The following is a 56,023-nucleotide window of genomic DNA, read 5'->3' on the forward strand; positions in this document are numbered from 1 at the left end:
GCGAGAGGAGAGGGGCGGTCGCTCATGCACCCCATTCTCACCGCAAAGGGCGCGGGGACTTCACGCCAGGTCCGGCGCGGCCCCGCGGAACGCGTCGAAGACCTGGTGGAAGCGGGGGAACGTCTTCTTGACGCAGCCGGGGTCGTCGAAGGTGATCCCGGGGGTGCGCAGGCCGGTGACGGCGAAGGACATGGCGATGCGGTGGTCGCCGTGGGTGGCGATCGTGGCCGGTCCGGCGGGGGTGCCGGGGTGGATCTCGATCCAGTCGGGGCCGGTGCGGACGGTGATGCCGAGGCGGCGCAGGTTTTCGGCGCAGGCGTCCAGCCGGTCGCACTCCTTGACCCGGGTGTTGGCGACGTCCTCGATGCGGACCGGCCCGTCGGCGAAGGGGGCGATCGCGGCGAGGGTCGGCATGGTGTCGGAGATGTCGCGCATGTTCACGGTGAGGCCGCGCAGGGTGCCGGTGGAGCGGACGGTGGTCCCCGCGGCCCCGACCGTCACGTCGGCGCCCATGCGGCGCAGGACGCCGGCGAAGGCGAGGTCGCCCTGGAGGGCGCCGGTGCCGAGGCTGGGGACGGTGACGGAGCGGCCCGGTTCGAGGGCGGCGGCGGCGAAGAAGTAGCTCGCGGTGGAGGCGTCGGGCTCGACGGCGTAGGTCCTGGCCCGGTAGCCGGTGGGGGCGACGGAGTACGTACGGCCCCGGCGGCGGACCTCGGCGCCGAAGTCCCGCATCATCGCGAGGGTGATCCCGACGTACGGCTCCGAGACGAGGTCGGTGACGGTGATGTCGAGGCCCTCGGCGGTCAGCGGGCCGAGCAGGAGCAGGGCCGTCAGGTACTGGGAGGACTGCCCCGCGTCGAGGGTGAGCGCGCCGCCCTTGACACCGTCGGCGTGCACGGTGAGCGGGTGGTGGCCCTCGCGGGCGCCGTGCCGGAGGTCGACGCCGAGGCCGCGCAGCGCGGTGGTGAGGGGGCCGAGGGGGCGGCGGCGCATCTGGGCGGAGGCGTCGAAGCGGTAGGTGCCCCGGCCGGTGGCGGCGAGGGCGGGCAGGAAGCGGGCCGTGGTGGCGCCGTCGCGGCAGTGGACCTCGGCGGTGTCCGTGCCGGGGCCGCCGGGGCGGCCCTCGACGTGCCAGGCGTCCGGCTCGCGGCGGACGGCGTACCCGAGGGCGGTGAGGCCCTCGGCGAAGCCCTCGGTGTCGTCGGAGACGAGCGGCCGCAGGAGGGTGGTGGTGCCCTCCGCGGCGGCGGCGAGGAACAGCGCGCGGGCGGTGACGGACTTGGAGCCGGGGATGTCGATGACGGTCACGGCGTCATCCTGCCGGGCGGGGCGGCCGTGGTGGGCGGGCGTTCCGGATGGCGGACCGCCCGCCCGTGCGGGGGTCAGGGGAGCGTGCGGCGGACGTTCTCCTCGCGCGACGGCCCGGGGGTGGCGTCGGCGATCCAGGGGCCGTCTCCGCTGGGGTCGACGACGCCCGCCTCCAGCCAGGTGTAGCGGCCGGCGAGGACGCCGTCGACGATCCGCCGGTCGACCTCGTCGGTGTTGGACCACAGGCGGCCGAAGAGTTCCTCGACGCGCAGCCGGGCCTGGCGGCAGAAGGCGTCCGCGAGGCGGTACGCCTCGGGGCCGTGGTCGCCGGTGGTGCGCAGCAGTTCGGCGCGGACGCAGGCGGCGCTCATCGCGAAGAGTTCGGCGCCGATGTCCACGATCCGGCCGAGGAAGGCCTGCTTGAGCTCCATGCGGCCCTGCCAGCGGGACATGGCGTAGAAGGTGGAGCGGGCCAGTTTGCGGGAGGTCCGCTCGACGTACCGCAGGTGGCCGGCGAGGGGGCCGAACTCCCCGTACGCGCCGGGCCGCTGTCCGGGGCCGGTGACCAGGCCGGGGAACCAGCGGGCGTAGAAGCCGCCGGCCCGCGCGCCGGCCCGCGCCTTCTCGGCGAGGGTCCGGTCGGGGTCGATGAGGTCGCCGGCGACGGACAGGTGGGCGTCGACGGCCTCCCGGGCGATCAGCAGGTGCATGATCTCGGTGGAGCCCTCGAAGATGCGGTTGATCCTGAGGTCGCGCAGGAGCTGCTCGGCGGGGACGGCCCGTTCGCCGCGGGCGGCGAGGGAGTCGGCGGTCTCGTAGCCGCGGCCGCCGCGGATCTGGACGAGTTCGTCGGCGACGCGCCAGGCCATTTCGGAGCCGTACAGCTTGGCGAGGGCGGCTTCGATGCGGATGTCGTTGCGGTTGTCGTCGGCCATCTGGGAGGCGAGGTCGACGACGGCCTCCAGGGCGAAGGCGGTGGCCGCCATGAAGGAGATCTTCGTGCCGACGGCCTCGTGGCGGGCGACCGGTTTGCCCCACTGCTCGCGGACTGCGGTCCACTCGCGGGCGATCTTCAGGCACCACTTGGCGGCGCCCGCGCAGGCGGCGGGGAGGGAGAGCCGGCCGGTGTTGAGGGTGGTGAGGGCGATCTTGAGGCCGGCGCCCTCGGGGCCGATGCGGTGCGCCGCGGGGACCCGGACGCGGTGGAAGCGGGTGACGCCGTTCTCCAGGCCGCGCAGGCCCATGAAGGCGTTGCGGTGCTCGACGGTGATGCCGGGCGAGTCGGCCTCCACGACGAAGGCGGTGATGCCGCCGGGATGCCCCTCGCAGGCCGGGACGCGGGCCATGACGACGAGCAGGTCGGCCACCACGCCGTTGGTGGTCCACAGCTTCACGCCGTCGAGGACGTACGTGTCGCCCTCGGGCACGGCGGTGGTGGCGAGCCGGGCCGGGTCGGAGCCCACGTCGGGCTCGGTGAGCAGGAAGGCCGAGAGGTCGGTACGGGCCAGGCGGGGCAGGAAGGTGTCCTTCTGCTCCTGGGTGCCGAAGAGTTTCAGCGGCTGCGGTACGCCGATCGACTGATGCGCGGAGAGCAGGGCGCCGACGGCGGGGCTCGCGGAGCCGACGAGCGCGAGGGCGCGGTTGTAGTACACCTGGGTGAGGCCGAGGCCGCCGTACTTGGTGTCGATCTTCATCCCGAGCGCCCCGATCTCCTTCAGTCCGGAGATCGTCTCGTCGGGGATGCGGGCCTCCCGGTCGATGCGGGCGCCGTCGATCCGGGTCTCGCAGAACGTCCGGAGCGTGGCCAGGAAGGCCTCCCCGCGCCGTACGTCGTCCTCGGCGGGGAGCGGGTGGGGGTGGACGAGGTCGAGGCGGAAGCGGCCGAGGAAGAGTTCCCTGGCGAAGCTCGGCCTGTGCCAGTCCTGCTCGCGCGCGGCCTCGGCGACCTGCCGGGCCTCGCGCTCGGTGACCTTGGGCCGCTGCGTGGGTGCGGACATGCTCACCTCCTGGGGCTATGTCCGTCGTACCCGATGCGCGCGGGTCCGGAAAGACGAGAAGACGGCCTGAGCCCCCGCACAGTGGGCTCAGGCCGCCTGGTCTCGTGGACCCGTACCGGCGCGCGGCGGTACGGGTTACAGGGCGAGGCCCGTGAGGACGAGGACGCGCTCGTAGGTGTAGTCGTCCATGGCGTACTTGACGCCCTCGCGGCCGACGCCGGAGCGCTTGGCGCCGCCGTACGGCATCTGGTCGGCGCGGTAGGACGGGACGTCGCCGATGATCACGCCGCCGACCTCCAGGGCGCGGTGGGCGCGGAAGGCGGCCTGCAGGTCGTGGGTGAAGACGCCGGCCTGGAGGCCGAAGTCCGAGTCGTTGACGGCGGCGAAGGCCTCGGCCTCGCCGTTCACCTTGGCGACGGTCAGGACCGGGCCGAAGACCTCGGCGCGGGCCAGGGTGACGCCGGCCGGGAGGTCGGTGAGGACGGTCGGGGCGTAGGTGGCGCCCTCGCGCTTGCCGCCCGCGAGCAGCTTGGCGCCGGCCGCGACGGCCTCGTCCACCCAGGCCTCGACGCGCTTGGCGGCGTTCTCGTCGACGAGCGGGCCGACGTCGGTGGCGTCGTCCGCCGGGTCGCCGGTGACCTGGGCCTCGACCGCGGCGACGATCTTCGGCAGCAGGCGGTCGTACACGGAGGCGTCCGCGATCACGCGCTGCACGGAGATGCAGGACTGGCCGCCCTGGTAGTTGGAGAAGGTGGCGATGCGGGTCGCCGCCCAGTCCAGGTCCTCCTCGGAGGACCAGTCGGGCAGGACGACGGCCGCGGCGTTGCCGCCGAGCTCCAGGGTGCAGTGCTTGTGCGGCACGGACTGCTGGATGGCGTAGCCGACCGTGTCGGAGCCGGTGAAGGAGATGACCGGGAGGCGCTCGTCCTGGACCAGGGCGGGCATGCGGTCGTTCGGCACGGTCAGGATCGACCAGGAGCCGGCCGGCAGGTCCGTCTCGGCCAGGATCTCGCCCAGGATCAGGGAGGAGATCGGGGTCGACGGGGCCGGCTTGAGGATGATGGGGGCGCCGACGGCGATGGCCGGGGCGACCTTGTGGGCGCTGAGGTTCAGCGGGAAGTTGAACGGCGCGATGCCGAGGACGACGCCCTTGGGGATGCGGCGGGTGAGCGCGAGGCGGCCGACGCCGCCGGCCTCGGTGTCGAGGCGCTGGGCCTCGCCGCCGTTGAACCGGCGGGCCTCCTCGGCGGCGAAACGGAAGACGGAGACGGCGCGGCCGACCTCGCCGCGGGCCCACTTGATGGGCTTGCCGTTCTCGGCGGAGATCAGCTGTGCGATCTCCTCGGTGCGCTCGGCGAGCCGCTTCGACACGTGGTCGAGGGCGGCGGCGCGGACGTGCGCCGGGGTCGCGGCGAACTCGTCGACGACGGCGTGCGCGGCGGCGACGGCCTCCTCGACCTGGGCCTCGGTGGGCACGCCGACCTTGCCGACCAGACGTCCGTCGTACGAGTTCGTGACGTCGAAGGTGGCGTCGCCGGTGGCCTCGCGGCCGGCGAGCCAGAAGGCGTGGGTGGTCGTCATTGCGTACCGGCCCTTTCCGTTTCGGGGGTGGTGCGAGGGGGTGTGCTCGCGCTCTCGTGCCACGTTAGGGCGAAGCGGGCGAAGGGCCGCTTGTCCGTGATGGAGTGGTGGGCGGCTTCATCTGTCCGCATTGGCTGAAGGGGGTGGGGATGCCGGGCGCCCGGCCCGTCGTCACCAGGTGCGGTACGCCGAGAAGGGCCGCTCCGCTCCGTCGTCCCAGCGGGCGACGATCCACAGGTCCTCGTGCCGGAACAGGCCGTTGATCTCGGCGGCGCCGGGGTCGGTGTCCCGGTCGAAGGTGCGCTCGTCCACCGTCTCACCCGTGGCGGAGTCGTGGACGGAGAACTCGTCGAGATACTTCCGGGAGTGGGTGAAGACCGTCACGCGGCCCCCTCCGACGTGCAGAGCCGCCGTCTCCCACCACGCGCTCCCGCCCCCGGCGCTCCACACTTCCCTCCCGGTCTCCACGTCGTAGGCGGTGACGCCACCTGCGGAGGCTTCGAAGACCTTGCCGTCGGCGACGGCCTTCTCTCCGCCGCCCAGGACGAACTCTCCCTGGCGCCGGCCGTCCTGATCGAAGGCGAAGTGGGCGTCCACCCCGTGCGGGGCCCGTTCCTGGACCCTCAGGACCGTCGGTTCGGCGGACAGGAAGGTCACGAAGGCGTCCGGGGCGACGGGGCGGCGGGCGCCGAGCGGAACGGTCCACCGCGCCGTGCCGTCGGCCGGGTCGAAGGCGGCGAGCTTGGCCTCGGTGGCACAGGCCAGCGGCACCAGGACCTGCTTCGAGGAGACCGCGAGACCGCCGGGGAGGCAGCCCTTCGGCACGGCGGCCTTCCAGCGCGGGGCACCGGTGCGCAGGTCGAAGGCCCGCACCGCCCGGTCGCCGGGCAGGAGCGGCCGCGTGCGCCGGTCCGGATCGTCGTTCCACTGCTCGTCCTCGTCGCGGACCACGGCGAGGCCGGCGCCGGTGGCGAGGACGTCGTCGCCGTCCTCCGGATCACCGCCTCCCGGCAGGCGGCCGGTGCGCCACAGCTCCCGGCCGCTGCGCAGATCGATCGCGGCGACGGTCGAGCATCCCTGGCCGTTCCGCGACTCGGTGGCCTCCTGGGTCCCCTGCGGCTCCATGAGGCCGATGAGGGCGACGGAGTCGGCCGCGGCGGAGGTGGCGCAGATCTCGGTCCGGCCCGGCACGGCGTACTCCCAGCGGCGCTCGCCGGTCCGGGCGTCGAAGGCGGTGACGGCGTCGAAGCGGCTGCGGACGACGGAGTCGCCGACGGCCCAGGCCCTGTTGCCGTACGCGGCGGCGGTCTCGTCGTACGGCGCCTCCCAGACGCGCTCCATCGCGTCACCCGGCAGGTGCCCCATGTCCGAGGCGACGCACGAGACGACTCCTCCGACAAGGGCCAGCGGGACGCCGACGAGGATCAGCACGGCGGCCGCCAGCCCTCCCCGTTCCCGCCACGTGCCCCCGGTCGCGCGTTCTGACATGCGGATCCCCACCCCTGGCCCCTCGGTCGTTCGAACGCCCGTCAGATTAGGGGACGGTGGATCACGTGCGCCGCTCGGTCGAGACGATGAGACAGACACCGGCGACGACGATCGCGCCGCCGAGGACGATCGGCCAGGTCAGGGCCTCGTTCAGGACGAGAGCGCCGAGGAACACGGCGACGACCGGGTTCACGTACGCGTACGTGGCGACGAGCGAGAGCGGGGCGGCCTGAAGCAGCCAGACGTAGGCGGTGAAGCCCACGAGGGAGCCGACGAGCAGCAGATAGGCGAGGCCCGCCCACGAGCGGCCCGAGATCGCGCCGAGGTCGAGGCCGTGGTGCTCGCCGCGCAGCAGGCCGATGCCGACGCCGGCGATGCCGCCGGCGATCATCTCGTACGCGCTCGCCGCGAAGGGATCGGCCGGCATCGGGAGCCGGGACGAGGCCACCGAGCCCACCGACCAGAGCAGGGCCGCGGTGATGACGAGGAGGATGCCGCCCAGCTTCACCGTGCCGCTCAGCCCGGGGAGGGTGAGGACGCCGAGACCCGCGAGGCCGAGCAGGACGCCGCCGAAGGCCCCGAGGCCCGGACGCTCCCCGAGAAGGGCCCGCAGGAGGACGACCCAGACGGGGACGACGGCGATGAGGAGGGCGGCGAGGCCGGAGGAGAGGGAGGTCTCGGCGAGGACGACGAGGCCGTTGCCGCCGGGGATCAGCAGGAGCCCGACGAGGACGGCCGAGCCGAGCCGCCGGCGGTCGACCTTGAGGGCGGAGGTGCCGCGCCGCCAGGCGACGATCGCGGTGAGGATCAGCCCGGCGGCGATGAAGCGGGCGCCGCTGGAGAGGAAGGGCGGGATGGTCTCCACGACGATCCGGATGCCGAGGTAGGTCGAACCCCAGACGACGTACACGATGCCGAGCGCGAGCCACACGGCTCCGGTGATCCGCCGGCGGGCGGGGCCCGGGGCGATGGGCGCGGTGGGGCCCGTGGGGGCCGGGGACGTCTCGGGGGCCGGATCGGCGGCGGGGCTTGTCATGATCAGGAGACTAGGGAGGCGCGGTCCGCCGAGCCAATAATTTTGCCCGGATCCGGGCAGGTGCGGGCCGGATTCGGACTCCGGGAGGGGTGGGAGGATGGGGCCGACCGTTGTCGACGAAGGGGGGACGAGCATGATCCTGCTCGTCTTGATCGGTGTGCTCGCGCTCGTCGTGGCCGGGTGCGTGTGCGTGGTGTGGGCCTCCAGGGGCGGCCCGCCCTGGGTCCGGGCCGTCGCGCGGCTCACCCTCCTCGGCGGCGAGGCGGTCCGCCGCGCCCCGCGCGGGGGGCGCGCCTCGAACGGCGAGCCGGCCCAGGGCGGGGACGGCTGAGGGCTGGCGGCTGACGGCTGACGGCTGACGGCTGACGGCGGTACGGGGCCGGGCGCGGGTCCGGGGCCGGGCCGGCGGGTCGGGGTGCGGCCGGCGGGTCGGGGTGCGGCCGGCGGGTCGGGGTGCGGCCCTGCCGCGGCGGGTCCGGTCGGGCGCTGCCCCGTGGCGGTCGCGATCGGCCGGATCCCGGGAGACACCCCTAGGGAGTGTCCTCGCCCGTCGTCTTGAGCGCGAGCCACAGCTCCATGCGGACGTCCGGGTCGTCCAGCGAGCGGCCCAGGATCTCCTCCACCCGCCGCATCCGGTAGCGCAGGGTGTGGCGGTGGACCCCCAGGTCCGCGGCCGCCGCGTCCCACTGCCCGTGGCGGGAGAGCCAGGCCCGCAGGGAGGCGACCAGGTCACCGCGGCCGGTGGCGTCGTGCTGGCGCAGCGCCCGGAGCATCCCGTCGGCGAAGGCCCGTACGGCGTCGTCGGCGAGGAGCGGGAGGACCGAGCCGGCCGCCAGTTCCTCGTGCTCGACCAGCGCGCGTCCCCGGCGGCGGGCCACCGACAGCGCCTGCTCGGCCTGACGGTAGGCGGCGGCCGCCGCGATGGGGCCGGCCGGGGCGGACAGGCCCACGACAAGCCCGGCCTCCTCCGCCTCCCGCTCGGCGTAACCGGCGCAGGCGACGACGACCGCCCCGCCGTCCCCGGCCAGGACGACCAGCCGGTCGTCGCCCTCCGGGACGGTGAGGACCGCCTCGCCGGCGCGGGCCGCCGCCGTCTCCAGCGCCTCGGCGAACACCGGCAGCGCCGGTTCCGCCGGACTCTTCTCACCGCCCGCCGCGGTCTCCGCGACGAGCAGCCGGAACGGGGCGTCGAGCAGGTTCCCGTAGACGTCGCCCGCCACCGCGCGGGCGTGGTCCGGCTGGCCGGCGAGCAGCATGCGCAGCACGGCCGCGCCGAGCCGCTGCTCGGCGGCCTGGAGCGAACGGGAACGCTCCGTCGTGAGGGTGAGCAGGGCGATCGCGGAGTGCACCGCGTACCGCTCGGCGGTACCGAGGGGCGCGGCCGTGCCGACGGCGAGCGCGCCGCGGACCCGCCGCCCCGTTCCGAGGGACTGGAGCTCGACCCGGTCGTCCGTACCGCCGACCACCGCGCTCGCCGGGGCGGGCCGCTCGCGCAGCCGCTCCACGTCGGGGGTGAGCCGGGCGGCCCGGCGCGCCGCCCAGTCGGGCGAAACGGCGACGACCGTCCCGGAGGTGTCGTACAGCGCGGCCCAGCCGTCGACGTGCGCGGCGAGCCGGGCGACGACCGCGTCCGGGCCCTCCCCGAGCGCGGCCCGGGTCAGCTCCCGCTGAACCTCGAAGCCGGCGGTCACGGCCCGGTACTGGTCGGCGGCGATGGCCGCCGAGACGGCCTTGCTGATCGCGAGGAACGGCGTCCTGCGCGGCACCTCGAGGAGCGGCAGGTGCTCCTCGCGGGCGGCGTCGAGCAGGGCGGCCGGGATCGCGTCGTAGTTGACGCCGACGGCGAAGCCGAGGCCGACGACACCGGCGCCGAGGAGCCGCCGCACGTAGCGGCGCATCGCCGCCGGGTCCTCCGCGTCGAGCGTGAGGGCGGTGGTGAGCAGCAGCTCGCCGCCCTCCATGTAGGGGACGGGGTCGGTGAGCTCACTGACGTGGGCCCAGCGGACGGGCGTGCCGAGACGGTCCTCACCGGCGCGGACGACGAGCTTGAGGGAGGAGTGCTGGACGAGCGAGGCAAGGGTGGGCGGCATCGGGGAACCGGCGGACCTTTGAGCGAGGACCACGCGCGGGGGGAGCCGTGCGCGGCGACGGGGAGGGCGCCACTCGACGGAGCGGCGCCCTCGATTGTGCCAGGGCATGTCCCCGACCGCGCGGGCGCGCGGCGTGGGGGCGGTCCCGAGGCGCGGGCACGGGTACGACCCCGACACCGGAACTCCGCGCCCCGAGGGCCGCTCCGTCGCGGGCGCGGTGCCGAGCCCCGTACCGCCCCGGTCCGGCTCGCGGCAGCGCGGCGTGGGGGCGGTCCCGGGACGGCACCGCGCGGGCCCGGTGTCAGGCGCGGAGGTCCACCAGGACCGGGGGGGTGTGGTCGCCGGTGACCGTGGTCAGGGAGATCACGGCGTGGCCGGCCGGGACGGAGTGGGCGAGTTCGGAGGCGGACCAGCGTTCGCGCTCGACCGTGCGGCGGGTGACCGCGTCGGTGGTCACCGCCTTGCCCGTGAGCTTCTTGCGCAGGGCGTGGTAGGCCCGGGTCATCGGCTGGTCGGCGAAGACCGCGTGCTGGGCGACCTCCACGGTCTCCACCCACTCGGTGCCCCAGGCCTCGGAGAAGCCGCGGCCGTCCCAGGTGGTCACCCCGGAGAAGGCCGCCCGGCAGCCGACGGCGGCGAGCAGCGGCCCGTGCAGGGAGTCGGGTACGTCGGCCAGGGTGCGCAGGCCGAGGACGACCCCGGCGTGGTGCGGGCGCAGGCGCTGGAGGGAGCGGACCGTGCCGGTGGTCAGCGCGCCGGTGGCGTCGTCGAGGACGAGGCAGACGAAGTGTGAGCGGCCGGTGCCGCCCCGGGCCGCCGCCAGGAACTGGGCGAGCACCAGCCGGGTGAGGAGCCGGGACGCCTCTTCGTGGCCGCGTTCCGGCAGCTGCACCAGGACGCGCAGCGGGTGCTGGACGACGGACCGCAGCGAGAAGGGGCGTACGCGCCCGGCGCCGCCCCCGCCCGGCTCCGCGCCGAAGAAGTCGGCGAAGGCGGGGCGGTCGAGCAGCGCGAGGCGGTCGGCCAGGAGGGGGGCGGGGTCGGCTGCGCCGCCGGCGTGCCGGATGCGGGCCTCCAGTTCACGGCGCATCGTGGGCGCGTCCGCGGGCAGCCGGGCGAGCAGCGCGGACAGGGTGTGGGGGGCGGCTTCGAGCAGCTCGCGCAGGACGGGGACGGCCGGGAACCGGCCGTGCACCGCCCGGTAGGGGCCGATCAGCTGGGCGAGGACGGTGGCGGCGCGCCTCGCGTCGACCGTCTCCACGTCACCGGCGAGGCCCTCCGCGAGGAGGGCCGCGGCCTCGTCGGGGTCGGTGAGGCCGGCGTAGGGGTCGAGGTCGTAGGGGGACGCCGGGTCTCCGATCCGGACGACCACGTCGTACGCCGAGTCGGGGCCGAGCGGCGCGTCGGCGGAGCCCACGGCGACGACCGCGCAGTCACCGGTGAGGGCCTGGAGGGCGAGCGACTCGGCGACGGGCCCGGTCAGCCGGGCGGTCTTGCCCGCGCCGGAGGGGCCGACGGCGAGCAGGGAGGTGCCGAGGACGGCCGGGTCGAGCGCCAGGCCGGCGCCCCGGTAGGCGGCGGGGTTCCGCTCCCCGGCGTCGCAGCGCCCGATCCGCACCTGGCCGAGGAGGAGGTCGTGGGGGGCGGTGCGGCGGGGCAGGTCGCGGGCGCCGGACGGGTGCGCCCAGGCGGTGGCGCCGTGGCGGAGCACGGTGTCGACGAAGGAGGCGAGGCGGCCGGCGTCGCCGCGGGCCCGCTGCCAGTGGCGGTCGATGCGGGCGGCGTCGACCTCGGTCATGCGTCCGGCGTGCAGTTCTCCGGTGAGCAGGTCGGCCGCCCGGGCCTGGCCGGCCTGCCGCAGCGCGGGCCACTGGGAGCGGGGGGCGGCCGGGGCGGCCGTCGGCGGGCCGGCGGGGGCCGGGCGGGGGCGCAGCCAGGTGCGGACGAGGGTGCCCCAGCCGCCGAGGCGGGCGAAGGGCCAGAGGACGGCCGCCGTGATCAGCGCGTAGAGGGTGTAGACGAGGACCGGGGAGGTGAGGACGTCGAAGCCGCCGCCGACGAGGACGACGAGGGAGAGGACGGGGCCGACGACGGGCAGCGGGTCCCAGTCGACGCCGGGGAAGGCCTCCGGCCAGACGAGCGTGAGCGCGAGGAGGGCGGCGACGGCGGTGAGCGCGGCCCGTACGGGGGGCCGGTACGGCTCCAGGAGGTGCCGGGCCAGCTGGCCCCAGGCGCCGAGGCGGGTCACGGTGACGGTGATCAGGGCGAAGACGACGCCCCCGTAGACGACGCGGGCCTGGCCTCCCTCCCAGCCGCGGGCGCTGGTCGTGCCGTAGTACCACCACTCCTGCGGGGTGAGCGCGGTCAGCGGGACCCAGAGATAGGGGACGCCGCCGTTGCGCCAGACCGACCACAGGACGAGGCCGAGGAGGAGGGGGACGATCACGCCGGCCAGGGTGACCGGCGCGATGCGCCGGGCCGGGCGGAGCGGGGACGCGGGGACGTGCCGGAGACGCCAGACGCCGGGGGCGGCCTCGGGGCGCGGGGCGTCGAGCCACTCGGCGACGGGGCCCTCGGCCACCGCCGCCGGACCCGCCGCGCCGGTGGCCGCGGGCGTCCCGGCGGGCCGGGGTGGCGCGGCCGGCGGCGCCGGGGCCGCCCCGGGGGCGTGGGCGGGCGGCGGGGGTACGGCCCCGGGGCTCCCGCCGGTACCGGAGCCCGTGCCCCCGCGCGTACCGGCGTCCGCCGGGGAACCCGGCGCGGCGCCCGGCGGATACGGGGGCGGAGCGGCCGGCGCCGCGGGGGCGGGGGAGATCGCCGGGGCCGGCGGCGGGGTCGGGCGGGGCACCGCCGCCCCCCTGGTGTCGCGCGAGTCGTACGTGCCGTCGGTCTCCATGAACCCCTGCCCCCTGACCAGCCAGGTCGCCGCCACTGTGCCCTCGTCAATCTAATGGCCCGCGGCCGCCCCGGAGCGGTTTCCGCCGGGCGTGCGGTCCGGCGCCGCCGCCCGGGCCGGCATCCGCCGCCCTGTCCATCGCGGACAACGACACGCCGTCACCACTCCCGAACGGCGCATGCCTCACCCCCTCCCCCACGCCTAGCCTGCGGAGGAAACCCGCAAGTGCGTCCAGAACACCCCCAGGAGCCCCGCATGAACGCTGTCCCGCAGGAGCGGCGCGTCGTCACCGCCATCCCCGGTCCGAAGTCGCAGGAGCTTCAGGCCCGCCGTCTCGACACGGTCGCCGGTGGCGTCGGCTCCACGCTGCCCGTCTTCACCAAGCGGGCCGGCGGCGGCATCATCGAGGACGTCGACGGCAACCTGCTGATCGACTTCGGTTCCGGCATCGCCGTGACCTCCGTGGGCGCCTCCGCCGAGGCCGTCGTGCGCCGCGCCTCCGCGCAGCTGCAGGACTTCACGCACACCTGCTTCATGGTCACCCCGTACGAGGGTTACGTGGAGGTCTGCGAGGCGCTGGCCGAGCTGACCCCGGGCGACCACGCCAAGAAGTCCGCGCTGTTCAACTCGGGCGCCGAGGCCGTCGAGAACGCCGTCAAGATCGCCCGCTCGTACACCAAGCGCCAGGCCGTCGTCGTCTTCGACCACGGCTACCACGGCCGCACCAACCTGACGATGGCGCTGACGGCGAAGAACATGCCGTACAAGCAGGGCTTCGGCCCGTTCGCGCCCGAGGTCTACCGCGTGCCGGTCGCCTACGGCTACCGCTGGCCCACCGGCCCGGAGAACTGCGGCCCCGAGGCCGCCGCCCAGGCGATCGACAACATCACCAAGCAGATCGGCGCCGAGAACGTCGCCGCGATCATCATCGAGCCGGTCCTCGGCGAGGGCGGCTTCATCGAGCCGGCCAAGGGCTTCCTGCCGGCGATCGTGAAGTTCGCCAACGACAACGGCATCGTCTTCGTCGCGGACGAGATCCAGTCCGGCTTCTGCCGCACCGGCCAGTGGTTCGCCTGTGAGGACGAGGGCATCGTCCCGGACCTCATCACCACCGCCAAGGGCATCGCGGGCGGTCTGCCGCTCGCCGCCGTCACCGGCCGCGCCGAGATCATGGACTCCGTCCACGGCGGCGGTCTGGGCGGCACCTACGGCGGCAACCCGGTGGCCTGCGCCGGTGCGCTCGGCGCCATCGAGACGATGAAGGAGCTCGACCTCAACGGCAGGGCGAAGCGCATCGAGGAGCTCATGAAGGGCCGCCTCACCGCCATGCAGGAGAAGTTCCCGGTCATCGGTGACATCCGAGGCCGCGGCGCCATGATCGCCATCGAGCTGGTGAAGGACCAGGCGACCAAGGAGCCGCACCCCGAGGCCGCCGCCGCGCTGGCCAAGGCCTGCCACGCCGAGGGTGTCCTCGTCCTCACCTGCGGCACCTACGGCAACGTGCTGCGCTTCCTGCCGCCGCTGGTCATCGGCGAGGACCTGCTGGGCGAGGGCCTGGACGTCATCGAGAACGCCTTCGCCCAGATCTGAGCCGCGCGGCCCCGGCACGTCCGGGGCCCCGCATCTCACACACGGTGTGAAGACTCTGTGGGGGGCCGATGGCGGGTCGCGTTTCCCGCTGTCGGTCCCCGCGTCTCTGCCGTACGGTTTCCGCAGATGAGAGAAACACCCCGGGCGGAGCCTCCCCAGCCCCGTCCACACCGTGCCTTCGCGCACGCCACCGGGGCCTCGTGCCCCGGGACTCCTCACCGATCGGATGGCCGCACGCCCCACACCCCCCGGGGCGGGCGGCAGCCCGATCCCCTCGGCCGCCCTGGAACCACCCCCCCTGTTCCAGGGCGGCCGGCTCTCTTCACGGCGCTCGTCGCCCTCGCCGTCGTGACCTGGCAGGTGCTCGTCCACGGCCCTCTGGCCAGGCTCGACGAGCGGGTTTCCCGCGCGGTGGTGGACACGGTCCCCCGGCGCCTGAGCGAACTCGCCTCCGATCTCGGCAATCTGACGGTCGCCCTGCCGGCCCTCCTCTGCGCGACGGCGTACGCGGTGTGGCGCGGCCGCCGGCGCGCCGCCCTGTACGCGGGCCTGGCGATGGCCGCCGTACCGCTCCTGGTCGTTCCGCTGAAGGAGTGGACCGCCCGCCCCGGCCCGCTGGAGCCCTGGGCGCACGGCTACTACCCCTCGGGTCACACGGCGACGGCCGCGGTGGCCTACTTCGGCGCGGCCTTCCTCGTCTCGAACCGGCTGGTCCCCGTCGCCGCCGTCCTGACGGCGGTGACGGGGACCGGGCTGGTGCTGCGGGGCTACCACTGGCCGCTGGACGTGTTCGCCAGTCTCTGTCTCAGCCTGCTGGTGCTGGCGGTCAGTTCCAGCGGTATGCGTCGAAGTTCCGGCTGAACTCCCACTGGTTGTAGCGGTCCCAGTTGACGGACCAGGTCATCAGGCCGCGCAGGCCGGGCCAGGTGCCGTGGGTCCGGTAGGTGCCGCAGTCGGTCGCCTTCGTCAGGCAGTTCAGGGCCTTGTTCACCTCGGCCGGGGCGGTGTGGCCGTTGCCCGCCTGGGTGGAGGCGGGCAGTCCGATGGCGACCTGCTCGGGGCGCAGGGCCGGGAAGAAGCGCTCACTGTTCCCGGCGACGGGGAAGCCGGTGAGGAGCATGTCGGTCATGGCGATGTGGAAGTCGGCGCCGCCCATGGAGTGGTACTGGTTGTCGAGGCCCATGATCGGGCCCGAGTTGTAGTCCTGGACGTGGAGCAGGGTGAGGTCGTCGCGCAGGGCGTGGATGACCGGCAGGTAGGCGCCGGCGCGCGGGTCCTGGCCGCCCCAGGGGCCGGAGCCGTAGTACTGGTACCCGAGCTGGACGAAGAAGGTCTCCGGGGCCATCGTCAGGATGAAGCCGGGGCCGTACTTCGCCTTGAGCGTCCTCACCGCCTGGATGAGGTGGACGATGACCGGACTGGTCGGGTTGCGGAAGTCGGTGTCGCCGTTCTGGAGCGAGAGGGAGTGGCCCTCGAAGTCGATGTCGAGGCCGTCGAGGCCGTACTCGTCGATGATCTTCGAGACGGAGGTGACGAAGGCGTCGCGGGCGGCGGGGGTGGCGAGCTGGACCTGGCCGTTCTGGCCGCCGATGGAGATGAGGACCTTCTTGCCCGCGGCCTGCTTGGCCTTGATCGCGGCCTTGAAGTCAGCCTCGGACTCGACGTTCGGGCACTCGGTGACGGGGCAGAGACGGAAGCGGATGTCGCCGGAGGTCACCGAGGTCGGTTCGCCGAAGGCGAGGTTGATGACGTCCCAGGAGTCGGGGACGTCGGCCATGCGCAGGTAGCCGGAGCCGTTGGCGAAGCTCGCGTGGAGGTAGCCGACGAGGGCGTGGGCGGGCAGGCCGGAGCCGGGGTTGCCGCCGCCGGCGGTGGTGGTGGCGGTCACGGCGGCGGACTTCGGGGACTCGCCCGCGCCGTTGGCGGCGGTGACCTGGAAGGTGTACGGGGTGGCGGCCGCGAGTCCGGTGACGGTGGCGGCGGTGCCGGTGACCGTCAGGACCCGGCTGGTGCCGCGGTAGACGTGGTACGAGGTGGCGCCGGGGACCGCGGTCCAGGTCAGCGGCACGGTGCTGGAGGTCGGTGAGCCCGCGGTGAGGCCGGTGGGGGCGGCCGGGACGACGACGGGATCGCCGCCGGGGCCGTACAGCGAGAGGTCGTCGGCCTGGTAGGCGGGGGTGCCGTACCAGCCGTGGGTGTGGACGGTGACCGAGGTGGTGGAGGCGCCGGTGGTGAAGGTGGTGGTGAGCTTCTGCCAGTCGGGGGCCGAGCCCGTCCAGGTGGAGACGTCGGTGGTGCCGGTGCCGGTGGCGCCCAGGTGGACGTAGCTGCCGCGGACCCAGGCGCTGAGCGTGTAGGTCGACCGGGGCTTCACCGTGATCGTCTGGGAGCAGCGGGCGTTGTCGCTGCCGGCGGGGGTGGCCTGGAGCGCCTTCGCACCGCTGCGGACGGGCGAGGTGACGACGGCGCCGCTGCCCGCGGTGCAGCTCCAGCCGTCCAGGCCGGCCTCGAAGCCGCCGTTGCGGGCGAGTTCGGAGTCGGCGGCCCGGGCGGCCGGTGAGAGCGCGGCGAGCCCGCCGGCGGCGAGCGCGCCCACGAGGAGCAGGCTGAGAGGTCTGGTGCGGTCCACGACTGCCTCCGGGGGTGGGGGATCGGAGTGGAGCGCGGCACAGCATGGTCCAGACCAATCAGGTGGTCAAGACCTCTCGACAGGGCCGGGGCCGGTGGGCGGCGCGCCGGGAGGGTCCTCCCCCGGGCGGCTGTGCGTGGCCAGCTCCGCCGCCGCCTCGTGCATGGCCCGCTCCAGGAGGGCCGGGTCGGTGAGGGTGCCCGTGCCGTCGGGCGGCACCAGCCAGCGCACGCCGCCGGTCGTCACCCGGCCCGGATGGGGCACCACGATCCAGGTGCCGGAGCCCGCGGCGCGGACGCCGGTGCCGAGCCAGCGGGCGGCGGTGCCCGGCGGGACGAAGAAGCCGGCGCGGGCGTCCCCGAGGTCGGCGAGGACCGGGCCGGGCCGGGCCACGAGCCGGGTGAGGACGTCGAGGGCGGAGCGGCCGAGCCCGCCCGGCAGGATGAGCACGTCCCAGCGCCGGCCCGCGGGCAGCAGCGCGACTCCGTGCGGGTTGCGTTCCCACTCCCACCGGCAGGCGTCGGGCTCGGGCGCCACCGAGGCCAGCCACTCCACCGCGCTCCGGATCCCCGGGGCCCCCGTACCTGTCATCGCAGCGTTCTCCTCTCCGTGCGGACACGGTGTCCGCACGGAGAGAGCGGGCCGGGCGGCCGCTCTTACGCGACATCACCCACCTGTGTCATGTGACCTGAGTCACATGACCTGCCCGGGGGGTCAGCTGTCGAAGCCGAGGCCCAGGCGGTCCATCGCCTTCAGCCACAGGTTGCGCCGGCCGCCGTTGGCGTCGGCGCGGGCGAGGGACCACTTCGTGAGGCCGATCCCGGCCCAGGCGATCGGTTCGGGCGGGAACGGCAGCGGCTTGGAGCGGACCATCGACAGCTCCGTCCGCTCGGTGCGCTCGCCGGAGAGCAGGTCGAGCATCACCTCGGCACCGAAGCGGGTGGCGCCGACGCCGAGGCCGGTGAACCCGGCCGCGTACGCCACCCTGCCCTGGTGGGCGGTGCCGAAGAAGGCGGAGAAGCGCGAGCAGGTGTCGATGGCGCCGCCCCAGGCGTGGCTGAACCGGAGCCCCTCCAGCTGCGGGAAGCAGGTGAAGAAGTGCTGGGCCAGCTTGAGGTACGTCTCGGGGCGGTGGTCCATCTCGGCGGCCACCTTGCCGCCGAAGCGGTACACCGCGTCGTAACCGCCCCACAGGATGCGGTGGTCGGCGGTGATGCGAAAGTAGTGGAACTGGTTGGCGGAGTCGCCGAGGCCCTGCCGGTTCTTCCAGCCGACCGAGGCGAGCTGCTCGGGGCTGAGCGGTTCGGTCATGAGGGCGTAGTCGTAGACCGGGACGGTGTAGTGCCGCACCCGCTTGACCAGGGACGGGAAGACGTTGGTGCCCAGGGCGACCCGCCGGGCGGCGACCCTGCCGTACGGGGTGCGGACGGCCATGCCGCCGCCCGCGGGCACCAGGTCGAGCCCGGGGGTGTTCTCGAAGATCCGCACGCCCAGGTCGAGGCAGGCGCGCTTGAGGCCCCAGGCCAGCCTGGCCGGGTGGAGCATGGCGACGCCGCGCCGGTCCCAGAGGCCGGCGAGGAAGGTCGGGGAGTCGACCTCGGCCCGTACGGCGTCCCGGTCCAGGAGCTCGAGGCCGTCGGCGAGGCCGAGCCGGTCGGCCTCCTCGTACCACTGGTGGAGTTCCTCGGTCTGGTGCGGTTCGGTGGCGACGTCGATCTCCCCGGTGCGCTCGAAGTCGCAGTCCAGGGAGTAGCGGGCGACGGCCTCCTCGATGGCGTCGAGGTTGGCCTCGCCCATGCGCTCCAGCTTCGGCAGCTCGCCGGGCCAGCGGGCCAGTCCGTTGCCGAAGCCGTGGGTGAGGGAGGCGGCGCAGAAGCCGCCGTTGCGGCCCGAGGCGGCCCAGCCCACCTCGCGGCCCTCGATGAGCACGACGTCCCGGGAGGGGTCCCGCTCCTTGGCGAGGAGCGCGGTCCACAGTCCGCTGTAGCCGCCGCCGACGACGAGGAGGTCGCACTTCTCGGTGCCGGTGAGGGCGGGCAGGGCGCCGGGCTTGCCGGGGTCTTCCAGCCAGAAGGGGACGGGCTGGGCGTCGGAGAGAGATTGTGCAGCGAGACGCATGGCGACTGGGGCCATGGTTTCCAACTCCTTCGGTGCCTGACCGGCTGCCGGTCAGGCCGTTGCGGTCTTCTTGCGCCGGTTCGCGATGAGCTGGCCGGTCACGACGATCAGTACCGCCAGGACGAACATGGCGGTGCCGATGACGTTGATCTGAACGGGGGTTCCGCGCTGTGCCGAGCCCCAGACGAACATGGGGAAGGTCACGGTGGACGGGCCCGCGTTGAAGTTGGTGATGATGAAGTCGTCGAACGAGAGCGCGAAGGCCAGGAGGCCGCCGGCGGCGATGCCGGGCGCGGCGATCGGCAGGGTGACCCTCAGGAAGGTCTGCGCGGGCCCCGCGTAGAGGTCGCGCGCGGCTTCCTCCAGGCGCGGGTCCATGGACATGATCCGTGCCTTGACCGCCGTCACCACGAACGACAGGCAGAACATGATGTGGGCGATGAGGACGGTGAGGAAGCCGAGCTGGACACCCATGTTGAGGAAGAGGGTGAGGAGCGAGGCGGCCATGACGACCTCGGGCATCGCCATCGGCAGGAAGATCAGCGAGTTGATCGCGCCGCGGGCCCGGAAGCGGTAGCGGACGAGCGCGAAGGCGATCATCGTGCCGAGGAGGACCGCCCCGAGCGTGGCCCAGGCGGCCAGCTGGAGGGAGAGCGTCAGCGACCGGCACAGGTCGGCGACGCCGCACGGATCCTTCCAGGCGTCGGTGGAGAACCGCTGCCAGGAGTAGTTGAAGCGCCCGTTCGGCCGGTTGAACGAGAAGATCATGACCACGACGTTCGGCAGGATCATGTACGCGAGCGTCAGCAGGCCGGCGACGACGACGAGGTTCTTGCGGAGCCAGCGCATCAGACCAGGTCCTCCGTTCCCGCCTTGCGGATGTAGACGGTGACCATGAGCAGCACGATCGCCATGAGGATGAAGGACAGGGCGGCGGCGGTCGGGTAGTCGAGGACGCGGAGGAACTGCGACTGGATGACGTTGCCGACCATCTTGGTGTCGGTGGAGCCGAGCAGCTCGGCGTTGACGTAGTCGCCGCTCGCCGGGATGAAGGTGAGCAGGGTGCCGGAGACCACGCCGGGCATCGACAGCGGGAAGGTCACCTTGCGGAAGGTGGTCGCCGGGGAGGCGTACAGGTCCCGCGCCGCCTCGTGCAGCCGGGTGTCGATCCGCTCCAGGGAGGTGTAGAGGGGGAGGATCATGAACGGCAGGAAGTTGTACGTGAGGCCGCAGACGACCGCCATCGGGGTGGCGAGGACGCGGTCGCCCTCGGTCCAGCCGAGCCAGCTCGTCACGTCGAGGACGTGCAGGGCGCCCAGCGCGTCCACCACGAGGCTGTCGTCGGCCAGGATCGTCTTCCAGGCCAGCGTCCGGATGAGGAAGCTGGTGAAGAAGGGCGCGATGACGAGGACGAGGAGCAGGTTGCGCCAGCGGCCGGCCTTGAAGGCGATGAGGTACGCGAGCGGGTAGCCGAGCAGCAGACAGAGCAGGGTCGCGGTCCCGGCGTACAGCAGGGAGCGGACGAACTGCGGCCAGTACTCCTGGAAGGCGTCCCAGTAGGTCCGGAAGTGCCAGGTGACCTGGAAGCCCTGTTCCAGGGAGCCGGTCTGCACGGAGGTCGAGGCCTGGTAGACCATCGGCAGCGCGAAGAAGACGAGCAGCCAGACGATGCCGGGCAGCAGCAGCCAGTAGGGGACGAGCCGTCTGCGGGTGGCGGGCCTGCGCGGCACCGGCCCGTCCACCGGCGGCGCCCCGGTCGTCGGCGTGGCGCTCACAGCGCGTCCTCCACCGTCTCCACGCCCGCGTCGATGTCCTGGTCGGCGTCGAGGCCGAAGGTGTGGGCGGGGTTCCAGTGCAGGACGACCTCGGTGCCGGGGAGGAGTCCGGCGCGCCGCTCGACGTTCTGTTCGTACACCTGGAGCTCGGCGCCGGCCGGCGAGTTCACCACGTACTGGGTGGAGACACCGATGAACGAGGAGTCGGCGATCCGTCCGGTGACCCGGTTGCGGGCCGCGCCGATCTCCCCCGCGTCGTCGGCGTGCGCGAGCGAGATCTTCTCGGGGCGGACGCCGACGAGGAGCTTGCCGCCCTTGCGGACGGTGGAGGGACAGCGGTCGGCGGGCACCCGGAGCCGCCCGCCGCCGGCCGTGACGAGCACGTCGGCGCCGGTGTCCAGGACGTCGGCCTCGATGAGGTTGGAGGTGCCGAGGAAGTTGGCGACGAAGGTGGTGCGCGGGTTCTCGTACAGGTCGGCGGGGGCGCCGAGCTGCTCGACGCGGCCGCCGTTCATCACCGCGACCTGGTCGGCCATGGTCATGGCCTCCTCCTGGTCGTGGGTGACGTGCACGAAGGTGATGCCGACCTCGGTCTGGATGCGCTTGAGCTCCAGCTGCATCTGGCGGCGCAGTTTGAGGTCGAGGGCTCCGAGCGGCTCGTCGAGGAGGAGCACCTGCGGGTGGTTGATGAGGGCGCGGGCCACGGCGACGCGCTGCTGCTGGCCGCCGGAGAGCTGGTGCGGCTTGTGCGTGGCCTTGTCGCCGAGCTGGACGAGTTCCAGCATGTCGTCGACCTGCTTCTTCACCGACTTGATGCCGCGCCGGCGCAGACCGAAGGCGATGTTCTCGGAGATGTCCATGTGCGGGAAGAGCGCGTAGGACTGGAAGACGGTGTTGACCGGCCGCTTGTAGGGCGGCAGGTCGGTGACGTCCGTGTCGCCGAGGAAGACGCTGCCGGTGCTGGGGTCCTCCAGACCGGCGATCATGCGCAGGGTGGTGGTCTTGCCGCAGCCGGAGGCGCCGAGGAGGGCGAAGAAGGAGCCCTGGGGGACGGTCAGGTCGAGCGGGTGGACGGCGGTGAAGGAGCCGTAGGTCTTGCTGATGCCGGTGAGACGGACGTCGCCGCCGGTGGTGGTGTCGGTCATGGGTGGTGGTCCCGGTCGGTGAGAGGGGTGGACGACGACTGCCTCAGGCGCCGATGAGCTTGGCGAACTTCTCCTCGTACGCGGTCTCCTCGGCGCTGCTGAGCGAGCGGAAGGCGCGGGACTTCCTGGCCATGGCCTTGTCGGGGAGGATCAGCGGGTTGTCCGCCAGTTCGGGGTCGATCTTGGCGAGTTCGTCCTTCACCCCGTCGACGGGGCAGACGTAGTTGATGTACGCGGCGAGCCGGGCGGCGACGGGCAGCTCGTAGTAGTGGTCGATGAGCTTCTCGGCGTTGGTCTTGTGGCGGGCCTGCGCGGGGACGAGCAGGTTGTCGCTGGAGGTGATGTAGCCGGCCGCGGGGATGGCGAACCTGATGTCGGGGTTGTCCGCCTGGAGCTGGATGACGTCACCGGCCCAGGCCAGACAGGCCGCGAGGTCGCCCTTGTCGAGGTCGGAGGTGTAGTCGTTGCCGGTGAAGCGGCGGATCTGCTTCTTGTCGACGGCCTTCTGGAGGCGGCCGACGGCCGCGTCGAAGTCGGCGTCGGTGAAGCTGCCGGGGTCCTTGCCCATGTCGATGAGGGTCATGCCGACGGAGTCGCGCATCTCGGTGAGGAAGCCGACGCGGCCCTTGAGGGAGGGGTCGTCGAGGAGCTGGCTGACCGAGTCGACCTTCTTCCCGCCGGTCGCCTTGGCGTTGTAGGCGATGACGGTGGAGATGCCGGTCCACGGGTACGAGTAGGCGCGGCCCGGGTCCCAGTCGGGGCTGCGGAACTGGGCCGAGAGGTTGGCGTAGGCGTGCGGGAGGTTCGAGGGGTCGAGCTTCTGGGCCCAGCCGAGCCGGATGATGCGGGCGGCCAGCCAGTCGGTGACGCAGATCAGGTCGCGGCCGGTGTCCTGGCCGGCCGCGAGCTGCGGCTTGATCTTGCCGAAGAACTCGACGTTGTCGTTGATGTCCTCGGTGTACTTGACCTTGATCCCGGTGCGTTCCGTGAACGCCTCCAGGGTGGGGCGGGTCTTCTCGTCCTCGCTCACGTCCATGTACTCGGTCCAGTTGGAGAAGGCGAGGGTCTTCTCCTTGGCCGAGAAGTCGGTGGAGGCGGGGCCCTGGCCCTCGCGCTTGGCCGGCGGGATGCCGCAGGCGGCGAGGGTGGTGAGGCCGCCGGCGGTGAGCGCGCCGACACCGCCCGCGCGCAGCAGCGAACGGCGGCTGAGGGCGCCCCGGCCGTTCGTGAGGCTGCGCCGCACCGCCGCGCGCTGCGCGGCGGACAGGCTGTCGGGCTCGTACTGCTCCATGCGCTGTGCCCTTTCGGGATGGTTCGCCGCTGGTCGGGCGGCGGGCTGCTATCGGTCCCCGAAGATCGTGCGGTGCCAGTCCTTGGCGGCCACCGCCGTGTTGTCGTACATCACGTGCTTGACCTGCGTGTACTCCTCGAAGGAGTACACCGACATGTCCTTTCCGAAGCCCGAGGCCCGGTATCCGCCGTGGGGCATCTCGCTGATGATCGGGATGTGGTCGTTGACCCAGACGCAGCCGGCCTTGATCTCGCGGGTGGCCCGGCCCGCCCGGTAGACGTCGCGGCTCCAGGCGGAGGCGGCGAGGCCGTAGGGGGTGTCGTTGGCGAGCCGGATGCCCTCGTCGTCGCTGTCGAAGGGCAGGGCCACCAGGACCGGACCGAAGATCTCCGAGCGGACGACCTCGCTGTCCTGCGCGGCGCCGGTGATCAGGGTCGGTCGATAGTACGCACCGTCCTTGAGGTCTCCGCCGGGAGCCTCGCCGCCGGTGACGACGGTGGCGTAGCCGCGGGCGCGCTCGACGAAGCCGGCGACCCGGTCGCGCTGGGCGTGGCTGATGAGCGGGCCGAGGTCGGTGGTGGGGTCGAAGGGGTCGCCGAGACGGACGGTCTCCATGAGTGTGGCGACGCGGGCGACGAAGGCGTCGAAGAGGGGCCGCTGGACGTAGGCGCGGGTGGCGGCGGTGCAGTCCTGGCCGGTGTTGATGAGGGAGGCGGCGACGGCGCCGTGGGCCGCGGCCTCCAGGTCGGCGTCGTCGAAGACGACGAAGGGGGCCTTCCCGCCGAGTTCGAGGTGGAGGCGCTTGACGGTGGCGGTGGCGATCTCGGCGACCCGCTTGCCGACGGCGGTGGAGCCGGTGAAGGAGGTCATGGCGACGGACGGGTGGCCGACGAGGTGTTCTCCGGCGGTGCGGCCGGCGCCGGTGACGATGTTGACGACGCCGTCGGGGAGGCCGGCGGCGGTGGCCGCCTCGGCGAACATGAGGGAGGTGAGCGGGGTGAGCTCGGCCGGTTTGAGGACGATGGTGTTGCCGGCCGCGACGGCCGGGAGGATCTTCCAGGCGGCCATCTGGAGGGGGTAGTTCCAGGGGGCGATGGAGCCGATGACGCCGATGGGCTCGCGCCGTACGTAGGAGGTGTGGTCGCCGCTGTACTCGCCGGCGGACTGGCCCTGGAGGTGGCGGGCGGCCCCGGCGAAGAAGGCGGTGTTGTCGACGGTGCCGGGCACGTCGAACTCGGTGGTGAGCTTGAGGGGCTTGCCGCACTGGAGGGATTCCACGCGGGCGAAGTCCTCGGCCCGTTCGGCGAGGACGCCGGCGAGCCGGTGGAGGGCCTCCGCGCGTTCGCCGGGGGTGGCGCCCGCCCAGGCGGGGAGGGCCGCCTCGGCGGCGGCGACGGCGGCGTCCACGTCGGCGGTGGAGGCGAGCGCGTAGGTGAGGACGCTCTCCCCCGTCGCCGGATCGATCACGTGGTGGTCCTGACCCGAGGTCCCGTGGCGCGGTCGCCCGCCGATGTACTGCGCGCCGTCCGCGAAGCGGTCCGTCACCTGGAAGCGGTTGCCCATGACGCTCTCCGTTGTTCCAGCTCGAATTGAGTGCCGATCCTGACAGAGGCTTGTCGGCCCAACAAGTGATTCCGTTGTTGCCTTTTGGTTACGCGACGGAATCGGTCGACCATGTGTCGAGGCCTCCGGAGAATCTCCGTACGGAGTGTCCGTGGCGCCTGCCAGACTCGCGTGCATGACCATGATCGATGAGCTGACACAGCAGGTCAGCAGGGGTGAGCGGGTGAAGTGGCTGCACTTCTGGGGCCACCGTCCGCACCCGGACGGGCGGCTCTCGGCGAGCTGCCTGAGCCAGTGGTGGCCGGCGCCGTTCACCGTGGACGGGGTGGAGTACGCGACCGCCGAGCACTGGATGATGGCCGCCAAGGCCCGTCTCTTCGGCGACGCCGCGGCCGAGCGGGCCGTGCGGGCCGCCGCCACCCCGGCGGAGGCGAAGAACGCGGGCCGCCTGGTACGGGACTTCGACGAGGCGGTCTGGGAGCGGGAACGCTTCGGGATCGTCGTCGCGGGCAGCGTCCACAAGTTCTCCTCGGACGAGGCCCTGCGCGGTTTCCTTCTCTCCACCGGCACCCGCGTCCTGGTGGAGGCGAGCCCGCTGGACCGGATCTGGGGCATCGGGCTCGCGGCCGACGACCCGCGCGCCCACGACCCGGCCCGCTGGCGCGGCCTCAACCTGCTCGGCTTCGCCCTGATGGAGGCCCGCGACCGGCTGCGCGCGGCGGCCGGGTGACACCGGCTGCCCGCGCGCGGCCTGCCGGGAACGCCTCCCGCGGGGCGGCCGTCAGGCCGGTCCCCCGCCGCGTGGCCGCCGGGCCGGCCCTCCTGCCGGCTGACCGTCGGGCCGGTGGTCCTACCGGGTGGCCGTCAGGCTGGTGGCGAACGGGTTCTCGTCGCCACCGGACGACGAGGTGTCCTGGGAGAGCGACCAGATGAGGAAGCCCAGGAAGGCCCCGCTGATCACGATGCCGATCGAGCCGAGGATGACACCGGCGAGCGCCATGCCGCGGTTCGTGGCCTCGCCCCGGTTGGCCTTCTTCATGCCGATGACGCCGAAGACGAGGGCCATGACGCCGAGGACGACACCGAGGCCCCAGAAGCAGAAACCGGCCACGGCGATGATGCCGAGGATCATGGCCGTGATGCCCATGCCGTTGGAGGGCGTGGCGCCCCAGCCCGGCTGCGTGCCGTACCCGTAGGAGGGCGGGTAGCCGTACGACGGCCCGGGCGGCGCGGCGGGAGCCGGGGCCGGGTAGCCGTAGGCGCCGGGTGTGGCCGCCGGGCCGCCGGGGGCGACCGGAGGCGGCGGGACGTCGGCGGCGGGTCCGCCCGCGGACGGCATGGACGTGACGGTCGGCTGGTCGTGGACCGGTGACGTGGCCGAGCCCTTGCTCAGTTCCACCCCGTCGCGGTTCGGCGGAGCCCACGGGTCCGCCGGGTCGAAGCCGCCCGGCTGCTGGTGTCGGTTGTCAGACATGGGCCTCCCCCATCGTGGTCATGTCATGCTACGGCCTCCCCCGTACGGGGGAACCGACCGGCCTACGATGACCGGATGACCGATCTGCGCCCCGGCCTCCGCCCGGATCTCCACCCCTTCATCGCCGGCCTGCCCAAGGCCGAACTGCACGTCCACCACGTCGGCTCCGCCTCCCCCCGGATCGTCGCCGAACTCGCCGCCCGGCACCCGGACTCCAAGGTCCCCACCGACCCGGAGGCGCTGGCCGACTACTTCACCTTCACGGACTTCGCCCACTTCATCGAGGTCTACCTGTCGGTCGTGGACCTGGTCCGCACCCCGGAGGACGTGCGGCTGCTGACCTTCGAGGTGGCCCGGGACATGGCCCGGCAGAACATCCGGTACGCCGAGCTGACCGTCACCCCCTACTCCTCCACCCGGCGCGGCATCGACGAGCGGGCCTTCATGGAGGCGATCGAGGACGCCCGCAAGGCGGCCGAGGCCGAGTTCGGCACGGTCCTGCGCTGGTGCTTCGACATCCCCGGCGAGGCCGGCCTGGAGGCCGCCGAGGAGACCGCGCGGCTCGCCACCACGGACGGCATCCGCCCGGAGGGCCTGGTCTCCTTCGGCCTGGGCGGCCCCGAGATCGGCGTGCCGCGCCCCCAGTTCAAGCCCTACTTCGACCGGGCCCGGGCGGCCGGCCTGCGCTCCGTCCCGCACGCGGGTGAGACGACCGGCCCCGGGACGGTCTGGGACGCGCTGCGCGAGCTCGGCGCCGAACGCATCGGCCACGGCACCAGCTCGGTGGAGGACCCGGCGCTCCTGGCCCACCTGGCCGAGCACCGGATCGCCCTGGAGGTCTGCCCGACCTCCAACATCGCCACCCGGGCCGTCGCCACCCTGGACGAGCACCCGATCCGGGCCATGGCCGACGCCGGGGTACTGGTGACGGTCAACAGCGACGACCCGCCGATGTTCGGCACCGACCTCAACAGCGAGTACGCGGTCGCCGCCCGGCTCCTCGGCCTGGACGAGCGCGGTGTCGCCGCCCTGGCCAGGAACGCCGTGGAGGCCTCCTTCCTCGATCCGGCCGGCAAGGCCCGGCTCGCCGCCGAGATCGACGCCTACACCGAGGCCTGGCTCGCCCGCTGAGGCACCGACAATGGGCTCATGCGCCCTGTCACTGTCGTAGGTCATCGCGGCGACCCGTACCGCGTCCGTGAGAACACGCTCCCCTCGATCGCCTCCGCGATCGAGCGGGGCGCGGACGCCGTCGAGGTCGACGTCCGGCTCACCGCGGACGGGGTGCCCGTCCTCCTCCACGACGACACGCTGAAGCGGCTGTGGCGGCACGAACTGCCGCTCGCCTCCCTCCCGTACGCGCGGCTGCGCGAGCTGACGAACGGCGGGGTGCCGACCCTGCGCGAGGCGCTGGTGGTGGCGGGGTCGCACCGGCTGATGCTGGATCTGCCGGGCGGCGACGAGCGGTCGGTCCGCACGGTCGTCGGCACGGTCCGCGAGTGCGGGGCCGCCGAGCGCGTCTACTACTGCGCGGGGGCGGTCGCCATGCTCCAGGTGCGGGCGGCCGACCCGGACGCCGAGATCGCCCTCACCTGGACCTCGCTCGCCCCGCCCCGGCCGGTGCTGCTCGACGCGGTCCGCCCGAAGTGGCTCAACTACCGCTTCGGGCTGATCAGCCGGCCGCTGACCGACCGGATCCACCGGGACGGCCTGCTCGTCTCGGCGTGGACGGCCGACACCCGGCGCACCATGCGCCGGCTGATCGCCGCCGGGGCCGACTCCCTCACCACCAACCGGGTCGACGCGCTCGCCGCCGTCCTGCGCGAGGGCCGGTAGGCGTGCGGACACGGGGGGAGGTCCGCGACCGGTGGGCGCGGGCGCGGACCTGGGGCGCCGCCAACCCGTGGGCGGTGGACGCCGGGCTCGCCCTGCTCGTGCAGGCCGCGATGACGATGCCGTTCGTGGTGCCGCGCCCCGCGCACCTGGAGCCGGCGACGTGGAGCGCGTACGGCCTGATGACGCTCACCGTGCTGCCGCTGGTGGCCCGTCGGCGGGCGCCGATGGCGGTGCTGTGCGCGGTGCTGGCGACGAGCGCCCTGTACACGCTGGCCGTGGACGGTCCGGGTCAGCCTCTGCCGTACACCGGGCTCGTCGCCGTGTACACGATCGCCGTGCTCTCGGTGGTCTGGAAGCGTCTGGTGACCGCCGCGGTCCTGGTGGTGGCGGTGCCGGTCTCGGTGTGGCTGAACACCCGGTCGGCGCGTGAGCTGACCTTCTCCCTCTTCGTGTTCGGTGCCGCGTACGTCCTCGGCCGGCTCACCGCCGCCCGGCAGCGCGCCCAGGTGGTCGAGGCCGAGCGGGCCGCCGCGCGCGAACGGGCCCGGATCGCCCGGGAGATGCACGACGTCCTCTCGCACGCGGTGAGCCTGATGGTCGTCCAGGCGGAGGCCGGACCGGTCGCGGTACGGGCGGCGCCGGAGCGGGCCGAGGCCGCGTTCGAGGCGATCTCGGAGACGGGCCGGGAGGCGATGGTCCAGCTGCGGCGGATGCTGGGCGTGCTGCGGGAGGACCCCGGCGCGGGCGGGCCGCCGCGCGCTCCGCAGCCGGACCTCGGCGAGCTGCCCGCCCTGCTCGACCGGGTGCGGGCCGGCGGCCTCGGCGTCGTGTACGAGACCTCCGGCGGGGTGCGGGCGCTGCCCTCCTCGGTCGGTTCCACGGTCTACCGGATCGTGCAGGAGGCCCTGACCAACGTGGTCCGGCACGCCGGGGCCCGTACCGCGAGCGTCCGCCTCGACCACGCGGACGGCCGGCTGACGGTGCTCGTCCGGGACGACGGGCGCGGGCCCCGCACCCCCGCCGCCGCGCCGGTCACCGGTCACGGTCTGGTCGGCATCCGGGAGCGGGCCGCCGCGCACGGCGGGAGCGTGTCGGCGGGCCCGGGGCCGGGCGGACGCGGGTTCGAGGTGCGGGTGCTGCTGCCCGTACCCTCCACGGCGGAGGTGGGGTCGTGACGATCCGTGTGGTGGTGGCCGACGACCAGGAACTGGTGCGCGGCGGCTTCGCGATGATCCTGGAGGCGCAGCCGGACATCGAGGTGGTGGCGGAGGCCGGCGACGGCGCGGCGGCGCTCGCGGCGGTGCGGGCGCACGCGCCCGACGTGGCGCTGCTCGACATCCGGATGCCGCGCGTGGACGGCATCGAGGCCTGCCGGGCGATCGTCGCGGAGTCCGCCTGCCGGACGGTGATGCTGACGACCTTCGACACGGACGCGTACGTGTACGAGGCGCTGCACGCGGGCGCGAGCGGCTTCCTCCTGAAGGACGTGCGGCGCGACGACCTGGTGCACGCGGTCCGGGTGGTGGCGGCGGGCGACTCGCTGCTCGCGCCGTCCGTGGCGCGGCGGCTCGTGGAGCAGTACACGTCCGGCGGGCCGCGCCGGACGGAACCGGACCCGCGCCTCGGCGTCCTGACGGGGCGGGAGCGGGAGACGCTGCTGCTCCTCGCCCGTGGTCTGTCGAACGCGGAGATCGCGGCGGAACTGGTGGTGAGCGAGCACACCGTGAAGACGCACGTGGGCAACGTGCTGGCCAAACTGGGCCTGCGGGACCGGGTGCAGGCGGTCATCTGCGCGTACGAGACGGGCCTGGTCGCGGCGGGCGCTCCCCCGGCCGGGGGAAGCGCGGGGGTGGTTCCTCCCCCGTGGGGCTGAGGAACCGGTACGGCAAGGCCGCCGGTGCGGGCGATCCGCGCGGCGGCGCCGGTCAGCAGGATGGGAGACGTCCGCAACGACGTTCCTGCACACGGGAGTTCCGCATGGGAAAGACCACCCGCACCCTGCTCGCCGCCGCCCTGCTCCTGGGCGTCGGGGCGCCCTCCGCCGTCGCGGCGGACCCGGCGTGGGCGGCGCCGGGCTCCGGCGCGCCGGCCGTCGCCGCCTCCCCGGTGGCGGGCCCGGACCTGAGCGCGGTGATCGCGGGCCTGCCGCGCGCCGACGCCACGGCCGCGCTCGTCCGGGTCGGCGGCACCCAGGGCTCGTGGCGGGGCGGGGCGGGCGTGCGCGATCTGGAGTCGATGAGCCCGGCGGTGGCGGACGGGCGGTTCCGGATCGGTTCGGTGACGAAGGTCTTCACCGCGGCGACCGTCCTCCGGCTCGCCGAGGAGGGCCGCGTCGATCTCGATCGGCCGGCCCGCTCGTACCTGCCGGAGCTGATCCCCGGCCGCCACGCCACGGTGACGGTGCGTCAACTGCTCGACCACACCCATGGCATCCCGGCCGCCGCCCTCCCCCGCAGGACGGTCGAGGAGGCGTACGCGCACCGCTTCGACCGGTACACGGCCGAGGAGCTGGTCCGCTCGGCGACGGCGCAGCCGCGCGAGTTCCGGCCGGGCACCCGGCAGCACTACCTCAACATCGGCTACACGATCGCCGGCCTGATCGTCGAGCGGGTCACCGGCACCTCCTACGAGCGCCAGCTGGAGCGCCTGGTGCTCCGCCCGCTCGGCCTGCGCGACACCTACGCGCCCGGCGCCTCACCGCTGATCGGGGGGACGTACAACCACGGCTACCAGACGATGCGGCTCGACGACGGTACGACGGGGCTGCGCGACGTGTCGGTGTGGGGCGTGACGGACGGGTGGGCGGCGGGCGACCTCGTCTCGACCACCGCCGACCTGGAGCGTTTCACCCGGGCCCTGTTCGCGGGCCGGGTGGTGCGCGGCCCGCTCCTGGAGGAGATGTTCACCCTGCCGAAGGTGCGGGACCTGAAGTCGGGCGAACCGGCCGCCTACTCCGTGGGCCTGTCGATGAAGCGGCTGGGCGGGCGGGAGGTGTGGGGCAAGACGGGAGGCCGCTGGGGCTTCAACGCGGCCGTCGCCTCGACCCGCGACGGCGCCCGCACCCTGGTGTACGCCGTGAACTCCACCGACGCCAAGGGCGAGGACATGAACCCGACGGCCCTGGGCCTGATGGTCGCCGCCTACGGCCTGCCGGACTAGCACGGGGCCGGCGGCGGACCGGTCGGGGCGGGCGAAGTGCGCGTGAGAACGCCGTCGGGCGGCCGGGACCTGGTCCCGGCCGCCCGTCGGTTCACGCGCGGACCGTTCAGCCCAGGGACGTCATCACGTGCTTGACGCGCGTGTAGTCCTCGAAGCCGTACGCGGAGAGGTCCTTGCCGTAGCCGGACTTCTTGTAGCCGCCGTGGGGCATCTCGGCGACGAGCGGGATGTGGGTGTTGATCCACACGCAGCCGAAGTCGAGGGCCTTGGACATGCGCATCGCGCGCTGGTGGTCCTTGGTCCAGACGGAGGAGGCGAGGGCGTACTCGACGCCGTTGGCGAACTCCAGGGCCTGGGCCTCGTCCGTGAAGGACTGGACCGTGATGACCGGGCCGAAGACCTCGTTCTGGATGATCTCGTCGTCCTGCTTGAGGCCGGAGACGACGGTCGGGGCGTAGAAGTAGCCCTTGTCGCCGACCCGGTGGCCGCCGGCCTCGACCTTGGCGTGCGCCGGGAGGCGGTCGATGAAGCCGGAGACCTGCTTGAGCTGGTTCTCGTTGTTCAGCGGGCCGTACAGCACGTCCTCGTCGTCCGGCTGACCGGTCTTGGTCCCGGCCGCGGCCTTGGCGAGGGCGGAGACGAACTCGTCGTGGATGGACTCGTGGACGAGGACGCGGGTGGCGGCCGTACAGTCCTGGCCGGCGTTGAAGAAGCCGGCCACCGCGATGTCCTCGACGGCCTTCTCGACGTCGGTGTCCTCGAAGACGACGACGGGGGCCTTGCCGCCCAGCTCCAGGTGGACGCGCTTGACGTCCTTGGCGGCCGACTCGGCGACCTGCATGCCGGCGCGGACCGAGCCGGTGATGGAGGCCATCGCCGGGGTCGGGTGCTCGACCATGGCCCGGCCGGTCTCGCGGTCGCCGCAGATCACGTTGAAGACGCCCTTGGGCACGATCTGCCCGATGATCTCGGCCATCAGGACGGTCGACGCGGGGGTCGTGTCCGAGGGCTTGAGGACGACGGTGTTGCCCGCGGCGAGCGCCGGGGCGAACTTCCACACGGCCATCATCATCGGGTAGTTCCACGGCGCGACCTGGGCGCAGACACCCACCGGCTCGCGGCGGATGATCGAGGTCATGCCCTCCATGTACTCGCCGGCGGACTTGCCCTCGAGCATCCGGGCCGCGCCCGCGAAGAAGCGGATCTGGTCCACCATGGGCGGGATCTCCTCGCTCGCGGTGAGAGCGACCGGCTTGCCGGTGTTCTCGACCTCGGCGGCGATGAGGTCCTCGGCCCGCTCCTCGAAGGCGTCGGCGATCTTGAGGAGCACCTTCTGGCGCTCGGCGGGCGTGCTGTCGCGCCAGGCGGGGAAGGCGGCCGCGGCGGCCTCCATGGCGGCGTCGACGTCGGCCTGGCCGGAGAGCGGGGAGGTCGCGTACACCTCACCGGTGGCCGGGTTGATCACGTCGATCGTGCGGCCGTCGGCCGCGTCCCGGAACTCCCCGTTGATGTAGTTGCGCAGCCGGCGCAGCTCGGTGGTCACTTGCCACCCCTCCTGTCACGTTCTGTCGTCGCACGTCCTTGTGCGCGTCCCGATGGGCGAGACACCTCAGGGTAGTCGCTCGGCTGACGCTTTCAACAGCCCCAGGCCCCCTCAACTTCGGATTCAGTGAGATCCACAGCCCTTCGCAACGAATTACATCACTCCCGGCTTGCAAGACTGCCCATCTCGGTGCACAGTGAAGACGTGGCCAGTCGAAGCACAGACCCGAGAACCGGAACCGGTTCGTCCCCGACGATCGATGCCGTCTCCCTGGCGATCATCGAACAGCTCCAACAGGACGGCCGCCGTCCCTACGCCGCGATAGGCAAGGCCGTCGGCCTCTCCGAAGCGGCCGTGCGGCAGCGCGTCCAGAAGCTGCTCGACCAGGGCGTCATGCAGATCGTCGCCGTCACCGACCCGCTCACCGTGGGCTTCCGGCGGCAGGCGATGGTCGGCATCAACGTCGAGGGTGACCTGGATCCGGTCGCGGACGCGCTGACGGCCATGGCCGAATGTGAGTACGTGGTGATGACCGCGGGCTCCTTCGACCTCATGGTGGAGATCGTCTGCGAGGACGACGACCACCTCCTGGAAGTGATCAACCGGCGCATCCGCACTCTCCCCGGCGTGCGCTCCACCGAGAGCTTCGTCTACCTCAAGCTCAAGAAGCAGACCTATATGTGGGGAACCCGATAGCCGTGAGCAACTCCCGCAGCGATCTCTCCAAGTCCGCCTACGACCACCTGTGGATGCACTTCACCCGCATGTCGTCGTACGAGAACAACCCCGTGCCGACCATCGTCCGCGGTGAAGGCACCTACATCTGGGACGACAAGGGCCGCAAGTACCTCGACGGCCTCGCCGGCCTCTTCGTGGTCCAGGCCGGACACGGTCGCGGCGAGCTCGCCCAGGTCGCCGCCAAGCAGGCCCAGGAGCTCGCCTTCTTCCCGGTGTGGTCCTACGCCCACCCGAAGGCCGTCGAGCTGGCCGAGCGCCTCGCGCACGAGGCCCCCGGCGACCTCAACAAGGTCTTCTTCACCACCGGTGGCGGCGAAGCCGTCGAGACCGCGTGGAAGCTCGCCAAGCAGTACTTCAAGCTGGTCGGCAAGCCCACCAAGTACAAGGTCATCTCGCGTGCGGTCGCCTACCACGGCACCCCGCAGGGCGCCCTGTCCATCACGGGCCTCCCCGGCCTGAAGGCCCCCTTCGAGCCGCTGGTCCCCGGCGCGCACAAGGTGCCGAACACCAACATCTACCGCGCGCCGCTGTTCGGCGACGACCCGGAGGCCTTCGGCCGCTGGGCCGCCGACCAGATCGAGCAGCAGATCCTCTTCGAGGGCCCGGACACCGTCGCCGCGGTCTTCCTGGAGCCGGTGCAGAACGCCGGCGGCTGCTTCCCGCCGCCGCCCGGGTACTTCAAGCGCGTCCGCGAGATCTGCGACCAGTACGACGTGCTGCTCGTCTCCGACGAGGTCATCTGCGCCTTCGGCCGCCTCGGCACCACCTTCGCCTGCGACAAGTTCGGCTACGTGCCGGACATGATCACCTGCGCCAAGGGCATGACCTCGGGCTACTCCCCGATCGGCGCGTGCATCATCTCCGACCGCCTGGCCGAGCCGTTCTACAAGGGTGACAACACCTTCCTGCACGGCTACACCTTCGGCGGCCACCCGGTCTCCGCGGCCGTGGGCATCGCCAACCTCGACCTGTTCGAGAAGGAGAAGCTCAACCAGCACGTGCTCGACAACGAGGGCAACTTCCTGTCGACGCTGCAGAAGCTGCACGACCTGCCGATCGTCGGCGACGTCCGCGGCAACGGCTTCTTCTACGGCATCGAGCTCGTGAAGGACAAGGCCACCAAGGAGTCCTTCAACGACGAGGAGACCGAGCGCGTCCTCTACGGCTTCCTCTCCAAGGCCCTCTTCGACAACGGCCTGTACTGCCGTGCCGACGACCGTGGCGACCCGGTCATCCAGCTGGCTCCGCCGCTGATCTCGGACCAGTCCACGTTCGACGAGATCGAGGGGATCCTGCGCGCCACCCTCACCGAGGCCTGGACCAAGCTGTAACGGTTCACCGCCCCGAAGCCTCACGCCGCCCTCACGGCGTGACCCCGGCCCGGGTCTGCCGCCATCCGAGTGGATGGCGGCGGCCCGGGCCGCGTGCTGTCCGGACATGCCGACCCGACTCCTTACGGTGCCGAGTGACCCACTGGCCCGTCCCCTCGTTCCCCCGTACGGCGGAACACGGGGGAAACGGGGGACGACGCATCAGATCCGACATCGAGGTGAACGCGATGGTGGCCCCACCGGACAACGACGTGCTCTGGGCGCGTTCCCTGCACTGCGCCCTGGACGGCTCCGACGCCCTCAGCGGCGTCTCCCTCGGCGTCCGCGAGGGCGAGATCCTCGCCCTGACCGGCCCGCGCGGCAGCGGCAAGACCACCCTCCTGCGCTGCCTCTCCGGCCAGCTCGTCCCCCAGCGGGGCGAGGTCTGGTTCAACAGCTCCCCCGTGCACACCCTCGGCCGCGCCCAGCGCGAACGGCTCCGCCGCGACCGTTTCGGCTGGATCGGCCCCGAGCCCGGTCTCGTCCCCGAACTCACCGGCTGGGAGAACGCCGCCCTCCCCCTGCTCCTGGGCGGGGTGTCCCACCGCGCCGCGCGGACCGCCGCCGGCGAGTGGCTCGACCGGCTCGACATCGGCGACACCGCCCGGACCCGCCCCCACGCCCTCACCCGGTCGCAGCGCCAGCGGATCGCGCTCGCCCGCGCCCTCGTCACCACCCCGTCCGTCCTCTTCGCCGACGAGCCGACCGCCGCCCTGCACCAGGCCGACGGCGCCCTGGTGCTGCGCACCCTCACGGCCGCCGCCCGCTCGCACGGCATCACCGTCGTCCTCGCCACCCACGACGACGAGATCGCGGCCCTCGCCGACCGCACGGTCGCCCTGCTCGACGGACGCCGGACCGGCGCCGTACCCCCGTCGTCCGGTGCGGAGGGCGTCACGGCGTGCTCGCTCTCCGTCTAGTCCGCGGCACCCACCCCGTCGTCCAGCTGCGGCGCCTCCTCGTCGCCGCCGCGACCGCCGGGGTCGGCTTCCTGCTGCTGTGCACACTCGGGTACGCCGTCGGCCACCCCGACCGGTCCTCCGCCTCCGCGCTGCGGCTGCTGTGGTGCGCGCTGCCGCTGGCGGCCACCGTCCAGTTCGCCGTCGCGGTCGCCCGCACCGACCCGAGCGTCCGGCCCCGGCCCGGCCTCTCGGCCGTCGGGCTCGGCCCGGCCCGGCTCACCGCCGTCGCCGCGGCCTCCACCGCGGTCGCCTGCACGCTCGGCTCGGCGGTCGCCCTCCTTCTCTACCTGCACCTGCGCGGCGACCTCAGCGGCCTGCCCTTCGACGGGGCGGCGGCCGGACTCCTCGCCGCCGACCGGCCCGTCCCCGTCGCCGCCGCCCTCACCCTGCTCGCGCTCCCGCCCGCCGTCGCCGCCACGGCGGCCGGCCTGGCGCTCCGGCCCGGCCGCACCGACGCCCCCGCCGCCCGGGGCGCCGAACGGACCCTGCCCTCCGGGCTGCCGTGGGGCGTGGCACTGGTCTCGGTCGGCCTCGCCGTCGAGACGTACGCCGCCCGGGGCGGCGGCGGGAGCGGCCTGCCCCTGCCGGGCCGCTTCGACGGCAGCCCCACCGGGGTCCTCGCCGGCTGGGTCCTGACCGCGCTCGGCCTCGCGACGGCCGGACCGGGCATCGCCCACGGCTGCGGACGCCTCCTCCAGGCGGTCCGGCCGGGCGCCGTACGGCTCCTCGCCGGCCGGGTCCTCATGGGCGAGGCGCCACGCATCGGCCGCCCTCTCGGCGTGGTCGGCGCGGTCCTCTCCGGCCTGATCGCGGCGGCCACGGTGTACGCCTCGGGCCCAGGCACCGACGTGTTCGGGCCGCTCACCGGCCTGGGCGCCCTCCTGATCGTCGTCTGCACCACGGCGACGCTGCTCACCGCGGCCCTGGAGTCCCGCCAGTACCGCGCCCGCACCACCGAAGCGCTGCTGCGGCTCGGCGCACCGCCCACCGTCCTGCGCACGGCCGCCCTGATGCGGGCCGGTGTCCTCCTCGCGGTGTTCCTCCCGGTCACCTGGCTGGTCGGCACGCTGGCGGCGCTGCCCCTGACCGGCTGACAGCGGGGCCCCGTCGCCACGGGCCGCCCGTCGGGGGCCCATGGCGACGCCCCCACCCCCGTCCCGCCGCCCGGTCACCCGCGCGAGATCCACACCCCGGACGAGTTCGACGCCGCACTCGCCCGGCGCCCGCCCCGCCCGGTCAGGCCCCGCCGTCGGCGGGCTCGTCCAGGACCACCACGTCCTCCGCCCGGAAGGTCACACGGATCTCGGCGCCCTCGTCGGGCACGTCGCCCAGCGGGAACTCCGCCTCCAGAGGGGGCCCCTCGGCCGGGTGGAGCACGACGGACACGTGATGGCCGCGGAAGGTACGGGCGGCTACCCGGCAGGGCAGGCCCTCCCCCCGGCCGGCGACCCGCACGCCCGCCGGGCGGATCAGGAGGCTGCGGGCGCCCTGCGGCGAGCCGGCCGGGACCGGGACGCGACCCCACACGGTGCTCGCCTCCGTGCCGGACACCGCCGCGGGCACCACGTTGTCGAAGCCGAGGAAACGGGCCACGAACGCGGAGGCGGGCCGCTGCCACACCTCCACCGGCGCCCCCGACTGCGCGATCCGGCCCTCCCGCATGACCACGACCCGGTCGGCCAGCGCGAACGCCTCCCCCTGGTCATGGGTGACGGCCAGCACCGTCGTCCCCAGCCGCCCGAAGAGCTGCCGCAGCTCGACCACGAGCCGCTCCCGCAGCCCCCGGTCCAGCTGCCCGAGCGGCTCGTCCAGCATGAGGAGCCGGGGCCGGGGGGCCAGCGCCCGGGCCAGCGCCACCCGCTGCTGCTCGCCACCGGACAGGGAGGCGACCGCCCGCCGCTGCGCGCCCGGCAGCCCCACCAGGTCGAGCAGCTCCGCCACCCGCCCCTCCCGCTCGGCCCGGTCCACCCCCCGCATCCGCAGGCCGAACTCCACGTTCCCCGCCACGTCCCGCTGCGGGAACAGCTGGTGGTCCTGGAACATGAGCCCCACACCCCGCCGGTGCGGCGGCACGCCCGCCTGGTCGGCACCGCCCAGCAGCACCCGCCCCGCGTCCGGGTCCCGCAGCCCCGCCACCGCCCGCAGCAGCGTCGACTTGCCGCTGCCGCTGGGGCCCAGCACACAGACGATCTCGTGCTCGCCGACCACCAGGTCCACGCCGTCGAGCACGGCCCGCGCCCCGTACCGTACGGTCGCGCCGTCGAGTGTCAGCATCAGAACTCCCCGGTGGTCCGGTCGGTCCGCAGCCGTTCGAGCAGCAGCAGGGACACCGCGCACACCACCATCAGAATCGTCGACAGGGCCATCGCCTGCCCGTAGTTGAGCTCACCGGGCCGGCCCAGCAGCCGTGCCACCGCCACCGGCAGCGTCGGACTGTCCGGCCGGGCGATGAACACCGTCGCGCCGAACTCGCCCAGCGAGACGGCGAAGGCGAACCCGGACGCGACGAGCAGCGCCCGCCGCACCATCGGCAGGTCCACCTCCCGCCAGGCGCGCCACGGCGAGGCGCCGAGCACGGCCGCCGCCTCCCGCAGCCGCTCGTCCACCGCCCGCAGCACCGGCAGCATCGTCCGCACCACGAACGGCACCCCGACCAGGGCCTGCGCGAGCGGCACCAGGATCCAGCTGGCCCGCAGGTCGAACGGCGGCTCGTCGAGCGTGATGAGGAAGCCGAAACCGACGGTCACCGCCGACACCCCGAGCGGCAGCATCAGCAGCGCGTCGAAGCCGCGCACGAGACGCCCCGCCCGCCGGGTCAGCGCCGCCGCCGCGAGCCCGCCGATCAGCACCGCGATGCCGGTCGCCGCCACCGCGTACCGCAGCGAGTTCCCGATCGCCTCCAGCGGCGGCACCAGGAAGGTGCCGGTCGCGTCGAGCGAACCGAGCGCCCGGTAGTAACGCAGCCCGTACCCGTCGGGCCCGGCGAAGGACCGCTCCACGAGCACGCCCAGCGGCAGCAGGATCAGCAGCGCCACCGTCAGCAGCACCACGGCCAGCAGTGTCCACTGCCCGGCGCCGCGCGGCCGGCGGGCGGTCCGCTCCGCCGCCACCAGCCGCAGCGCGGTCTCCCGCCGGCGGACCGTCCAGGCGTGCACACCGAGGATCACGCCGACCGCCACGAACTGCGTCAGCGTCAGCACGGCGGCCGTCGGCAGGTCCAGCAGCCGGGCCGTCTGCCGGTAGATCTCCGCCTCCAGCGTCGTGTACGCGTCCCCGCCGAGGATCTGCACGACACCGAAGGAGGTGAAGGTGAACAGGAACACCATCAGCGCGGCCGCCGACACGGCCGGCACCAGCGCCGGCAGCGTCACCGTCCGCCAGGCCGTGAAGCGGGAGGCGCCGAGGACCCGGGCCGCCTCCTCCTGGCGCGGGTCGAGCTGGGCCCAGAGCCCGCCGACGGTCCGGACGACCACCGCGTAGTTGAAGAAGACATGGGCGAGGAGGATGGCCCACACACCGGTGTCGAGCCGCACCCCCCACAGCGTGTCCGTCAGCCCGCCCCGGCCGGCGACCGCGAGGAACGCCGTGCCGACGAGCACCGTCGGCAGCACGAAGGGCACCGTGACGACCGCCCGCAGCACGTTCTTGCCGGGGAAGTCGAAGCGGGCGAAGACGTACGCCCCCGGCAGCGCGAGCAGCAGCGTCAGCCCGGTGGAGGCCGCCGCCTGCCCCACGGTGAAACCGAGCACGTCCAGGATCTCCGGCCGGCTCAGCGTCTCGCCGATCCGGCCGAACCGCCACGTCCCGTCGGGCCGCAGCCCCCGGTCCACGATCGAGACGACCGGCCAGGCGAAGAAGACCGCGAAGAACGCGACCGGCAGGGCCATCAGGCCCAGCCGCGCCGCGCTCCCCCCGCGACCGCGCGTCACTTCAGGACGAGCGAGGACCACTGCCGGATCCACCCGTCACGCTTCTCGGCGATCTTCTCCGGCGCCATCGTCTCCGGCCGCTCGACCACCACGCCGTGCCGCGTGAACAGCTCCGGCAGGCTCGCGTCCTTCGCCACCGGGTTGACGAACATCTGCAGCGGCATGTCGTCCTGGAACTTCTTGGAGATCAGGAAGTCGATCAGCTTCTTGCCGCCCTCGGGGTTCTTCGCCCCGTTCAGCAGCCCCGCGAACTCGATCTGCCGGAAGCAGGTGCCGGTCGACACCCCCGTGGGGGCCTCCTTCGGCCGCGGCTCGCCGTAGAGGACCTCCACGGGCGGGCTGGAGGCGTACGAGACGACGAGCGGCCGATCGCCCTTGGCCTGCTTGCCGCCGGCCGAGCCGGAGAACTCCTGGTTGTAGGCGAGCTCCCAGCTGTCGACGGTCTTGACCCCGTTGGCCTTCAGCTTCTTCCAGTAGTCCTGCCAGCCCTCGTCGCCGTACGCGGCGACCGTGCCGAGCAGGAAACCGAGGCCCGGGGAGGACCGCTCCGGGTTCTCCACCACCAGCAGGTCCTTGTACTGCGGCTTCGCCAGGTCGTCGAAGGTCCGCGGCGGCGCCAGCTTCTTGTCCGCGAAGAACTTCTTGTCGTAGTTGACGCAGATGTCGCCGGAGTCGACGGGCGTGACCCGGTGCTCCTCGTCCGGCCGGTACGCGGCGGGCACCCGGTCCAGGCCCTTCGCCTCGTACGGCACGAAGATCCCGTTGTCGAGGGCGCGGGACAGCAGGGTGTTGTCGACGCCGAAGAAGACGTCACCCTGCGGCGAGCCCTTGGTGAGGATCTCCTTGTTCACGGCCTCGCCCGCGTCACCGGCCTTGAGGATCTTGACCGTGTAACCGGTCTCCTCGGTGAACGCGGCCAGCACCTCCTTGGAGGCGTTGAACGAGTCGTGGCTCACGAGCGTCACGGTCTTCGGCGCCGGCCCACCGCTCTTGCCCGCCGCGTCGCGGACGTCCTCGGTGGAGCAGGCGGCGAGACTCGTGACGCCCAGCGCCGCGACCAGCGCGACGGCGGCGTACTTCTTGGTGCTCACTGGATTCCTCCTGGGGGTGACCAGGAAGAGACGCGGCCCTGCCCGCGACCGGCGGACCGGACGCGGGCAGGGCGCAACAGCTCGAGTTAACGACCGAACTTCCTACCCAGAATGACCTGGGCGAGGTTCAGAGGGTCTGCGGTCTGACGGTCACCGCACTCTCAGCGCTGTGGCGCTCCCCTGTCGGAATATGCAGATGTGTTCGAGCACAGCGTACAAGGTCAGCGCTCGGACGCCGCGAGCTGTCCACAGGCGCCGTCGATCTCCTGGCCGCGGGTGTCCCGGACGGTCACCGGAACGCCGTGGGCGGCGATCGCCTCGACGAACGCCTTCTCGTCCTCGGGCCGGGACGCCGTCCACTTGGAGCCCGGGGTCGGGTTCAGCGGGATCAGGTTGACGTGCACCCTCTTGCCCTTCAGCAGCCGGCCCAGCAGGTCACCCCGCCACGCCTGGTCGTTGATGTCCCGGATGAGGGCGTACTCGATGGAGATCCGGCGCCCGGACTTCTCCGCGTACTCCCATGCCGCGTCGAGGACCTCCCGCACCTTCCACCGCGTGTTCACCGGTACGAGCGTGTCGCGCAGCTCGTCGTCCGGCGCGTGCAGCGAGACCGCCAGACGGCACTTGAAGCCCTCGTCGGCGAACCGCAGCATCGCCGGCACCAGGCCGACCGTGGACACGGTGATCCCGCGCTGCGACAGACCGAGGCCGTCCGGCTCCGGGTCGGTGAGCCGGCGGATCGCGCCGACGACCCGCTTGTAGTTCGCGAGCGGCTCGCCCATCCCCATGAACACGATGTTCGACAGCCGCGCCGGCCCGCCGGGGACCTCCCCGTCGCGCAGCGCCCGCATCCCGTCCACGATCTGGTGCACGATCTCCGCGGTCGACAGGTTCCGGTCGAGACCGGCCTGCCCGGTGGCGCAGAACGGACAGTTCATGCCGCAGCCGGCCTGGGAGGAGATGCACATCGTCACCCGGTCCGGGTAGCGCATGAGCACCGACTCCACGAGCGTGCCGTCGTGCAGCCGCCACAGCGTCTTACGGGTGGTGTCGTCGTCGCACGACACGTGCCGCACCACCGACATCAGGTCCGGCAGCAGCTCGGCCGCCAGCTTCTCCCGCGACGCGGCCGGGATGTCGGTCCACGCCGCGGGGTCGTGCGCGTACCGGGCGAAGTAGTGCGTCGACAGCTGCTTGGCACGGAACGGCTTCTCGCCGATCGCCGCGACCGCCTCCTTCCGCTCGGCGGGCGACAGGTCGGCGAGGTGCCGCGGCGGCTGCTTGGCTCCGCGCGGGGCGACGAAAGTGAGTTCTCCGGGAAGCGGACGGGCCACGTCGGGCGTCTCCTCAAAACGACGAGGTCCGCCCCCGCGGCGGCGGGTGGCACGGCGAGCACGGCGGCACGGCGCCGGAGCCGGGAGACCTCTGGATCACCCCCCGCAGCGGCGGGGGACTACGAAGGGCCCGCGACGCCACGCGCCACGAGCCCTTCCAGAGTACCCGCTGTCCGTCAACCCGTTCCGACGAACAGTCCGAGCAGCAGCCACACCACCGGTGCCGTCGGCAGCAGCGAGTCCAGCCGGTCCATGATCCCGCCGTGCCCCGGCAGCAGCGTGCCCATGTCCTTGATGCCGAGGTCCCGCTTGATCATCGACTCGCCGAGGTCACCGAGCGTCGCGCTCGCCGCCACCGCCAGGCCCAGCAGCAGCCCCTGCCACCAGGTGCCGCCGTCGATCAGGAACTCCATGCACAGCGCGCCCGCCGCCATCGCGAACGTCACCGCGCCGGCCAGCCCCTCACGGGTCTTGCCGGGGCTGATCCGCGGGGCCAGTTTGCGCTTGCCGAACCGCCAGCCGATCGCGTACGCCCCCGTGTCGCTGACGACCGTCAGCAGCAGGAACGTCAGCACCCGCCACGGCCCGTCGTCAGCCGTGAGCAGCAGCGCCACGAACGTCGCCAGGAACGGCACGTAGAACGCGGCGAAGACACCGGCCGTGACGTCCTTCAGATAGCCCTCGGGGGGCTCCGTCATCCGCCACACCAGCACCGCGAGGGCGGTCAGGGCCATCGCGACCCACGCGCCTTCCGGCCCGCGCACGAAACCGGCGACGACCATCGCCGCGCCGCCGACGGCGAGCGGCACCAGCGGCGCCTTGATCTCCTTGCGCTCCTGGAGACGGGAGGTGAGCTCCCAGAGCCCGACCACCACGGCGATCGCTATGACGCCGACGAACGCCGGCGGCCAGAAGAACAGCGAGGCGATGACGACGGCGCCGAGACCGACTCCGACCCCTATGGCCGCGCCCAGGTCCCGCCCCGCGCTCTTCTTCTGCCGCGGCTCCCCGGAGGGGGACGACGGAGGGGGGGTGGGGCTGGACATGGGCTCCTGCGGGTGCTCGTGCGGTCCCCCGTCACGGAACAGGGGACCGCCCGTGTGGGCGGCCCCCCGGCCGTGACCGTCCTGGAATCCGCCGGCGGGAACGTCGGGCACGATGGGCATGGGGCGAGTCTGCGACGCCTCCTGCCGATCGTGGGCGGGACCCGCCGGGGCAGGCCCCTGGTCGGGTCCGCCGAAGCCGGCACCGGCCGGCGACCCCCAGGAAGAGTCGTTCATCAGACCTCGAGCAGCTCGGCTTCCTTGTGCTTGAGCAGCTCGTCCACCTGCGCGACGTACTTCGCGGTGGTGTCGTCGAGCTCCTTCTCGGCGCGGCGGCCCTCGTCCTCGCCGACCTCGCCGTCCTTCACGAGCTTGTCGATGGTCTCCTTGGCCTTGCGGCGGACCGAGCGGATCGAGATCTTCGAGTCCTCGGCCTTGCCCTTGGCGACCTTGATGTACTCGCGGCGGCGCTCCTCGGTCAGCTCGGGGAACACCACCCGGATGATGTTGCCGTCGTTGCTCGGGTTGACGCCGAGGTCCGAGTCCCGGATCGCCTGCTCGATGTTGCGCAGCGCGCTCTTGTCGAACGGGGTCACCACGGCCATGCGCGGCTCCGGGACGGAGAACGACGCCAGCTGGTTGATGGGCGTGATGGCGCCGTAGTAGTCCGCCACGATCTTGTTGAACATCGCCGGGTGCGCACGGCCGGTGCGGATCGCGGCGAAGTCCTCCTTGGCGACCACGACGGCCTTCTCCATCTTCTCCTCGGCCTCGAGGAGGGTCTCTTCGATCACCAGTTGCTCCTGCGTGTCGTCGCGTTGTGTCCTGCACGGTGTACGACCGGCAGGGCTGTCGTCCAGCCCCTGGCGGGGCGGTTCCCGGTTCGGGTCAGGCCCGGGTGCCCTGGTCGCTCACGAGCGTGCCGATCTTCTCACCCTTCACCGCGCGCGCGATATTGCCCTCGGTGAGCAGTTCGAAGACGAGGATCGGGAGATTGTTGTCCCGGCACAGGGTGATGGCGGTGGCGTCGGCGACCTTCAGGTCGCGCGAGAGCACCTCGCCGTACTCCAGCGCGTCGAACTTGACCGCGTCGGGGTTGGTCTTGGGGTCGGAGTCGTAGACGCCGTCCACGCCGTTCTTGCCCATGAGCAGGGCCTCGGCGTCGATCTCCAGGGCACGCTGGGCGGCCGTGGTGTCCGTGGAGAAGTACGGCATGCCCATACCGGCGCCGAAGATGACGACGCGCCCCTTCTCCAGGTGGCGCACGGCGCGCAGCGGGATGTACGGCTCGGCGACCTGCCCCATGGTGATGGCGGTCTGGACGCGCGAGTCGATGCCCTCCTTCTCCAGGAAGTCCTGGAGGGCGAGGCAGTTCATCACGGTGCCGAGCATGCCCATGTAGTCGGACCGGGCCCGGTCCATGCCGCGCTGCTGGAGTTCGGCGCCGCGGAAGAAGTTTCCGCCGCCGATCACGATCGCGATCTCCGCGCCGTCGCGGACGACTGCCGCGATCTCGCGCGCGATGGCGTGCACGACGTCGGGGTCGACGCCCAGGCCGGTACCGCCGGAGAAGGCCTCCCCGGACAGCTTCAGCATGTAGCGGCCGGCCTTTTTGCCGTTGTTGTCGTCGCCCTGTACGGCGCCCTGATTCATGGAGATCTCCTCGTGCACATACGAAGAAGGCCATTGCCTGGGGTCCTCGTGGGTGTCCCGTGCGGCAATGGCCTCCTCGTCAGATCTGCGGTCGTCCTGCGCGGGCGCGGACGACTGCTTCAGACCCTACCGGGGTCCGGTGTCCGTCGCGTATGCGAACGGACTCAGATGCCGACCTTGATGCGCGAGAAGCGCTTCAGGGTGACACCGGCCTCGTCCAGGATCTGCTGGACGGTCTTCTTGTTGTCCAGGGCGTACGGCTGGCCGAGCAGCGTCGCGTCCTTGAAGAAGCCGTTGAGGCGACCCTCGACGATCTTGGGGAGCGCGGCCTCGGGCTTGCCCTCGGCGCGGGTGGTCTCCTCGGCGACGCGGCGCTCGGTCTCGACGACCTCGGCCGGGACGTCCTCCTTGGAGAGGTACTTCGGGGCGAACGCGGCGATGTGCTGGGCGACACCCTTGGCGACCGCGGCGTCCTCCTTGTCCAGCTCCACCAGGACACCGATCTGCGGCGGCAGGTCGGGCATGGTGCGGTGCATGTACGCGGAGACGTAACCGTCGGCGTACTGCGCGAAGCGGTCCAGGACGATCTTCTCGCCGAGGTTGGCGTTGGCCTCGTCCACGAACGCCTGGACGGTCTTGCCGGACTCGATCTCCGAGGCCAGCAGGGCGTCGATGTCGGCCGGGGAGGTCTTGGCGACGTGCTCGGCGAGCGCGTTGGCGACGGCCAGGAACTTCTCGCCCTTGGCGACGAAGTCCGTCTCGCACTTCAGCTCGACCAGGACACCGGAGGTGTTGTCGTCGGCGATGAGGGAGACCACGGCGCCGTTCTCGGCGGAGCGGCCCTCACGCTTGGCGACACCCTTCTGGCCCTTGATGCGCAGGGCCTCGACGGCCTTGTCGACGTCGCCGTCGGCCTCGTCCAGGGCCTTCTTGCAGTCCATCATGCCGGCGCCGGTGAGCTCGCGGAGCTTCTTGACGTCAGCGGCGGTGTAGTTCGCCATGAGTCTGTTTCTCTCTCGAAGTCTGAAAGATCGGGCGGGTCCACGGGTGGACGGCGGAGGCTTCGTGGGCCTCCGCCGTCCACCCGAAGGTCCTCAGGGACCTGAAGGGTCAGGCCTGCTCGGCGTCCGCGGCCGGAGCCTCGGTGGCCTCGGCCTCCGCGGCCGGAGCCTCGGCAGCCGGAGCCTCGGCGGCGGCCTCGGCCTCGGCCGGCTTCTCGGCGGCGGCCTCGTCGGCCTTCTTGTCGCCCTCGAGCAGGTCGCGCTCCCACTCGGCGAGCGGCTCGCCCGCGGCCTTCTCGCCCGGCTTCGAGTCGCCGGTCGCGGCGCCGGAGCGGGCGATGAGGCCCTCGGCGACGGCGTCGGCGATCACGCGGGTGAGCAGGGTGACGGAGCGGATCGCGTCGTCGTTGCCCGGGATCTTGTAGTCGACCTCGTCGGGGTCGCAGTTGGTGTCGAGGATCGCGACGACCGGGATGTGGAGCTTGCGCGCCTCACCGACGGCGATGTGCTCCTTCTTGGTGTCGACGATCCAGACGGCGCTCGGCACCTTCTGCATCTCGCGGATACCACCGAGGGTCTTCTCCAGCTTGGCCTTCTCGCGGGAGAGGACCAGGAGCTCCTTCTTGGTGAGGCCCGACGCGGCCACGTCCTCGAAGTCGATCTGCTCGAGCTCCTTGAGGCGCTGCAGACGCTTGTAGACGGTCGAGAAGTTGGTGAGCATGCCGCCCAGCCAGCGCTGGTTCACGTACGGCATGCCGACGCGGGTCGCCTGCTCGGCGATGGCCTCCTGGGCCTGCTTCTTCGTACCGACGAACATGATGGAGCCGCCGTGCGCGACGGTCTCCTTGACGAACTCGTAGGCGCGGTCGATGTACGACAGCGACTGGAGCAGGTCGATGATGTAGATGCCGTTGCGCTCGGTGAAGATGAAACGCTTCATCTTCGGGTTCCAGCGACGGGTCTGGTGACCGAAGTGGACGCCGCTCTCCAGCAGCTCCCGCATCGTGACGACGGCCATGGCCGTATCTCCTTGGGTTTCTCGGTTATGTCCTGACGCCCCGGCGCGCCATGCCCACGAGGGACCGAAAGGCGCTGCCACCCGTCGAGGAGACCGATGGCGGGGCGTGCGAAGTCGACCCGGTGACCCGGATCGCCATAGGAAGTGTACGGGACCCCGGGAGCCCTGGGTGACCCACGGTCGGGTGATGCCGTTGTCCACAGCCGCACGGTTGTCCACAGAACCGCCGCTCCCCCACCACCACCCACCCCTGCCGGGCAGCCTGACCCCATGAGCGCACTGACGATCCTCGCCCTCACGGCAGCCCTGACCTGGCCCGTGACCCCCGCACCACCCGACGTCGTCCGCGGCTGGCAGCCCCCGCCGGGCCCCTACGCCGCCGGCCACCGCGGCGTCGATCTCGCCGCCCCACCGGGCACACCGGTCCTCGCCCCCACCGCCGGCACGGTCACCTTCGCCGGCCCCGTCGGCGGCCGCGGCGTCCTCACCCTCACCCTCCCCGGCACGGGCACACCCCCGCTCCGCACCACCTTCTCCCCCGTCACCCCCCTCGTTCCCACCGGCACCACCGTCCCCGCCGGCACCCCCCTCGCCCACGTCACCCCCGGCGACCACTGCCCCACCACCTGCCTCCACTGGGGCCTCCTCCGCGGCCCCACCTACCTCAACCCCCTCCTCCTCACCCCCCGGACACCGTCACGCCTGCTCCCGATCCCCCCGCACCCACGGAGGTGACACACGCACACGAACAGCGAGGGGGGCGGGGTGGGGCGGGGGGGGAGGGGGGAGGGGGGAGCCCCCCGGGGGAAGGGGAACGGGGCAGGCGGGCAGCAAGGAGGACTGGCCGGATCCGGTCGGGCCGGCCCGACCCGGGCGCGGGCGCAGGGTCGGGCCCGGGCGCGGCCCGGGCGCGGACGCGGTTCGGTCAGGCGTCGGGGCCGGTGGCGCCGTGGAGGGCCATGGAGACCGCGGCTTCGGTGATGTCGGCGGGGTGCTCGGCCGCGCCGAGTTCGATGCGGCGGACGGCGGCGTCGACGACGCCCTGGAGCAGCATGGCGCCGAGGCGGGGCCGGGGGTGGCCGAGGGCGGCGAGGGCTTCGACGATCATGGCGACGAGTCCGCCGTGTGCGGCGCGGATCTTCTCGCGGGCGCCGTCGTCGAGTTCGCTGGCGGAGATGGCGACGACGGCCCGGTGCCGGCGGTCGCCGACGAGTTCGAGCTGCTTGCGGACGTACGCCTCGATCTTGTCGTCGGGGGACTCGGCGTGGGCCATGGCGGCTTCGACCTCGGCGGCCCAGAGGGGGAAGTCGACGGCGCACAGTTCTTCGACCACGGCGGCGCGCGAGCGGAAGTACTCGTACACGGACGAGCGGGCGAGGCCCGTGCGCTCGGCGAGGGCGGGGAAGGTCAGCGCCTCCGTACCGCCCTCGGACAGCAGGGAACGCGCGGCGTCCAGCAGGGCGCCGCGCTGCATCGTCCGGTGCTCGGCCACCGAGGCCGCTCGAATCCTGGGCACGGATCCACTCTACGGCGGAGGCCGCGCGGGTCACCGTCCGACGTCGGCCAGCTTGGCGCGGAGCTGCAGGACGGATTTGGTGTGGATCTGGCTGACGCGGCTCTCGGTGACGCCGAGGACGTGGCCGATCTCGGCGAGGGTGAGGCCTTCGTAGTAGTAGAGCGTGACGACGGTCTTCTCCCGCTCGGGGAGGGTGTTGATGGCGCGGGCGAGGAGGCGTCGCAGTTCGCGGTCCTCGGCCACCTCGACGGGGTTGTCGGCGGCGGTGTCCTCCAGGGTGTCCATGAGGGAGAGGCGGTCGCCGCCTTCGCCGCCGACATGGAGCAGTTCTTCCAGGGCGACGACGTTGGCCAGTGACAACTGGCTGAAAACCGCATGCAGTTCTTCGAGGGGGATGCCGAGTTCGTCGGCGACCTCGCTCTCGGAGGGCGTGCGCCGGAGCTGGGCTTCGAGGGTGGCGTAGGCGCGTTCGACGTTGCGTGCCTTCTGGCGTACGGAGCGGGGGATCCAGTCGAGGGCGCGGAGTTCGTCGATCATGGCGCCGCGGATGCGCGTGATGGCGTACGTCTCGAATTTGATGGCCCGCTCGACGTCGAACTTCTCGATGGCGTCGATGAGGCCGAAGACGCCGGAGGAGACGAAGTCGGCCTGTTCCACATTGGACGGCAGCCCCACGCTGACGCGTCCCGCGACGTACTTGACGAGGGGTGAGTAGTGCAGGATCAGCTGCTCCCGCAGGCGCTCGTCGCCGGTGTCCTTGTAGGAGCGCCAGAGTTCGTCGAGTGAGGTCGGTGCGGGGGGTCGCACGGTGCCCCGGGCTGCTGGGGGCCCCGCAGCGCGGTCAGACCCGGAGGTGTGCTGGGGCATGCGTTGCCTTGAGCCGTTCTGCTGTCGGGTGCGTCGGTCTGGGTGTCCTGTGGGGAATGCTGGTGAGCGTAGCGTGACTGGGCTGTCGCGGTGAGCGAACGCCGGGCGATGGCGCCGGTCCGGGTGGACGCTGTCGGTCAGACCTTCGAACGGGGGCCGTGGTGCGGGCCGGCCCCTCGGGTGAGGCCGAGAGAACTCGATTGCTCATCGGCCTCACCTTTTCACCCGAATGCTCCAGGTCAAGGACCGCCTCGCCGCGCGTTCGACCGTTGGGGGTCGGTGTTCGTCAACGTCCATCCGTCCCCTTTCCGTTCGACGTGGCCGAGGGAGTGGAGTTCGTACAGCTTGGCGAGGGTCTCGTCGGGGGTGGTGCCGGCTCGACGGGCGATGACGCTGGTGGGGGTGGGGCCGTGGGCGGGGAGGGCTTCGAGGATGTGGGCGGTGGCGGGGGCGAGGAGGTCGCGCGGGAGGACGGGGCCGCGTCGTGCGGGGGCGAGTTCTCCGATGGCGCCGACGAGTTCGATGATCTCGTCGGCGTCGGTGACGAGGGTGGCGTCGGCGCGGAGGAGTTCGTGGACGCCGGCGGAGAGGGCGCTGGTGACAGGGCCGGGTACGCCCATGGTGTGGCGGCCGAGGCGGGTGGCGGCGCGGGCGGTGACGAGGGAGCCGCTGCGGTGTTGGGCCTCGACGACGACGGTGCCGCGGGTGAGGGCGGCGATGAGGCGGTTGCGGAGGATGAAGCGGCTGGGGGTGGGGTGGCTGTCGGGGGGTAGTTCGCCGAGGACGAGGCCTTGTTCTGCGATGCGTTGGATGAGGCGGGCGTGGCCTCGGGGGTAGGGGGTGTCGACGCCGCAGGCGAGGACGGCGACGGTGGCTCCGCCGGCGGCGAGGGCGCCGCGGTGGGCGGCGCCGTCGATGCCGTAGGCGGCTCCGGAGACGACGACCCAGCCGTGGCGGGCGAGGCCGGTGGCGAGGTCGGCGGCGGTGTGGGCGCCGTACGGGGTGCAGGCGCGTGCTCCGACGAGGGCGACGGAGCGCAGGGCCCAGGTGCGGAGGTCGGCGGGGCCTCGGGCCCAGAGGCCGAGGGGGCGGGTGTCGCCGAGGTCGTCGAGCTGGCGGGGCCATTCGGTGTCACCGGGGACGAGGAAGCGGCCGCCGAGTCGGTGGATGGTGTCGAGGTCCCGCCCGGGGTGGGCGTCGTGGGCGCGGCGGCGCCAGCTCTGGACGCGGGTGGCGCCGGTGCCGGGGAAGGGGTCGGTGCCGGTGGCGGGGTCCTGGCGGAGGAGGTGGAGGAAGTGGGCGGCTCCGTAGGTGCGGACCCATCGGCCGGCGTGTTCGTCGCCGGGTTCGACGATGCGGGTGAGGGCGGCGCGGGCGAGCCGTTCGTCGGTGTGCGGGGCGGTCTCCGGGTGGTCGGGGTCGCCGCTGGGGTGCGGGGGACCGGGGTTCGTGGCTCCCGTCGGGTCCTTGGGCAGGTGCGTGCGGTCGGGATGGGCCGAGGGGTCGGGTCGCTCGCCCGGCTCGGGCCCGGGTGCGGAGGTCGTGCGGTTCGCGGGCTGCGCCGGGTGCTCAGGTGGTTCCGGGGGCGCGGGCTGCTGGTTCATCGGTTCTCCCCCGTGGTGGTGGGGACGCCGCGGGCGATGCCGGTGCGCAGTTCGAGGGCGAGGGCGATGTCGCGGCTGTCGGGCCGGTCGCGGCCGGCGAGGTCGGCGGCGGTCCAGGCGACGCGCAGGACGCGGTCGAGGCCGCGGGCGGTCAGGAGGCCGCGGTCGATGTCGCGTTCGGCGGCGGCGAGGGCTCCGGGTGCGGTGAGGTGGCGGGTGCGGAGTTCGTGGCCGGGGATCTCGCTGTTGACGGTCCAGGGGGTGTCGGCGAGGCGGGCGGCGGCGCGGGCGCGGGCTTCGCGGACGCGGTCGGCGACGGTGGCGCTGGTCTCTCCCCGGCTTCCTTGTCCGAGGAGGTCGCAGCGGGTGACGGGTTCCACTTCGACGCGGAGGTCGACGCGGTCGAGGAGGGGTCCGGAGAGGCGGCCTTGGTAGCGGCGGACGAGGGCGGGTGGGCATTCGCAGCCGGCGCCGTGGAGGGTGTGGCGGCCGCAGGGGCAGGGGTTGGCGGCGAGGGCGAGGAGGAAGCGGGCGGGGAGGCGGACGACGCCGGCGGCGCGGGCGATGACGACGTGTCCGGATTCGAGGGGTTGGCGGAGGGCGTCGAGGTTTTTCGCGGAGAATTCTGGTGCTTCGTCCAGAAAAAGGATGCCTTTGTGTGCGAGGGAGACGGCGCCTGGGCGGGGGATGCCGTTTCCGCCGCCGACGAGGGACTGCATGGTGGCGGAGTGGTGGGGTGCGCAGTAGGGGGCGCGGCGGACGAGGGGCTCGCCGGGCGGGAGGATGCCGGCGACGGAGTGGACGGCGGTGACTTCGAGGGATTCCTGGCGGGTGAGGGGCGGGAGGATGCCGGGGAGTCGTTCGGCGAGCATGGTCTTTCCCGCGCCGGGTGGTCCGGAGAGCAGGAGGTGGTGGCCGCCGGCGGCGGCGATCTCGAGGGCGCGGCGTGCGCCGTGCTGTCCGGCGACGTCGGCGAGGTCGGGGCCTTCGGTGGGGCTGGCGGAGAGGCCGGTGCCGATGCCCGTGCCGGGGAGGAGGAGTCCGGCGAGCATGGCGTCGGGGCGTCCTTCCTCGGTGGCGGGTTCTTCTGGGACGGGTTCGTCGGTGAGGACGGCGATGAGCTGGCGGAGGCTGCGGACGCCGAGGACGGAGACGCCGGGGACGAGGGAGGCTTCGCCCGCGGTCTGTTCGGGGACGACGACCTGCCGGTATCCGGCGTCGGCGGCGGCGAGGACGGCGGGCAGGACGCCGCGGACGGGCCGGACGCGGCCGTCGAGACCGAGTTCGCCGATGAGGACGAGGTCGGCGATGGTGCGGGGGTCGACGCGTTCGGCTGCGGCGAGGACGGCCGCGGCGATGGCGAGGTCGAAGCCGGCGCCGCTCTTGGGGACGGAGGCGGGGCTGAGGCCGACGGTGAGTTTCTTCTGGGGCCATTCGGCGCCGGCGTTGACGACGGCGGCGCGGACGCGGTCGCGGCTTTCGCTGAGGCTCTTGTCGGGGAGGCCGACGAGGGTGAAGGCGGCGACGCCGGGTTCGAGGTCGGCCTGGACCTCGACGACGACGCCTTCGACGCCGACGAGGGCGACGGAGCAGGTGCGGGCGAATCCCATGTCAGGCCACCCCCCGGGCGTGGGTGAGGACGGGGGCGCCGCGGCGGGGCAGGACGATGCCGACGAGGTCGATGCGGATGCCGCCGGTGGGGGCGGGGGTGCCGTGGCGGTCGAGCCAGCAGTGGGCCAGGCTGCGGAGCCGGGCGGCTTTGCGGGGGGTGACGGCGGCCATGGGGTGTTCGTAGCCGCCGTGGCGGCGGGTCTTGACCTCGCAGATGACGAGGGTGTCGCCGTCGCGGGCGACGATGTCGATCTCTCCGGTCCGTCCGCAGCGCCAGTTGCGGGCGAGGATGTGCAGGCCGGTCGCGGTGAGCCGGCGGGTCGCCAGTTCTTCTCCGTACCGTCCGAGGGCTTGGGTCGCGTTCATGCGGTACCACCTCCGTCACCGACTGTGACGGAGGGCGGCGGGGCGCGTGCGGGGCTGTGGACGGGGGCGGGGCTGTGGATATCCGGCTCACTCGTGGGGGTGAGCCGGGCGGGGGCGGGGTGTCAGCTGCCGGGCAGTTCGAGGTCGCTCTTGTTGAGTTCCTCGATGTTCACGTCCTTGAAGGTGAGGACGCGGACCTGCTTGACGAACCTGGCAGGCCGGTACATGTCCCAGACCCAGGCGTCGGCCATGCTGACCTCGAAGAAGACCTCACCCTGAACCGAGTGGACCTGCATCTCGTAGTCGTTGGTGAGGTAGAAGCGCCGCTCGGTCTCGATCACGTATTTGAACAGACCGACGACATCGCGGTACTCCCGGTAGAGCTTCAGCTCCATCTCGGTCTCGTACTTCTCGAGGTCCTCGGCGCTCATGGCATGTTCCCCTTCAGCCGTGCGTCCCCCTATTGTGCGCCAGTCGTACGCGCCCCTAGACGATTTCCGGGGCGAGGACCACGGGGGCACTCGGAGGTCCCTCGTCGAGCAGCGTGCGAAGCAGCTCGGCGAGCCTGGTCGGGTACACCGTCTCACGGGCCGCCGACAGTTCTGCGCAGGTCCACCATCTCAGGCCGGCGACACTGCGGGTCTCCAGCTCGGTGAGGCCCTGGGGTCCTGGTGCCTCTCCCCTGCCGGGGGTGCGGGCGAGGTAGTACCACTCGTCCTGGTCCCAGCGGCGGCCGGCGAAGGGGAAGGAGCAGTACCGCTGCCAGAGGACGGGGCCGAGGCGGACGTCGGTGATGCCGGTTTCCTCGGCGAGTTCGCGCAGGGCGGCCTGTTCGCGGGTCTCGTCGTCCTCCAGGCCGCCGCCGGGGGTGAACCACCAGGTGTCGCCGGGGTCGTCCGGTTCGTGTCCGTGCAGGAGGAGGACCCGGTCGTCGGCGTCGAGGAGGATCACCCGGGCGACGCGCCGTACCGCCGGGCTCTCCGCCGTACCGCCCCCGGCTGTGCCGCTCATGCCTCCACCTTCTCGCGGGTACCGTTTCCCGCGCCCGCCGCCCGCCGGCGGTTCCTGGCCCGGAGGCGGCCGGCGACCGGCCCGTACGCGGCCCCGGCGAGGATCAGCACCGCACCGCCCACGATGGCGGCGAGGATCGCCCCGAGGGGCCCGGGCCGGGAGACGCCGCCGGGAAGGGCGGCGAAGCCCGCGGGGCGCTCCAGACGGTCGGCGCCGGGCCAGACGACGGCGTCGACCCGGGCGACGACGGCGGAGCGGGGCACCGAGCCCTGCCCGGCGTCCTCGAGGTGGCTGCGGGAGTCGAGGGAGGTGTGGCGCTCGTCGCCGAGGAGGAAGAGGTTCCCGGCCGGCACGGTGGCGGAGAAGTCCTCCCGCGAGCCGACGATGCGGCCGTTCAGGCCGGGCCGGAGGTAGGGCTCGTCGACCGGGGTCCCGTTGACGGTGAGGCGCCCTGCCGGGTCGCAGCAGGCGACGGTGTCGCCGCCGACGCCGACGACCCGCTTGACCATGGGGGCGGGGCCCCAGAGCGGGTCGGTGAAGACGACGACGTCCCCGCGTCGTACGTCCCGGCCGTCGACGCGCTCGGCGAGGACGCGCGCGTTGCGTTCGATGGTCGGCTTCATGGAGTCGCTGGGGACGGTGTACGGGCGATAGAGCAGGGCGCCGGCGACGAAGCCGCCGACGAACAGCAGACAGCCGACGGCCACGACCAGCCCCGACAGCACGCTGCCGAGGCGGCCGTGGCCGCCCTGCGTCCGTAGTTTTCCGCTCATGCGCACCCCAGAGGTCGGTCGACGGTCCGGGACGGCACCCTACCCGCGGGTCACTCCCCGGCGGTACGCCCGGCGGCGGTCTTCCTGCGGCGCCACAGGACGAGCGGGAGCGCTCCGGCGAGGCCCGCGGCGCCGGGGGCGACGGTCAGGGCAGCCTGGTTGAGGCCGGGCTGGTCGAAGAGGTCGGGGACCGGGAGCGTGGCCCAGCGGGTGAGGGGCCAGGCGACGACGACGGCGCGGCCGACGACGAGGTCCTCGGCGACGGTGCCGGCGCCGGGGAGTTCCTGGTGGAAGCGGGAGTCCAGGGAGTTCTGCCGGTTGTCGCCCATGACCCAGATGCGGCCCTCGGGGACCTTGACGGGGCCGAAGGAGTCCTGGCAGGGCACGGAGCCGGGGAAGAGGTAGGCGGTCTCGTCGAGTTCCTTGCCGTTGAGGACGACCTTGCCGCCCTCCTTGCAGGACACGGTGTCGCCGCCGACGGCGATGACCCGCTTGATGAGGTCCTTCTCCTCGGCGGACGGCATGAGGCCGATGAAGCTGAGGAACTTCTGCAGCGCGTTCGGCTCGGGGGTCGTCTCGCCCTCCAGCCAGCCGCCCGGGTCGTGGAAGACGACGACCTCGCCGCGCTCGGGCTCGGAGCCGAACCAGGGGGTGAGCTTGTCGACGAGGACCCGGTCGCCCTTCTTGAGGGTGTTCATCATCGATTCCGAGGGAATCGAGAAGGCCTGCACCAGGAAGGTCTTGATCAGCAGCGCGAGCAGCAGGGCGATGCCGACGAGGAGCGGCAGTTCCTTCCAGAAGGAGCGCTGCTTCTTCGGGCCCTTGCCGCGCGTGCCGTCGCCGTCGTTCCCGTCGCCGCCCCCGTGCGGGGGTTCGCCGCTGGTCATGTCGTCACCCGTCACGTCATCGCCTGAGGTCCCGTCGGCCCTTTTCTCGGGCTCGTCGTGTCCGGATCGTGCGCCGACGGCCAAATCCCCCACATCCACTCCTCACTCCGTGCAATCGCCCGTCCCGGAACAGGGACAGGCCCACCACTCCCATAACGAGCAGAAGTTCCGCAGGGGTCGGGAGCCAGGGCAATCCGTTGAGATCGCGCGGAGACACACTATGCGACAGACCGAGCGTGCTGCCGGAACCCGCACGTGCGTCCGGTACGGCGGCGAAGGTCTCGCGTTCCTCCAGGCGCCGCCAGTGGCCGACGGGCCAGGCGATGACGACCGCCCGGCCGACGACCTGGTCCTCGGCGACGGTGCCGTGGTCCTTCTCGTCGAGGTGGAAGCGGGAGTCGGCGGAGCCGGAGCGGTGGTCACCGAGGACGAAGACGCGGCCCTGGGGGACCTTGACCTCGAAGGGGATGGTGGACGGCCGGTCGCCGGGGTACAGGTAGGGCTCGTCCAGGGGGACGCCGTTGACGGTGATCCGGCCGTCCTTGTCGCAGCAGCGCACGGTGTCGCCGCCGACGGCGACGACCCGTTTGATGAGGTCGCGTTCGTCGGCGGAGGGCAGCAGGCCGATGAAGGTCAGCGCCTGCTTGGCCTGTTTCACCCCGACGGGGTCCTCGGGGGCCGGGGTGGTGTCGGGTTCGAGCCAGTTGCCGGGGTCCTTGAAGACGACGAC

The 56,023-nt window shown here is 72.9% G+C and carries 51 protein-coding genes and 1 riboswitch (2 of these 52 only partly in view); of the genes, 14 read left to right on the forward strand and 37 right to left on the reverse strand.

Annotation, left to right across the window (positions count from 1 at the left end; translation table 11 throughout):
* The 6 genes from dxr to ACFY60_RS00260 all read right to left on the reverse strand — a co-directional run.
* On the reverse strand, positions 1–26 hold the start of the coding sequence (gene dxr, locus ACFY60_RS00235) for a 1-deoxy-D-xylulose-5-phosphate reductoisomerase (RefSeq protein ID WP_388608078.1). The gene continues 1,225 nt to the left of window position 1, outside the view; only the first 26 of its 1,251 coding nucleotides appear in the window; it begins with the start codon at positions 24–26; its stop codon lies beyond the left edge, outside the window.
* A gap of 34 nt (positions 27–60) precedes the next feature.
* Positions 61–1,308 (reverse strand): 3-phosphoshikimate 1-carboxyvinyltransferase, encoded by a 1,248-nt coding sequence (gene aroA / locus ACFY60_RS00240; protein WP_388608077.1) that lies wholly within the window; start codon positions 1,306–1,308, stop codon positions 61–63.
* Positions 1,309–1,382: 74 nt separating this feature from the next.
* Positions 1,383–3,305: an acyl-CoA dehydrogenase family protein gene (locus ACFY60_RS00245; RefSeq protein WP_388608075.1), complete on the reverse strand. Its 1,923-nt coding sequence runs from the start codon at positions 3,303–3,305 to the stop codon at positions 1,383–1,385.
* Between the two features lie 135 nt (positions 3,306–3,440).
* Positions 3,441–4,886 carry an aldehyde dehydrogenase family protein gene (locus ACFY60_RS00250; RefSeq protein ID WP_388608073.1) on the reverse strand — a complete coding sequence of 482 codons (1,446 nt, stop codon included), beginning with the start codon at positions 4,884–4,886 and terminating at the stop codon, positions 3,441–3,443.
* A 171-nt stretch (positions 4,887–5,057) separates the two neighbouring features.
* Positions 5,058–6,374 carry a PQQ-binding-like beta-propeller repeat protein gene (locus ACFY60_RS00255; protein WP_388608071.1) on the reverse strand — a complete coding sequence of 439 codons (1,317 nt, stop codon included), beginning with the start codon at positions 6,372–6,374 and terminating at the stop codon, positions 5,058–5,060.
* Between the two features lie 61 nt (positions 6,375–6,435).
* Entirely contained in the window at positions 6,436–7,410 is a 975-nt protein-coding gene (locus ACFY60_RS00260) for an EamA family transporter (protein WP_388608070.1), read from the reverse strand.
* Between the two features lie 133 nt (positions 7,411–7,543).
* Between ACFY60_RS00260 and ACFY60_RS00265 the strand changes: the two genes are divergently transcribed.
* Complete coding sequence (locus tag ACFY60_RS00265; protein WP_388608068.1) at positions 7,544–7,741, forward strand: hypothetical protein; 198 nt, start codon at positions 7,544–7,546, stop codon at positions 7,739–7,741.
* Between the two features lie 199 nt (positions 7,742–7,940).
* Here the strand turns inward: ACFY60_RS00265 and ACFY60_RS00270 are convergent, their stop codons facing one another.
* Together ACFY60_RS00270 and ACFY60_RS00275 are read right to left on the reverse strand one after the other, a co-directional pair.
* A complete protein-coding gene (locus ACFY60_RS00270) occupies positions 7,941–9,500 on the reverse strand; it encodes a PucR family transcriptional regulator (RefSeq protein ID WP_388608066.1) in 1,560 nt (519 codons plus the stop codon).
* Between the two features lie 301 nt (positions 9,501–9,801).
* Positions 9,802–12,396 carry an ATP/GTP-binding protein gene (locus ACFY60_RS00275; RefSeq protein ID WP_388608192.1) on the reverse strand — a complete coding sequence of 865 codons (2,595 nt, stop codon included), beginning with the start codon at positions 12,394–12,396 and terminating at the stop codon, positions 9,802–9,804.
* Positions 12,397–12,651: 255 nt separating this feature from the next.
* Here ACFY60_RS00275 and gabT point away from each other — a divergent pair, with 255 nt between their 5' ends.
* Both gabT and ACFY60_RS00285 read left to right on the forward strand, forming a co-directional pair.
* A complete protein-coding gene (gene gabT / locus ACFY60_RS00280) occupies positions 12,652–13,986 on the forward strand; it encodes a 4-aminobutyrate--2-oxoglutarate transaminase (RefSeq protein WP_388608064.1) in 1,335 nt (444 codons plus the stop codon).
* Between the two features lie 126 nt (positions 13,987–14,112).
* On the forward strand, positions 14,113–14,847 hold the full coding sequence (locus tag ACFY60_RS00285; protein WP_388608062.1) for a phosphatase PAP2 family protein: 735 nt from the start codon (positions 14,113–14,115) through the stop codon (positions 14,845–14,847).
* Here ACFY60_RS00285 and ACFY60_RS00290 read toward each other — a convergent pair.
* From ACFY60_RS00290 to ACFY60_RS00325, 8 genes are all read right to left on the reverse strand, one after another.
* Entirely contained in the window at positions 14,813–16,615 is a 1,803-nt protein-coding gene (locus ACFY60_RS00290) for a chitinase (RefSeq protein WP_388608060.1), read from the reverse strand. The genes ACFY60_RS00285 and ACFY60_RS00290 overlap by 35 nt on opposite strands.
* A gap of 66 nt (positions 16,616–16,681) precedes the next feature.
* A complete protein-coding gene (locus ACFY60_RS00295) occupies positions 16,682–17,206 on the reverse strand; it encodes a hypothetical protein (protein ID WP_388608059.1) in 525 nt (174 codons plus the stop codon).
* Between the two features lie 123 nt (positions 17,207–17,329).
* Positions 17,330–18,748 (reverse strand): NAD(P)/FAD-dependent oxidoreductase, encoded by a 1,419-nt coding sequence (locus ACFY60_RS00300; RefSeq protein ID WP_388608057.1) that lies wholly within the window; start codon positions 18,746–18,748, stop codon positions 17,330–17,332.
* A 36-nt stretch (positions 18,749–18,784) separates the two neighbouring features.
* Complete coding sequence (locus ACFY60_RS00305; RefSeq protein ID WP_388608055.1) at positions 18,785–19,582, reverse strand: ABC transporter permease; 798 nt, start codon at positions 19,580–19,582, stop codon at positions 18,785–18,787.
* The gene (locus ACFY60_RS00310) at positions 19,582–20,508 is read right to left on the reverse strand and encodes an ABC transporter permease (RefSeq protein WP_388608053.1); all 927 of its coding nucleotides are present in this window, start codon (positions 20,506–20,508) and stop codon (positions 19,582–19,584) included. The genes ACFY60_RS00305 and ACFY60_RS00310 overlap by 1 nt, the downstream gene beginning before the upstream one ends.
* Positions 20,505–21,653, reverse strand: a complete 1,149-nt coding sequence (locus ACFY60_RS00315; RefSeq protein ID WP_388608051.1) for an ABC transporter ATP-binding protein — start codon at positions 21,651–21,653, stop codon at positions 20,505–20,507. The genes ACFY60_RS00310 and ACFY60_RS00315 overlap by 4 nt, the downstream gene beginning before the upstream one ends.
* A 43-nt stretch (positions 21,654–21,696) precedes the next feature.
* Positions 21,697–22,944 (reverse strand): PotD/PotF family extracellular solute-binding protein, encoded by a 1,248-nt coding sequence (locus ACFY60_RS00320; protein ID WP_388608049.1) that lies wholly within the window; start codon positions 22,942–22,944, stop codon positions 21,697–21,699.
* A 48-nt stretch (positions 22,945–22,992) separates the two neighbouring features.
* Positions 22,993–24,507, reverse strand: coding sequence for a gamma-aminobutyraldehyde dehydrogenase (locus ACFY60_RS00325; protein ID WP_388608047.1), 1,515 nt, complete (start codon positions 24,505–24,507; stop codon positions 22,993–22,995).
* Positions 24,508–24,682: 175 nt separating this feature from the next.
* Here ACFY60_RS00325 and ACFY60_RS00330 point away from each other — a divergent pair, with 175 nt between their 5' ends.
* Complete coding sequence (locus ACFY60_RS00330; protein WP_388608046.1) at positions 24,683–25,237, forward strand: NADAR family protein; 555 nt, start codon at positions 24,683–24,685, stop codon at positions 25,235–25,237.
* A 120-nt stretch (positions 25,238–25,357) separates the two neighbouring features.
* Here ACFY60_RS00330 and ACFY60_RS00335 read toward each other — a convergent pair whose 3' ends face one another.
* Entirely contained in the window at positions 25,358–25,981 is a 624-nt protein-coding gene (locus ACFY60_RS00335; protein ID WP_388608044.1) for a DUF4190 domain-containing protein, read from the reverse strand.
* Between the two features lie 75 nt (positions 25,982–26,056).
* Here ACFY60_RS00335 and ACFY60_RS00340 point away from each other — a divergent pair, with 75 nt between their 5' ends.
* The 5 genes from ACFY60_RS00340 to ACFY60_RS00360 all read left to right on the forward strand — a co-directional run bounded on the left by ACFY60_RS00340 (position 26,057) and on the right by ACFY60_RS00360 (position 30,976).
* Entirely contained in the window at positions 26,057–27,112 is a 1,056-nt protein-coding gene (locus ACFY60_RS00340) for an adenosine deaminase (protein ID WP_388608043.1), read from the forward strand.
* An 18-nt stretch (positions 27,113–27,130) separates the two neighbouring features.
* On the forward strand, positions 27,131–27,817 hold the full coding sequence (locus ACFY60_RS00345; protein WP_388608041.1) for a glycerophosphodiester phosphodiesterase: 687 nt from the start codon (positions 27,131–27,133) through the stop codon (positions 27,815–27,817).
* Positions 27,818–27,819: 2 nt separating this feature from the next.
* Positions 27,820–28,992 (forward strand): sensor histidine kinase, encoded by a 1,173-nt coding sequence (locus ACFY60_RS00350; RefSeq protein ID WP_388608039.1) that lies wholly within the window; start codon positions 27,820–27,822, stop codon positions 28,990–28,992.
* Positions 28,989–29,690 carry a response regulator gene (locus ACFY60_RS00355; protein WP_388608037.1) on the forward strand — a complete coding sequence of 234 codons (702 nt, stop codon included), beginning with the start codon at positions 28,989–28,991 and terminating at the stop codon, positions 29,688–29,690. Before ACFY60_RS00350 ends, ACFY60_RS00355 begins: the two co-directional genes overlap by 4 nt.
* A 104-nt stretch (positions 29,691–29,794) precedes the next feature.
* Positions 29,795–30,976, forward strand: coding sequence for a serine hydrolase domain-containing protein (locus ACFY60_RS00360; protein WP_388608036.1), 1,182 nt, complete (start codon positions 29,795–29,797; stop codon positions 30,974–30,976).
* A 106-nt stretch (positions 30,977–31,082) separates the two neighbouring features.
* On the opposite strand, the gene ACFY60_RS00365 is transcribed toward ACFY60_RS00360, so the two are convergent.
* Entirely contained in the window at positions 31,083–32,519 is a 1,437-nt protein-coding gene (locus ACFY60_RS00365; protein WP_388608034.1) for a gamma-aminobutyraldehyde dehydrogenase, read from the reverse strand.
* A 204-nt stretch (positions 32,520–32,723) separates the two neighbouring features.
* Between ACFY60_RS00365 and ACFY60_RS00370 the strand changes: the two genes are divergently transcribed.
* From ACFY60_RS00370 to ACFY60_RS00385, 4 genes are all read left to right on the forward strand, one after another.
* Entirely contained in the window at positions 32,724–33,215 is a 492-nt protein-coding gene (locus ACFY60_RS00370) for an Lrp/AsnC family transcriptional regulator (RefSeq protein WP_309053624.1), read from the forward strand.
* Entirely contained in the window at positions 33,200–34,588 is a 1,389-nt protein-coding gene (locus tag ACFY60_RS00375; protein WP_388608032.1) for an aspartate aminotransferase family protein, read from the forward strand. Before ACFY60_RS00370 ends, ACFY60_RS00375 begins: the two co-directional genes overlap by 16 nt.
* Positions 34,589–34,815: 227 nt before the next feature.
* Positions 34,816–35,547: an ABC transporter ATP-binding protein gene (locus ACFY60_RS00380; protein ID WP_388608030.1), complete on the forward strand. Its 732-nt coding sequence runs from the start codon at positions 34,816–34,818 to the stop codon at positions 35,545–35,547.
* Complete coding sequence (locus ACFY60_RS00385; protein ID WP_388608028.1) at positions 35,529–36,683, forward strand: hypothetical protein; 1,155 nt, start codon at positions 35,529–35,531, stop codon at positions 36,681–36,683. The genes ACFY60_RS00380 and ACFY60_RS00385 overlap by 19 nt, the downstream gene beginning before the upstream one ends.
* Positions 36,684–36,825: 142 nt before the next feature.
* On the opposite strand, the gene ACFY60_RS00390 is transcribed toward ACFY60_RS00385, so the two are convergent.
* From ACFY60_RS00390 to rpsB, 9 genes are all read right to left on the reverse strand, one after another.
* A complete protein-coding gene (locus ACFY60_RS00390) occupies positions 36,826–37,863 on the reverse strand; it encodes an ABC transporter ATP-binding protein (protein ID WP_388608026.1) in 1,038 nt (345 codons plus the stop codon).
* Entirely contained in the window at positions 37,863–39,476 is a 1,614-nt protein-coding gene (locus ACFY60_RS00395; protein WP_388608024.1) for an ABC transporter permease, read from the reverse strand. Before ACFY60_RS00395 ends, ACFY60_RS00390 begins: the two co-directional genes overlap by 1 nt.
* A 38-nt stretch (positions 39,477–39,514) precedes the next feature.
* Positions 39,515–40,609 (reverse strand): thiamine ABC transporter substrate binding subunit, encoded by a 1,095-nt coding sequence (locus ACFY60_RS00400; protein ID WP_388608022.1) that lies wholly within the window; start codon positions 40,607–40,609, stop codon positions 39,515–39,517.
* 81 nt (positions 40,610–40,690) lie between these two features.
* Positions 40,691–40,801: riboswitch (TPP riboswitch) on the reverse strand.
* A 29-nt stretch (positions 40,802–40,830) separates the two neighbouring features.
* Entirely contained in the window at positions 40,831–41,943 is a 1,113-nt protein-coding gene (gene rlmN / locus ACFY60_RS00405) for a 23S rRNA (adenine(2503)-C(2))-methyltransferase RlmN (RefSeq protein ID WP_309052900.1), read from the reverse strand.
* 176 nt (positions 41,944–42,119) lie between these two features.
* Positions 42,120–43,223, reverse strand: a complete 1,104-nt coding sequence (locus ACFY60_RS00410) for a phosphatidate cytidylyltransferase (protein WP_388608020.1) — start codon at positions 43,221–43,223, stop codon at positions 42,120–42,122.
* Positions 43,223–43,780, reverse strand: coding sequence for a ribosome recycling factor (frr, locus tag ACFY60_RS00415; protein ID WP_026057589.1), 558 nt, complete (start codon positions 43,778–43,780; stop codon positions 43,223–43,225). The genes ACFY60_RS00410 and frr overlap by 1 nt, the downstream gene beginning before the upstream one ends.
* A 94-nt stretch (positions 43,781–43,874) precedes the next feature.
* The gene (gene pyrH, locus ACFY60_RS00420) at positions 43,875–44,639 is read right to left on the reverse strand and encodes a UMP kinase (protein WP_388608018.1); all 765 of its coding nucleotides are present in this window, start codon (positions 44,637–44,639) and stop codon (positions 43,875–43,877) included.
* 164 nt (positions 44,640–44,803) lie between these two features.
* Entirely contained in the window at positions 44,804–45,640 is an 837-nt protein-coding gene (tsf, locus tag ACFY60_RS00425) for a translation elongation factor Ts (protein ID WP_388608017.1), read from the reverse strand.
* Positions 45,641–45,749: 109 nt separating this feature from the next.
* A complete protein-coding gene (gene rpsB, locus ACFY60_RS00430; protein ID WP_309055913.1) occupies positions 45,750–46,658 on the reverse strand; it encodes a 30S ribosomal protein S2 in 909 nt (302 codons plus the stop codon).
* Positions 46,659–46,928: 270 nt separating this feature from the next.
* On the opposite strand from rpsB, the gene ACFY60_RS00435 reads away from it, so the two are divergent.
* Positions 46,929–47,393 carry a peptidoglycan DD-metalloendopeptidase family protein gene (locus ACFY60_RS00435; protein ID WP_388608015.1) on the forward strand — a complete coding sequence of 155 codons (465 nt, stop codon included), beginning with the start codon at positions 46,929–46,931 and terminating at the stop codon, positions 47,391–47,393.
* Positions 47,394–47,583: 190 nt separating this feature from the next.
* Here the strand turns inward: ACFY60_RS00435 and ACFY60_RS00440 are convergent, their stop codons facing one another.
* The 10 genes from ACFY60_RS00440 to lepB (ACFY60_RS00485) all read right to left on the reverse strand — a co-directional run.
* A complete protein-coding gene (locus ACFY60_RS00440) occupies positions 47,584–48,150 on the reverse strand; it encodes a TetR/AcrR family transcriptional regulator (protein WP_388608190.1) in 567 nt (188 codons plus the stop codon).
* A 54-nt stretch (positions 48,151–48,204) separates the two neighbouring features.
* Positions 48,205–49,041 (reverse strand): RNA polymerase sigma factor WhiG, encoded by an 837-nt coding sequence (gene whiG / locus ACFY60_RS00445; protein WP_388608014.1) that lies wholly within the window; start codon positions 49,039–49,041, stop codon positions 48,205–48,207.
* Between the two features lie 239 nt (positions 49,042–49,280).
* Complete coding sequence (gene dprA, locus ACFY60_RS00450; RefSeq protein WP_388608012.1) at positions 49,281–50,645, reverse strand: DNA-processing protein DprA; 1,365 nt, start codon at positions 50,643–50,645, stop codon at positions 49,281–49,283.
* A complete protein-coding gene (locus ACFY60_RS00455) occupies positions 50,642–52,255 on the reverse strand; it encodes a YifB family Mg chelatase-like AAA ATPase (protein WP_388608010.1) in 1,614 nt (537 codons plus the stop codon). The genes dprA and ACFY60_RS00455 overlap by 4 nt, the downstream gene beginning before the upstream one ends.
* Before the next feature lies 1 nt (position 52,256).
* Positions 52,257–52,622, reverse strand: a complete 366-nt coding sequence (locus ACFY60_RS00460) for a YraN family protein (RefSeq protein ID WP_388608008.1) — start codon at positions 52,620–52,622, stop codon at positions 52,257–52,259.
* 122 nt (positions 52,623–52,744) lie between these two features.
* A complete protein-coding gene (locus ACFY60_RS00465; protein WP_005311352.1) occupies positions 52,745–53,053 on the reverse strand; it encodes a DUF2469 domain-containing protein in 309 nt (102 codons plus the stop codon).
* A gap of 55 nt (positions 53,054–53,108) precedes the next feature.
* Positions 53,109–53,633: an NUDIX hydrolase gene (locus ACFY60_RS00470; RefSeq protein ID WP_388608007.1), complete on the reverse strand. Its 525-nt coding sequence runs from the start codon at positions 53,631–53,633 to the stop codon at positions 53,109–53,111.
* Positions 53,630–54,406 (reverse strand): signal peptidase I, encoded by a 777-nt coding sequence (gene lepB, locus ACFY60_RS00475; protein ID WP_388608005.1) that lies wholly within the window; start codon positions 54,404–54,406, stop codon positions 53,630–53,632. Before lepB (ACFY60_RS00475) ends, ACFY60_RS00470 begins: the two co-directional genes overlap by 4 nt.
* 50 nt (positions 54,407–54,456) lie before the next feature.
* Complete coding sequence (gene lepB, locus ACFY60_RS00480) at positions 54,457–55,377, reverse strand: signal peptidase I (RefSeq protein WP_388608188.1); 921 nt, start codon at positions 55,375–55,377, stop codon at positions 54,457–54,459.
* Positions 55,310–56,023, reverse strand: partial view of a signal peptidase I gene (gene lepB / locus ACFY60_RS00485; protein ID WP_388608186.1) — the 3' portion only. 219 nt of this gene lie beyond the right edge of the window; only the last 714 of its 933 coding nucleotides appear in the window; the start codon falls outside the window, past its right edge; its stop codon occupies positions 55,310–55,312. Before lepB (ACFY60_RS00485) ends, lepB (ACFY60_RS00480) begins: the two co-directional genes overlap by 68 nt.

Origin of the sequence: Streptomyces sp. NPDC012827 (assembly GCF_042900905.1) — a bacterium.
Lineage (GTDB): Bacteria > Actinomycetota > Actinomycetes > Streptomycetales > Streptomycetaceae > Streptomyces > Streptomyces gulbargensis.

Bases quoted from the DNA above. Each gene is read 5' to 3' on its own strand.
- ACFY60_RS00360 (WP_388608036.1), top strand. From the start codon at position 29,795: ATGGGAAAGACCACCCGCACCCTGCTCGCCGCCGCCCTGCTCCTGGGC.
- lepB (WP_388608005.1), bottom strand. From the start codon at position 54,406: ATGAGCGGAAAACTACGGACGCAGGGCGGCCACGGCCGCCTCGGCAGC.
- ACFY60_RS00330 (WP_388608046.1), top strand. From the start codon at position 24,683: ATGACCATGATCGATGAGCTGACACAGCAGGTCAGCAGGGGTGAGCGG.
- pyrH (WP_388608018.1), bottom strand. From the start codon at position 44,639: ATGAATCAGGGCGCCGTACAGGGCGACGACAACAACGGCAAAAAGGCC.
- ACFY60_RS00460 (WP_388608008.1), bottom strand. From the start codon at position 52,622: ATGAACGCGACCCAAGCCCTCGGACGGTACGGAGAAGAACTGGCGACC.
- ACFY60_RS00335 (WP_388608044.1), bottom strand. From the start codon at position 25,981: ATGTCTGACAACCGACACCAGCAGCCGGGCGGCTTCGACCCGGCGGAC.
- dprA (WP_388608012.1), bottom strand. From the start codon at position 50,645: ATGAACCAGCAGCCCGCGCCCCCGGAACCACCTGAGCACCCGGCGCAG.
- ACFY60_RS00315 (WP_388608051.1), bottom strand. From the start codon at position 21,653: ATGACCGACACCACCACCGGCGGCGACGTCCGTCTCACCGGCATCAGC.
- ACFY60_RS00305 (WP_388608055.1), bottom strand. From the start codon at position 19,582: ATGCGCTGGCTCCGCAAGAACCTCGTCGTCGTCGCCGGCCTGCTGACG.
- ACFY60_RS00435 (WP_388608015.1), top strand. From the start codon at position 46,929: ATGAGCGCACTGACGATCCTCGCCCTCACGGCAGCCCTGACCTGGCCC.
- ACFY60_RS00380 (WP_388608030.1), top strand. From the start codon at position 34,816: ATGGTGGCCCCACCGGACAACGACGTGCTCTGGGCGCGTTCCCTGCAC.
- ACFY60_RS00340 (WP_388608043.1), top strand. From the start codon at position 26,057: ATGACCGATCTGCGCCCCGGCCTCCGCCCGGATCTCCACCCCTTCATC.
- ACFY60_RS00300 (WP_388608057.1), bottom strand. From the start codon at position 18,748: ATGGCCCCAGTCGCCATGCGTCTCGCTGCACAATCTCTCTCCGACGCC.
- whiG (WP_388608014.1), bottom strand. From the start codon at position 49,041: ATGCCCCAGCACACCTCCGGGTCTGACCGCGCTGCGGGGCCCCCAGCA.
- ACFY60_RS00345 (WP_388608041.1), top strand. From the start codon at position 27,131: ATGCGCCCTGTCACTGTCGTAGGTCATCGCGGCGACCCGTACCGCGTC.
- ACFY60_RS00275 (WP_388608192.1), bottom strand. From the start codon at position 12,396: ATGGAGACCGACGGCACGTACGACTCGCGCGACACCAGGGGGGCGGCG.
- ACFY60_RS00470 (WP_388608007.1), bottom strand. From the start codon at position 53,633: ATGAGCGGCACAGCCGGGGGCGGTACGGCGGAGAGCCCGGCGGTACGG.
- ACFY60_RS00265 (WP_388608068.1), top strand. From the start codon at position 7,544: ATGATCCTGCTCGTCTTGATCGGTGTGCTCGCGCTCGTCGTGGCCGGG.
- ACFY60_RS00390 (WP_388608026.1), bottom strand. From the start codon at position 37,863: ATGCTGACACTCGACGGCGCGACCGTACGGTACGGGGCGCGGGCCGTG.
- ACFY60_RS00410 (WP_388608020.1), bottom strand. From the start codon at position 43,223: ATGAACGACTCTTCCTGGGGGTCGCCGGCCGGTGCCGGCTTCGGCGGA.
- rpsB (WP_309055913.1), bottom strand. From the start codon at position 46,658: ATGGCCGTCGTCACGATGCGGGAGCTGCTGGAGAGCGGCGTCCACTTC.
- ACFY60_RS00250 (WP_388608073.1), bottom strand. From the start codon at position 4,886: ATGACGACCACCCACGCCTTCTGGCTCGCCGGCCGCGAGGCCACCGGC.
- ACFY60_RS00285 (WP_388608062.1), top strand. From the start codon at position 14,113: ATGAGAGAAACACCCCGGGCGGAGCCTCCCCAGCCCCGTCCACACCGT.
- ACFY60_RS00465 (WP_005311352.1), bottom strand. From the start codon at position 53,053: ATGAGCGCCGAGGACCTCGAGAAGTACGAGACCGAGATGGAGCTGAAG.
- ACFY60_RS00255 (WP_388608071.1), bottom strand. From the start codon at position 6,374: ATGTCAGAACGCGCGACCGGGGGCACGTGGCGGGAACGGGGAGGGCTG.
- ACFY60_RS00245 (WP_388608075.1), bottom strand. From the start codon at position 3,305: ATGTCCGCACCCACGCAGCGGCCCAAGGTCACCGAGCGCGAGGCCCGG.
- ACFY60_RS00260 (WP_388608070.1), bottom strand. From the start codon at position 7,410: ATGACAAGCCCCGCCGCCGATCCGGCCCCCGAGACGTCCCCGGCCCCC.
- tsf (WP_388608017.1), bottom strand. From the start codon at position 45,640: ATGGCGAACTACACCGCCGCTGACGTCAAGAAGCTCCGCGAGCTCACC.
- ACFY60_RS00395 (WP_388608024.1), bottom strand. From the start codon at position 39,476: ATGGCCCTGCCGGTCGCGTTCTTCGCGGTCTTCTTCGCCTGGCCGGTC.
- ACFY60_RS00295 (WP_388608059.1), bottom strand. From the start codon at position 17,206: ATGACAGGTACGGGGGCCCCGGGGATCCGGAGCGCGGTGGAGTGGCTG.
- ACFY60_RS00270 (WP_388608066.1), bottom strand. From the start codon at position 9,500: ATGCCGCCCACCCTTGCCTCGCTCGTCCAGCACTCCTCCCTCAAGCTC.
- ACFY60_RS00455 (WP_388608010.1), bottom strand. From the start codon at position 52,255: ATGGGATTCGCCCGCACCTGCTCCGTCGCCCTCGTCGGCGTCGAAGGC.
- gabT (WP_388608064.1), top strand. From the start codon at position 12,652: ATGAACGCTGTCCCGCAGGAGCGGCGCGTCGTCACCGCCATCCCCGGT.
- ACFY60_RS00325 (WP_388608047.1), bottom strand. From the start codon at position 24,507: ATGGGCAACCGCTTCCAGGTGACGGACCGCTTCGCGGACGGCGCGCAG.
- ACFY60_RS00320 (WP_388608049.1), bottom strand. From the start codon at position 22,944: ATGGAGCAGTACGAGCCCGACAGCCTGTCCGCCGCGCAGCGCGCGGCG.